The sequence below is a fragment of the Frondihabitans peucedani genome (assembly GCF_039537585.1).
GTDB classification, from domain to species: Bacteria; Actinomycetota; Actinomycetes; order Actinomycetales; family Microbacteriaceae; genus Frondihabitans; species Frondihabitans peucedani.
Genome location: NZ_BAABAU010000006.1, coordinates 1 through 51763, shown reverse-complemented (window position 1 = coordinate 51763; position 51763 = coordinate 1). Strand labels below are relative to the sequence as shown.

The window sequence follows — 51763 nt, the reverse complement described above, 5'->3', positions numbered from 1 at the left end:
GGAGCAGCAGGCAAGGGGGGTACCGGAATCCGATGGGGGGTGTGTCATCCAGTGGACGCCACAACCGCCGAGAAGAGAGCGGTTGCCCTCCTTCTCACAGGAGCGCCATGACCATCGTTGCCGAACCCGTCCTGACCGTCGTCCGCCCGCGGACCCTCACTCCGAGCCCCGCCCCGACTCCCCTCGCAGCCCCCGCCCGCACCTCGGCGCGGACGCCCGCCGAAGCAGCCCGGCAGCGTCGCACCGTCTCGACCCTCGAGAGCGCGCGCGCCGCCGACCCCGAGACCGCGCGCCGAGCCCGCAACGCCGTCGTCGAGGACCACCTCGACGTGGCGGAAGCGCTGGCCCTCCGCTACGGCGCACGCCGCCGCGACCTCGCCGACATCCGGCAGGTGGCCTGCCTCGGCCTGGTGAAGGCCGCCGAGCGCTTCGACGTCGATCGAGGCCAGGACTTCGTCGCCTTCGCCGTCGCCACGGTCCGCGGCGAGATCAAACGGCACCTCCGCGATCACGGCTGGCTGGTCCGACCGCCTCGGAACCTGCAGGAGATCCGCGCCGCCGCCGCGCACGCCGAGGACGACCTCCGCGACTCGGGGCACTCCCGCCCGAGCGTCGACGAGCTCGCCGCGGTCGTCGGCTGCAGCGTCGACGACCTCCGCGAGGCGCAGCGCGTCCAGGACGACAGCCGCGTGCTCTCGCTGGACATGCCCGTGTCGGGCTCCGAGGGCGTGCCGTTCGGCCAGCTCCTGGGCTACGACGAGGGCGGCTTCGAGCGCGTGGACCGCACCAGCGACCTCGCCCCGGCCCTCCGGGGCCTGGCGCCGCGCGACCTCGAGGTCTTGCGCCTCCGCTACGCCGAGGAGCTCAGCCAGCAGGAGATCGGGCGCAGGATCGGGGTCACGCAGATGCAGGTGTCTCGAATCCTCGCGCGGCTGCTCCGGGAGCTGCGCTGCGCGTTCGGCCAGGCGCCGGCTGCGGCAGCTCTCGAGTGTCGACCAGGGCCCGAGCCACGTCTGTCAGCTTGATGTTGCCCTGCTGGGAGTGCCGCCGGAGCACCTCGAAGGAGCGGTGCTGGTCGAGCCCGTGCCGCTCCATCAGGATGCCCTGCGCCTGACCGACGACGGTGCGGCTCTCGATGGCCGCGTCGAAGTCGACGGCTGCGCGCAGGTCGTAGAGGGCCACCGACATGTGGCGCACCAGCGTGTCGAGGGCGTCGAGGTCGAGGCGCCTGGCGGTCGGCGAGAAGTCGTTGCGGTGCTCCGACAGGACGGTGAGCAGGCCGACGGAGTGGCGTCTCGCGTCGAGGCGCACCGTCATCGCACTGCCGTACCCGAGCGCCAGGATCGAGCGCGACCAGGCCGGGTAGAGCGTGTCGGTGGCGGTGTCGGCCACGACGATGCGGTCGGGATCGCGACGCGAGGCGCCCGGGGCTCGGTGCAGCATGCGGAGGTCGTCGGCGTTCTCTGCCTGCGCGCTGGTGGCGGCGACGCGGGCCTCCCCCGGGATCGACGCGCGGTGGAAGCGGATCACGGCGTCGTCGGTGCCGAGGAGAGCACGGGCGTAGCCGGCCGCGCGGATGACCGTCTGTCGGAGGTCGGGCTCCGTCTGGAGGTCTTCCGCGAGCATCGCGAAGAATCGGTCGTCGGTCATTCGTCGGTCCTCTCCGCCGGGCCGGTCGCCTGGCCGATCGGCCCTGGGGACAGCGCGGTCGCTCCCGGTTCTACTCCTCGGACGACCTCTCGTCCGGCGCTGAGCACGTCGGCGGGCTGCACCGCGAGGAGGGCGGGGTCGGGCTCGGTGCCGAAGGTGTCGCCGACCCGCAGCGACGCGTCGGTCAGGACGATGTGCGGGCCGTGCTCGGGCGGGCCCCACTCCTCGACCGGCGCCGGGCCGAAGAGCACCACGGAGGGGGTGCCGTAGGCGGAGGCGAGGTGGGCGGCCCCGGTGTCGACCGAGACGACGAGCGCGGCCTCGGCGACGACGAGGGCCATCTCGGCGAGGTCGATCGTGCCGGCGAGCACGCTCTCGTCGGGGAGGCCCGCGAGCCGGGCGGCCTCGACCGCGCGGGGGCGCTCGGCCGCGCTCCCGGTGAACACGACGCGGTGGCCGTCGGCCGCGAACCCCTGGGCGACTCGGGCGAAGCGCTCTTCGGGCCAGTGCCTCGACCCGTAGAAGGCGCCGACGTGCACGACGACGGCCCCGGGGGCGACGTTGCGGACCGCAGGGCGGTCGATCGCGATGTCGTCGCGGTCGGCCGGGATGCCGAACGAGTCGACCAGGCGGGCCCAGCGGTGGCGCTCCAGGACGCCGTCCTCCCACTCGGGGCCGTCCCAGCCCGAGGCGCGGTGCCCGATGCGGTGCGGCGCGTCGAGGAGGTCGAGCACTCCGCGGCTCTCAGGGCCGTTGCCGTGCAGGTTGACGACCGTGTCGAAGCGGCCGGCCCGGGCGGGCTCGGCGAGCGGGTGGTCGAGCCCGGGGGTGGGGTGCAGCACGTCGGCGCCGGTCAGCTCGGCGATCGGCTCGAGCCAGCCGGGGATCGCGAGCACGAGGTCGTGGTCGGGCCGCTCGCGCTTGAGCGCGTGGATGGCCGGGACCGCGACCAGCAGGTCGCCCAGTTTGAGCGCTCGGAGCGCCAGGATCTCGGGAACGTCGCTGGGGGTGTCGGAGAGCCGTCGCATTGGGGCCATGGTGCCAGCAGCCGCCGACATCGGGCCCGGATCTGCGCTTCGGGACCCTCCGGGACCCTCGGGAGCCCTCGAGGGGTTTGAGAAGAAGCGCCTGTGGGAACAGCGCCTGTATGACCTTCTCCTCCTTCTCCGTCGCGCCGCAGGGGGTCGTCCTGTTCGATCGGGACGGCACCCTCGTGCACGACGTGCCCTACAACCGGGATCCGGCTCTCGTCGCCCCGGTGGAGGGCGCAGCCCGGGCGGTCCGGCGTGTCCGGGCCGCCGGGTTCGGAGTCGGAGTCGCGACGAACCAGGGCATGATCGGCGACGGCCGGGCGACCAGGGCCGAGGTCGACGCCGTGAACTCCCGGGTCGACGAGCTGATCGGGCCCTTCGATGCCTGGTTCGTCTGCCCGCACGGCCGCGACGAGGGCTGCGACTGCCGCAAGCCCGCGCCGGGCCTCGTGCTCCAGGCGCAGCGCTTCTTCGGCGTGGAGGCGGACCGCGTCGTCCTGATCGGCGACATCGGCTCCGACGTGACCGCCGCCGAGAGCGCAGGATCCCGCGGCATCCTCGTCCCCACCTCCGCCACCCGCGCGGCCGAGGTCGACGCCGCCTCCCTCGTCGCCCCGGATCTCGAGGCCGCCGTCGAGCGCGCGCTGGAGCTGCTCGACGCCGTCGAGGTAGCCCGGTGACCCGGATCCTGGTGGCTCGACTCGACAGCGTCGGCGACGTGCTCGTCTCAGGCCCGGCGATCCGCGCGGTGGCGGCGACCCCCGGCGCCGAGGTCGCCCTGCTCTGCTCGCCCGAGGGTGCGGCGGCCGGCCGACTCCTGCCTGGCGTCGATCGCGTGCTGACCTGGTCGGCACCGTGGATCGTCGATCCTGCGCCTGCCGCGACGCCCGAGCACGTCGAGAGCCTGGCCGGCCTGCTCCGCGAGTGGGCGCCCGACGAGGCCGTGATCCTGAGCTCGTTCCACCAGTCGCCGCTGCCGCTGGCGCTGCTCCTCCGGCTGGCCGGGGTCTCGCGCATCACCGGCGCGTCGACCGACTACGCCGGGAGCCTCCTCGACGTCCGGCTACGGCCCGGCGAGGACCTCGTCGAGGACCAGCCGGAGCCCGAGCGGCAGCTCGCGATCGCCCGTGCCGCCGGCCACGTGCTGCCCGCGGGCGACGACGGACGCCTCGCCGTGCTCGCCGAGGAGCTGCCCGCGGACGTCCAGGCGCTGCTGCCGGAGCGCTTCGTGGTGCTGCACCCCGGTGCGCAGGTCGAGGCCCGCACCTGGCCCGCCGAGCGCGCCCGATCCTGCGTCCCCGCTCTCGCTCGCGCCGGCTTCGACGTCGTCGTGACGGGCGGTCCGTCCGAGACCGGCCTCACCGCGAGCGTCGCCGGAGTCGACGGCGTCGACCTCGGCGGGCGGCTCTCGCTGGGCCAGCTGGCCACCGTGCTCGCGCAGTCGGAGGCCGTCGTCGTGGGCAACACCGGGCCCGCCCACCTCGCCGCCGCCGTCGGAGCGCCCGTCGTCAGCCTCTTCTCGCCCGTGGTGCCCGCGATCCGCTGGGCGCCCTACCGGACGCCGACGATCCTGCTCGGCGACCAGGGGGCCGCCTGCCGCGGCAGCCGCGCCCGGGACTGCCCGATCGCGGGTCACCCCTGCCTCGCCGGCGTGACCGAGCACGACGTCGTCCGCGCCGTCGTCGACCTGGCCGGCCGGCCGTCCCTGATCCACGAAGAAGGAGTCGCCTCGTGAGGATCCTGCTCTGGCACGTGCACGGCGGCTGGACGGACGCGTTCGTCCGCGGCGAGCACGAGTACCTGCTGCCCACCACCCCCGAGGGCGGCCCCTGGGGGCTCGGCCGCGGCGGTCGCGACTGGCCGGAGTCGGTGCGGGAGATCGCGCCGGAGGACCTCCGCGACGCCGGGGTCGACCTCGTCGTCCTGCAGCGGACCGAGGACCTCGAGAAGGCCGAGGAGCTGCTCGGCCGCCGCCTCGGCCGCGACGTCCCCGCCGTCTTCGTCGAGCACAACACCCCGCGGCGCGACGTCCCGAACTCGGTGCACCCCCTGTCTGAGCGCGACGACATCCTGGTCGCCCACGTCACGCCCTTCAACTCGCTGTTCTGGGACTGCGGCCGCGCACCGACCACCGTCATCGAGCACGGCGTCGTCGACCCGGGCGAGCTCTACACCGGCGAGCTGCCGCGCTTCGGCGTCGTCGTCAACGACCCGGTGCGCCGCTGGCGCGTGACCGGATCCGACCTCCTGCCGGCGTTCGCCGACGCGGCGCCGATCGACGTCTACGGCATGAACGCCGACGGACTCGGGGAGGCCCTCGGGCTCGGCGAGGACCGCCTGGCGGTCGAAGGCGACCTGCCGACGAGGAGGCTGCACGAGAGCCTCGCCCGACGCCGCGTCTACCTGCACCCGATCCGCTGGACATCGCTCGGCCTCTCGCTCATCGAGGCCATGCACCTCGGGATGCCCGTGATCGCCCTGGCCACCACCGAGGCGTTCCACGCCGTGCCGCCCGGGGCGGGTGCCGTGTCGACCGACCTGGGAGTGCTGGCGTCGACCGCGCGCCGGCTGGTGCACGACCCCGACGAGGCGAGAGCGGCAGGCAGGATCGCGAGGGCCCACGCGCTCCGCCGGTACGGCCTGAGCCGCTTCCTGGCCGACTGGGACGCGGTCCTCGCGAACGTCGTCGGGGGCGCCACCGCCGCCGAGGCCGCCGAGGGGGCGGGGCTCGCCCGGAGCATCCGGCACGACCCGGAAGAGAACCACCCGACACCGTACGAGAGGACGACGGCATCATGAGGATCGCGATGGTCTCGGAGCACGCCAGCCCGCTGGCGACGCTCGGCGGAGTAGACGCAGGCGGGCAGAACGTCCACGTGGCGCAGCTGTCGGCCGCCCTCGTCCGCCGCGGGCACGACGTCGTCGTGTACACGCGGCGCGACGACCCGGAGCTGCCGGAGAGCGTCGTCATGCCGTCCGGCGTCGAGGTCGTCCACCTCGACGCGGGCCCGGCGGAGACGATCCCGAAGGACGACCTGCTCCCCTTCATGCCGGCCCTCGCCGACGGCCTCGAGCGCGCCTTCCTCGCCGACCGCCCGGACGTCGTCCACGCCCACTTCTGGATGTCGGGCCTCGCCGCTGCCGACGCGGTCTCGCGGCCCTCGCTCAAGGCGCGCGGCGGGCGGTCGCCGATCCCGCACGTCCAGACATTCCACGCCCTCGGGCAGGTGAAGCGCCGCCACCAGGGCGCGCAGGACACGAGCCCCGGCGAGCGCGAGTACCTCGAGCCGTCGGTCGGCAGGTCGTCGGACCTCGTCATCGCCACCTGCTCCGACGAGGTGTTCGAGCTCCGCAGCATGGGCGTCGACGCCGACAAGATCGCCATCGCGCCCTGCGGCGTCGACACCGCGGTGTTCCAGCCGGACGGCCCCGTCGAGGAGCGCGCCCGCCCGCACCGCATCGCGACGATCGGCAGGCTCGTGCCTCGCAAGGGCCACGGGCTCGCCATCTCCGCGCTGGCGCAGCTCGTCGAGGAGGGCCGCGACGTCGAGCTCCTCGTCGTCGGCGGTCCCGCCGCCGACCACCTCGAGGACGATGAGACCGCCAGGACCCTCCTCGCCCTCGCGGACGAGCTGGGCGTCGCCGACCGCGTGCACCTCCGGGGCCGCCTCGACCAGCAGGAGCTCCCCCGCGTCCTCCGCTCCCTGGACGCCGTCATCTGCGCCCCCTGGTACGAGCCGTTCGGGATCGTGCCGCTCGAGGCGATGGCCTGCGCCGTCCCCGTGGTCGCGGCCACCGTCGGCGGGCTCATCGACACCGTCGTCGACGGGGTGACCGGTCGGAGCGTGCCGCCTCGGGACCCGGAGGCGATCGCCTCGGCCGTGGCGGGCATCCTGGACTCCCCCGACACCGGTGCGGCGTTCGGCCGCGCCGGCGCATCGCGGGCCCGCTCGCGCTACTCCTGGGACCGCATCGCCTCGCGGACCGCCTCTCTCTACACGAACGCGGTGAGCGCCAGTCAGGGCGCTCCCACCCGAGCCAAGGGATCGGTCCGATGACGATCACGCAGACCGCCGCCGGCACCAGGACGACGACGCAGGCCGCGACGGAGCCCTCGACCGGCACCATCAGCGAGCACATCGCGTCGCTCGGCGCGGTGCTCCAGGCCCTCGACGCGCAGGCCGGCCGCCTCCGCTCCTGGGCGGAGACGCTGGCCGACCGCCTCTCGGCCGGCCACCGCCTGCTCGCCGCGGGCAACGGGGGCTCCGCCGCCGAGGCGCAACACCTCACCAGCGAGTTCGTCGGACGCTTCCAGGCCGATCGCCCTGCCTTCTCGGCCGTCGCCCTCCACTCGGAGACGAGCGCCGTGACCGCGATCGGCAACGACTACGGCTTCGACCAGGTCTTCGCGCGGCAGGTCCTGGCACACGGGCGGGCGGGTGACGTCCTGCTGCTCCTATCGACCTCCGGCGCCAGCGGAAACCTCCTCGAGGCGGCGAAGGCCGCGTCCTCGATCGGCATGACGACCTGGGCGCTGACCGGCCCGACGCCGAACCCGCTCGCCTCCCTGGTCGACGACGTCATCGCCCTGCCGGGCGCGTCGTCGAACGTGCAGGAGGGCCAGCTGGTCGCCGTGCACTCGCTCTGCCTGGTGTTCGACGAGGAGATCGAGCGGCGCTGCATCGAGGGCCCCGACCGGCGTGCTCCCGGGCACGCGGGCTCCTCCGCCACCTCCCCCGAGGCCTCGGGCGGCGCCCTGTGATCGCCGTCGTCGGAGACGTGCTGCTCGACGTCGACCTGTCCGGCAGCGCGACGCGGCTCAGCCCGGACGCGCCCGTCCCCGTCGTCGACGTCGAGGGGCGGTCGGTCCGGCCGGGAGGCGCCGGACTCGTGGCCGCGTTCCTCGCGATGGACGGCGAGGAGGTCACCCTCGTGACCGCTCTCGCCGACGACGACCCCGCAGCCGAGCTCCGCGCCACCCTCGGCCCCCTGGCCGTCGTCGCAGGGCGCCTCAACCAGGGCACCCCGGTGAAGACGCGGGTGCGCGCCGGGTCGCACGCCGTGGTCCGGGTGGACGAGAACTGCGGCACTCCGTCGCGGCCGAGCGTCACGCCCGAGATGCTGGCCGCGATCCTGCGCGCCGACGCCGTCATCGTGGCCGACTACGGCCGCGGCCTTCTGCGCAACGAGGCCCTCCGCGAGACCCTGGCTGCGAAGGCCGTCGAGTCGCCGGTGATCTGGGACCCTCACCCCCGCGGCGAGACCCCGGTCGACGGCTGCTGGATGGTCACCCCGAACGACTCGGAGGCACAGCGCTTCGCCGGCTCCGCCGAGGGGGCCGCCGCCACGCTCCGGACGCTCTGGAACGCCCGCAGCGTCGCCGTCACCCAGGGCTCGCGGGGCGCCGTCCTCGCGACCGGCGACGGCGTCGAGAAGCAGCTGGCCGTCACCGCCGTCGAGGCAGCCGACCCGTGCGGCGCCGGCGACCGCCTCGCCGCCTCCGTCGCGATCGCGTTCGCCGCTGGCGCCGACGCGGCGGCCGCTCTCGAGCGGGGCACGCAGGATGCCGCGACCTTCCTGGCCGCGGGAGGCGTCGGCTCGCTCCCCTGGTCGTCGCTCGTCGACGGCTCCGAGCCGGCCCGGCCTCCCGTGCCGCTCCGGATCCCGGACGCGTTCGCGGTGGCCGAGGCCGTCCGGGCGCGCGGCGGCCGCGTGGTCGCCACCGGCGGCTGCTTCGACCTCCTGCACGCCGGCCACGCCAAGACGCTCGCCGCCGCGCGCGAGCTCGGCGACTGCCTGATCGTCGTGGTCAACTCCGACGAGTCGGTCACCCGGCTCAAGGGGCCGGAGCGACCGATCATGCGCGAGGAGGACCGCGTCGACCTCCTCGGCGCCCTCGAGTGCGTCGACGGGGTCGCCGTCTTCGGGGAAGACACCCCGCACGCCATCCTCGACCGGATCCGCCCCGACGTCTGGGTGAAGGGCGGCGACTACGACGCCGCCTCCCTCCCCGAGGCGTCCCTCGTCGCGTCCTGGGGCGGACGCACCGTGACCGTCCCGTTCCATCCCGGACGATCCACCACCCACCTGGCCTCGGCTCTCGCCAAGGTCGGTTGACCACCGAAAGGAAACCCATGACCGACTCTCCAGCAGAGCGCACCCCGACCTCCCCCGGTCGCGTGCTCATCACCGGAGGCGCCTCCGGCCTCGGACGCGCGATCGCGATCGCGGTCACCGAGGCGGGCGGCCGAGCGATCGTCCTCGACCTCGACGTGTCGTCGCTCGGATCGGACGACGCCTACCAGGTCGACGTGAGCGACTCGGGCGCCGTCGACCGCGCGGTGGCGGCGGCGGCAGAGGCCGCAGGCGGGCTCGACGCGGTCGTGACCGCCGCCGGCATCGACAAGCCGGCACCGCTCGACGGCCTGACCACCGACCAGTGGGAGCACATCGTCGGCGTCAACCTCTTCGGCACCGTGTCGACGGTCCGCGCCGCGCTCCCGCACCTCAAGGAGTCGCACGGCAAGGTCGTCACCGTCGCCTCGTCGCTCGGCATCAAGGCCGTCGGCGACGCCACGGCCTACTGCGCGTCGAAGTTCGGCGTCGTCGGCTTCACCCGCTCGCTCGCGGCCGAGCTGAAGGGCGTCGTCCGCGTGACGACCCTCATCCCCTCGGGCATGAAGACCCGCTTCTTCGACGAGCGCGACGAGCAGTACAAGCCGAAGGACGACTCCCGACTGCAGGATCCGGCCGACGTCGCCCGCGCCGTCGTCTTCGCCCTGACCATGCCGCCGACCAGCGAGATCCGCGAGCTCGTCGTGACGCACCCCGAAGAGGACTCCTGGCCCTGATCGGCACTCCGCCCGGAGGGGCCGGCGTGGTCAGCTCAGGCTGACGGCGCCGGCCCCGCTGCGTCGGCCCGGCCCAGCAGCTCGCGCGTGTTCGCCAGCACCTCGTCGACCGTCACGTCGGCGACGACCGAGTCGTCGTGCTGGCAGCGCTCGGCGGTCCAGCCGACCTGGCTGATGTCGACGCCGCAGACCGGGCAGGTGGTGCGGTGCGCGATCGCCACGCGGTGGTCGGTGCGGCCGAGCGGGGCGGCATTGATGACGTTGCCGTACCAGAACACCGAGCTGGTGCGGGCGCCGACGGCCTCGGCGAGGTGGCGCGGGCCGGAGTCGTTGCCGATGACCACGTCGGCGCTCTCGAGGACGCCGAGCAGGACGGTCAGACCCACCTCGCCCGCGAGCGCGACGATCGCCTCCGGGTCGGCCACGCGGGATCCTGCGATCCGCTCCCGGGCTTGCTCGACGATCCGCTCGGCGTCGGCGCGATCCTCCTCGCCGCCGACCACGGCCACGCGGCACCCGTCGGCCGCGAGTGCCGCCACGGTCTCGGCGAACCTCGACGCGGGCCAGCGGCGCCTGGGGTCGGAGGCTCCGGGGTGGACGACGACGAGCGGCGAGCCGTCGCCGGCTGCGGGAAGGACGGACAGCGCTGCGGCCCGCTCGTCGTCGGACGGCGACAGGAGCGGCCCGCCCGAGGCCGCGACGGCTCCGGCGAGCGCGACGACCTCGAGGGCGCGGAGCACCTCGTGCTGGTAGTAGACGTACGGCATCGAGCGCTCGAGGTCGACGGCGTCCGGGGTGCGCGTGCCGACCGTGTGGCGGGCGCCGAGCCGGAGGAGGAACGGGTTCGAGTTCCGGCCGCCGCCGTGGACCTGCACGGCGAGGTCGTACCCGCGGGCCCGCTGCCCGGCGAAGAACCGCTCGACGGTGTCGTCGTCGGCGGGCTCGGCGGTCGGGCTCCCGACGCCGGGGACGGCGGGCAGGTCGACGACGTCGTCGACCAGGCCGCGGCCGGCGAGCAGGGCGCGGTGCGACGGCGAGCCGAGGAGCGTGACCTCGGCGTCCGGGTACGCGGCGCGGAGGGCTGCGATCGCGGGGAGCGCGAAGACGAGGTCGCCGAGGCCGCCGCCGCGGAGGACGGCGATGCGCTGCACGCCCTCGAACGGCTCGTGCGGCTCGGGGAGCCCGGGCACTCTCTGGTGGTCGATCGCGATGCTCAGCGCCATGGGCGTCCTCTCTGGTCTGCTGCTCCTCCTGTTCCCCGGGGTCGGCTCCGCCAAACCCGGATCGGCAGGTGTGAGCCTCCGGTCTCGTGGGTAGAGGGAGGTCAGGATGCCACGGGCATCGAAGGAGGATCATGACGACACTCGTCCCCCAGGCTCGGCCTGGCCACACCGGCGACACCGGTTCGATCACCATCGTCGACCCGAGGTCCGGTGAGATCGTCGGCAGTGTGGACGAGGCCGATCGCGACGAGGTCGGCTACGCGGTCGACCGGGCCCGGCAGGCGTTCCCCGGCTGGTCGGCCACGGCTCCGGCGGAGCGGGGCACGGCGCTGCACCGCCTCGCGGACGCGCTCGTGGGAGCGGCGGACGAGCTGGCGGCGCTCAACGAGCGCGAGACGGGCAAGCTCCTCGGCGACTCCCTCGGCGGAGTGATGGCCGGGGCCTCGACCCTCCGCCAGTACGCGGAGCTCGGGCCGGTCCACCGCGGCACGTCCCTCCTCGGCAATCGCGACGCTGCCGACTGGACGACCCCGGAGCCCTACGGCGTCGTCGCCGTCGTCACCCCGTGGAACGACCCGGTCGCGGTCGCCTGCGGCCTGATCGGCGCCGCCCTCGTCATGGGCAACACGGTCGTCCACAAGCCGAGCGAGCGCTGCCCGCACCTCGGGGTCCGCTTCGGCGAGCTCCTCGAGGCGGCACTGCCCTCGGGCGTGTTCCAGACCGTCTCGGGTGGCGGCCAGGTGGGCTCGCTCCTGACCGAGCAGGACGGCGTCGACGTCGTCGCGCACGTCGGCTCGTCAGTGACCGGGCGCAAGATCGCCCGGGTCGCGGCCCTGACCGGCGCCCACGTCGTCCGCGAGAACGGGGGCAACGACGCCCTCATCGTCGACGCCGACGTCGATCCTGTCTGGGCCGCCGAGCAGGCCGCTCTCGGCTCGTTCGCGAACGCGGGCCAGATCTGCACCTCGGTCGAGCGCATCTTCGTGCACCGCGACATCGCCGACGAGTTCCTCGACGCGCTCGTCGCCGAGACGAAGCGCTGGAACGACGCCGGCCGCCTCGGCCCCCTGGTCGACCGCCGCCTCCGGGACGAGGTCGACGCCCAGGTGCGCGCGGCCCTCGACGCCGGTGCGACGGCCCTCGTCGGCGGTCAGGTGCCGGACGGCGCAGGATCCTGGTACCCGGCCACCGTCCTCACCGGGTGCAGGCCCTCGATGGAGATCATGACCGAGGAGACCTTCGGACCGGTCGCTCCCGTCTCGGTGGTGGATAGCTTCGACGCTGCGATCGAGGCGGCGGTCAACGACCGCTACGGCCTCGCGGCCACGGTCCTCACCGGCTCGCTCGTCCACGCCAACCGCGCCGCGCGCGACCTCCCGGTCGGGACGGTCAAGATCAACGCCGCGTTCGGCGGGGCACCGGGCGGCGCGGCCCAGCCCCGGAAGGACAGCGGCTCCGGCTTCGGCTACGGACCCGAGCTCCTCGACGAGATGTCGCTCACGAAGGTCGTCCACCAGGGCGTGCCGGTGCTGCGGAAGGCGGTCTCGTGACGTGGTGACCAGGCTGAACCGCGACGACCTCGAGGCGATCGCCGAGCGCGCGCCCGTCGTGAGCGTCGTCGGCGACCTGCTCCTCGACGGCTGGTGGTCCGGCGCAGCTGAGCGCATCACGCGCGAGGCGCCGGTGCCGGCCGTCGACATCAGCGACCGGGTCCGCTCGGCGGGCGGCGCGGCGAACACGGCCGTGAACCTCGCGGCCCTCGGGGCGCGCGTCCGGCTGACCGGCTGGGTCGGCGACGACGTCGATGGCCGGGCCCTCGTCGCTCTCCTCGCGGATGCGGGAGTGGACACCGCCGGGGTCCTCCTGCTGCCGGGCCGGACCACGACCACGAAGACGCGCGTCGTCGTCGATGAGCAGGTGCTCATGCGCCTGGACGACGTCGGCGAGGACTCCCTCGGGAGCGACGACCTCGACGCGCTGCTCGCGGCCGCCCTCGAAGCCCGCCGCGGCGCCGCCGCCGAGGTCGTCTGCGACTACGGCGGCAGCTTCCTCGCGCACCTCCGCGAGGCTCTGGCGAGCGCCGGAGGGCGACCGCCTCTCGTCGTCGTCGACGCGCACGACCTGGCCCCGTGGCGGATCCTGCGCCCCGACCTCATCACCCCGAACGCGCGCGAGGCGGCAGCACTCGTCGGCAGTGCCGGCCCGTCGCCCGCCGGAGCGGACGAGGACCGCGTCGCCTGGGTGCAGGCGCACGCCGGAGCCCTCGCCGAGGCGAGCGGCGCCGCCGCGGTCGTGGTGACCCTCGACCGCACCGGCAGCGTGCTCCTGACCTCGACCGAGGCGGGCGCCGGTGAGGCGGGCGCCCGTGAGACGGATCCAGGCGAGCCCGGCCCCGACCGCGAGCCCGTCATTTCGCACCGCACCTGGGCACGCCCCGGCCGCGAGAGCAACGCCTCCGGTGCCGGAGACTCCTTCGTCGCGGGCCTCACCGTCGCGCGGGCCTCCGGCTTCGCCCTCGAGACCAGCCTCGACCTGGCGCAGCTCGCCGCCGACGTGGTCGTCCGGCGCTTCGGCACGTCGGTCTGCTCCACCGCCGACGTGATCGACGCCCTGCACGAGCGCGAGGACGCCGCCTGGGACCTCGACGAGCTCGTCCGCCGCCTCGACGAGGAGCGGGCGCGCGGCAAGCGCATCGTGCTGACGAACGGCTGCTTCGACGTTCTCCACCGCGGCCACACCACCTCGCTCGCCGAGGCGCGGGCCCTCGGCGACGTCCTGGTCGTCGCGGTCAACGACGACGCCTCCACCCGGCGGCTGAAGGGTCCGACGCGGCCGATCAACCCGGTCCAGGATCGCGTCGGCGTGGTGTCCGCGCTGAGCTGCGTCGACTACGTGACCGCCTTCGGCGCCGACACGGCCGTCGCCATCATCGAGCGCCTCCGCCCCGACGTGTACGCGAAGGGCGGCGACTACGTGCCCGAGATGATGGACGAGACCGAGGCGGTGCGCAGGATCGGCGGGCACGTCGCGATCCTGGACTACGTGAAGGACCACTCGACGACCCTCGTCGTCGACCGGATCCGCTCGTCCCTGGCGTCGACCTCGGCCGACGCCCAGGAGCAGGACGACGCCGCGGAGGCGCTCCCGTGACGCTCACCGGCAGCCCGTCGAGGCGCTGGTCGGGCGACTGGGGTCGCGGCCAGGAGCCCGGCCCGATCGCCGTCGACGTCCTCGTGCCGACGGCCGACCGTCCGGCCGAGCTCGCCGTCACCCTCGCCGGGCTCGCGGCGCAGGACGACCCGCGGTTCCGGGTGATCGTGAGCGACCAGTCGACCGGCGCCCCCGACTTCGACGCCCCCGCCGTCGCCTCGATGGCGCGGGTCCTGGAAGCGCAGGGCCGGCAGTTCCTCCTCGACCAGGCGAGCGCGCCGTCGGTGCTCTTCCTCGACGACGACGTCTGGCTCGAGCCCGGGCTCCTCGGCCGCATGGAGCGGGCCCTCCACGAGCTCGGCTGCGGCCTCGTCGGGTCGGCGGTGCAGGGCCTGTCGTACCTCGACGACGTCCGTCCGCACGAGCGGAGCTCGTTCGAGCCGTGGAGCACGGGCGTCGAGCCCGAGCGGATCCGCCGCGATACCGGCGCCTTCGAGCGCTGGCGCCTCCACAACGCGGCGAACCTCGTCCACGAGGCGACCGAGCACCCGGTCGGCCGCGACGACTACCTCCCCTACCGGATCGCCTGGGTGGGCGGCTGCGTCCTCTACGACAGGCAGGCGCTCGTCGCCACCGGCGGATTCGACTTCTGGGCCGGCCTCCCGCCGCAGCACGCGGGCGAGGACGTCGCGGCGCAGTGGCGCGTCATGGAGCGGTACGGCGGGGCCGGGATCCTGCCGTCTGGAGCGGTGCACCTCGAGGCGCCGACCACGATCCCGGACAGAGACGTGGAGGCGATCGACGTGGTCGCCTTCGACGAGGGCGGAGACCGCGGGAGCGCCGACGCCCACCCCACGAGAGAGGAATCACGATGAGCGACACCCCGAACCCCATCCAGATCCAGAAGTACCTCAGCGGAATCGACTACCCCGTCTCGAAGGACGACCTCGTCGAGAATGCGAAGAAGCAGGGCGCGCCGGACGACGTCGTCGAGGCCCTCCAGAAGCTCGACGGCGACAGCTTCGACGCGCCGACCGACGTCAGCAAGGGCATCGGCCAGGAGTAGCCGTATCGGCTCGCCGCGCGCGTGAGCGCGACGGCGGGTGGATGCAGCAGTGGGCGGGTCTCGGAAGACCCGCCCACACCTGCGTCCACCCGCCGTCGCGGCGGGACGGGACTACTCGTCGCCCGGCTTCGGGTGCCCCGGGATCGAGTCGCCCGAGAGGTTCAGCTCCGACTCGTCGACCTCGATGTCGCCACCGTCGTCGGGGCCGCCGGTGCCGGGCAGGATCTTGACGTCCTCCGCGTCCGTGTCGGCGTCGATGGCCGGCGACTCGTCGATCGACGACGACTGCAGGTCTTCGGTGACGGCCTCCGAGCGGGGGCTGTCGAAGGTCGGGTCGTCGCTGTCTCGGCGGTCGGAGGCTGTCTCGCGCTGTGTCAGCGGTGCTTCTTCCTGTCGGTTCGTCCGTCCGGCTTACCCCGTTTGGATGGGCGCCGCCCGGGTACGGGAGACGCACCTCGCCCCGATCAGGCGGGGCGCCGCGAGACGAGCAGGAGACAGTCATGGTCGACACCTTCGAACCCACCCGCGCCATCGTCACCGGAGCCGACTCCGGCATCGGCAAGGCCACCGCGGTCGCCCTCGCGGCGGCCGGCATGGACGTCGGCATCGCCTGGTACGGCGATGAGGAGGGCGCGCGGGTCACGGCCCAGGAGGTCCGCTCCCACGGCGTGAAGGCGGAGCTCGCCGAGCTCGACACGAGCCGCCTCGACGAGTGCGGCGACGTCGTCGACGACCTCATCGGGCGGCTCGGCGGGGTCGACGTGTTCGTCAACAACGCCGGGACCGGCGCCAGCACCCTCTTCACCGACACGACCCTCGACGACTGGCGGCACGTCGTCGCCACCGACCTCGACGGCGCCTTCGTCTGCCTGCAGAGAGCCGCCCGGATCATGGTCGCTGCCGGGAACGGCGGCCGCCTCATCGCGGTGACGAGCGTCCACGAGCACCAGCCCCGGGTCGGCTCGGCCGCCTACGACGCCGCCAAGCACGGGCTCGGCGGCCTCATGAAGACCATCGCCCTCGAGCTCGGCGACCGCGGCATCACCGCCAACTGCGTCGCACCCGGGGAGATCGCGACCCGATGACCGGAATGGACGGGCAGGATCCGCACGACGTCCACCGCCCCGGGGTCCCGCTGGGCCGGCCCGGCGATGCGCGCGAGATCGCCGCCGTCATCGCGTTCCTCGCCTCGCCGCAGTCGAGCTACGTCACCGGCGTCTCCTGGCCCGTCGACGGCGGCATGCTCCAGATGGGCCCGCAGGCGGGGTCGCACCTGACGGACGACTCGTGGCGGACCGTCTGAGCCGGAGCCGGCCGACGCTCCTCCCCCTCCTGGCGGTGCTCGCCCTGGCATCCTGCGCGCTGTCGGCCTGCGGGTCGGCGACGGCCGGCGCGTCCACGTCGCCGTCCGCGGTCGCCGCCCGGTTCGAGCACGCGGTGTCGACGAGGGACTACGGGGCGGCGTGCCGACTGCTCACCCCGCCCACGAAGGCCGACGTCGAGAAGCAGAGCGGCCGATCCTGCGCCTCGTCGCTGCCGTCGCTGGGGCTTCCGGAGCAGGGCCCCTCCGAGTCCACCCGCGTCTACGGCCGGGCAGCCCTCGTGACCGCGACCGGGGCCAGCGTGTTCCTCGCGCGGTCGGGCGACACCTGGGCGGTGCGGGCGGCCGGCTGCACGCCGAAGGCCGAGGGTCCGTTCGAGTGCGCGCTGGGAGGCGAGTGAGATGAAGGCGTCGTTCCGCGTCTACCTGATCGGCATCGGGGTCGGCCTCGCGCTGATGTTCCTCGTCGCGGGGCTGCTCCGGTGAGGGGCGCTCTGCGGGCACTCCTCGGTCGCCTCACGCCGGTCGGTCTCGGCACCTTCTTCGGCGTGATCTTCCTGGCGACCCTCGTCGGGCAGTCGTTCGCCGGGTGGGCCCAGTTCAACGACCAGCAGGCGGCGTCGCAGCTGGTCTCGATCTCGTGGACGGAGTACGTGACCTCCTCGAGCTTCGCCGCCGACGTCGCCGAGAACTGGCAGTCGGAGTACCTGCAGTTCCTCCTCTACATCGCGGCGACCGTCTGGCTGGTGCACTGCGGGGCCCCCGAGTCGAAGCAGCTCGACGAGATCGGCCGCCAGAGCGACGAGGACCAGCTGGTCGGCGAGTACGCGAGGCCCGACTCCCCGCCTGGGCGAGGGCCCGGGGCTTCCGACTCTGGCTCTACTCGAACTCGCTCCTGATCGTCATGGGCGCCATCTTCCTCACCTCCTGGACCGCGCAGGCGGTCGCCGGCCACGTGTCGTTCGACGGGCAGCAGCTGACCGACTACGAGGCCCCGGTGACCCTCGTCGGGTACATCTTCTCGAGCGACTTCTGGGACCGGACGCTGCAGAACTGGCAGTCGGAGTTCCTGGCCGTCGGGAGCATGGTCGTGCTCCCGATCTACCTGCGCGCGCGCGGGTCGTCGCAGTCGAAGCCCGTGGGTGCGCCGCACGAGCAGACCGGGCCGTAGCCGCGGTGCGTCTCCCGCGGCGAGCTCGCTAGCGGGCGGTCAGGTGCTCGCGCAGGATCTCGGCGCGCGCCGACACGGTGGCGATCAGGACCAGGACGAGGATGCGGGTCAGGCCGCGGTGAGTGGGAACCGGCATGCCTCCGGTGTATCCCTCGGGCGGCAGGTGCGTCTCGGGGTTGCTTCTTGGGCGTGCGCCGCGTAGGGCGGGGCACCCGCCCACACGGACGGCAGAACCCCGCGCCACCGTGTCACCCAGACGAGGGCCAGAAAAGCAAGCCTCTTCACGGTATTCGCGACCGGCTCTACCGTCTTATTCAGGATCGAATCACCTGGGGAAGAGGTCATGATGAGTCTGTACGAGTCGAACCCGTTCATGACCCCCGTGGTCATCAAGGGCTACCCGAAGCGGCGTCCGGCGGGCTGGACGTTCCGGCCGCTGCCGCTGCCGGTCGACATCACCTACGCCGACTTCTTCGCGCCGCTGCCGGCCGCCCCGGTCGAGCTCGCGTCGTAGCCCGGAGGGTCAGGCCACCGAGTCGATCTCGGGCTCCCACTCGGAGACGGTGCAGGAGTCGACATCGCTGACGGACTCCGAGCGCGCCACCTGGTCGAACCGGACCTTCGTCGTCGGAGACACCAGCACCGACACCGTCGAGTAGCCGAGCGGCTCGAAGGTGACGAAGGCGGCCGGGCCCTGGACGGCCTGCCGGAACCTCTCCTGCAGCGCCGGGAGGTCTTCCTCCTGCGCAAGCCGGAACCGCGTGTCGTCGATCTGCACTGTGATCTCGATCATGGTCTAGTCCTTCCCGTTCTCGTGCTCTCTCGTGCCCGGGTAGCGCGGCGGTCCCAACTCCCTCGCGCGGGCACACTTCTCGCCTGAGGCGCCCTGGCCGCCGCCCGAACGGCGGCCAGGGTTCCGCCTCCTGCCGCGCTGCCGGCTCGAGTCCCGAAGAGCGGGCTGGTCGCGTGGCGGGCGGACACCTGACGGTAACCCCGCTCGCGACGCTCCGACTGGCAGGATCGGTCAGAACTCCTCGACGCCGAACGATGCTTGCTTTCCGCCCCGCGCGGAGGTAGAGACGCGTTGTCGCCTCTGCGGGCCTGCCAGCCGAGAACGGGGTACACGGGTACCGTTTCCGCTGGTGAGAGGGTCTTATACGCTCGTGCTGCCGCGGGTGTCAACGCCTGTTGTTCCGCCTCCGGAGCGCTCTCCCGCCCTACCCTGAGACCATGACCGACCAAGCGGTCATGCAGCCCGACGCCTGAGCGTCAGTGCTCGTTCTTGATGACGAAGAACGACCCGCGGATCTCCCCGGCGAGCTTCGACCGCTGACGCGCGAACTTGAAGCGCGACGCGAGCTCCTCGGGCACCTCCATGCCCTGCGACAGCTTGAAGCCGACCGCCCGCTTCCCGCCGTCCGCGATCGAGTACATGACGTTGATCGACAGCCCCGACTCGTAGAACACGTAGGCCATCCGGATCCTGTCGACCTCGAACGCCGTCGCCTCGAGCGGCGGCGACGCGATGACGATGTCCCGCTCCTCGCGCAGGATGCGGGTCACCCACTCGAGAGCGTCGGCCTCCTCCTCGGGTGTCCCCGTCGTGAACACGTGGTCGTACTTGTTCTTGAAGTAGCGGGCCTCGTTGGCGCGGAGCCCTGCGAGCGCGTCGGCGACCGGCGAGCTCTCGAGCCCGGTAGCCGAGACCTCCACGAAGTCGACGATGTACGTCATGAGCGTTCCTTCCGCTGGTGTGCGACCCCACGTTAGCGCGGTGCGATCACCCCTCGTCGGGTGGCATCGAGGACCGTCTGTTTCCGCCATGCTTAGGGAAGCTGCGCGCCGTGCAGTCTTTGCACGTTGAAGCCCACCTCGAAGATCTTCGCCGCCGGAGCCGGCCCGGAGATCGTCCCCGTGTGCGCCGGATGGGATGAAATGACTGAAGCAACCGGACGTTCGTCCTCATTCGCTTCGAGGCTGCGGGAGGACGTGGCGTTCGCTCTCGAGCACACGGTCTTCACGAGCATCCTCGGATCACCGTTTCTGCCACGATTCGTCCGGAGAACACTCCTCCTCACGGCCGGGGCCGATGCGAGATCGTCCGTCGGGACCGGTTTCGCTCTCGCCGGCAGCGCCCGCAATCTCAGCATCGGATCAGGCGTCTTCCTCAATAAGGACGTGTCGGTCGAGGCCATCGCTCCCGTCACGATCGGCGCGAACACCTCCATCGGGATGCAGGTGCTCATCATCACCAGCCACCACGAGATCGCCGACGACGGCCAGTGGGACCCCGCGCCCATCGGGAAGCCGGTCACGATCGGTGAGCGCGTCTGGATCGGCGCCCGAGCGACCATCCTCCCCGGAGCCCGGATCGACGACGACGTGATCATCGCGGCCGGTGCGGTCGTCACCGGCCACCTCACCTCGCACGGCATCTACGGAGGCGTTCCCGCGCGCAGGATCCGAGACCTCCCCGCCGCTGTATAGCCCCCGCGTCTCCCCCGCCCGACACCCGTTCTGGGACAGCGGCGGCGACAACAGAACTGCTACCGTCGGCGCAGTGCCGTGATCACCGGTACTGCCGTGTCCTGGGTGTGAGCCTCGCGCGCGGTCGCGCTGCCGGCTCACAGACAAGCGCGGTTCTCGAGTGAGAAAGACCTTCGTCGCGGTGGTGGCCGTCCCAGCCGCCTTCGCCCTGTGCCTGCTGGGAGCGATGCCGTCCGCATCGGCTGCCGCCGCCGCGACCGACCGAGCGCCTGCCGTGTCGCAGCCTCGGCTGTCGGCCCTGGTCGGCCACGACCCGTCGAACGTTGACACGGCAGCTCTGTCCCTCGTCGAGAAAGCCGGGTCGAGTGCCGCCTCCGAGCCTCGCCCGCGGGTGAGCACGCCGTCGGCCAGATCGGCCGCAGGAGCCACGCCCTCGTCGAAGGCTCCGGCAGGACCGACGACGGGCATCGTCGTCACCACCCCGTCCGATCCTGACACGGTCTTCTTCGTGCACGGCGCGTGGAACGTCACCATCGCAGGACTGGCACCCGCGGGCGCCGCCATCAGAGTCGCCGACGAGCGGGGGAAGGTCAGCGAGTCGACGGTGGCCGACGCGAAAGGCGCGTGGTCCGTCGACCTCTCGTTCTCGCACGACGGCAGCTGGGATCAGCTCCTGCTCATCGACGGATCATCCGGTGGGCGCGCACTCGAAGAGCAGCTGGTCGAGGTGCAGTTCGATGCGCCGGCGACACAGACCCCTGTCATCACGTCGCCGCTCCGGGGAGACGACGTGCCGGGCACGACCCTGCCGTTCGGCGGCGGGCACTTCTCCGTCCCGGTGAGTGGCACGGCGAAGCCCGGAGACCAGATCTTCGTCCTCGGAGAGCCGACCGACCCCGGCACCGGCACCTCCCAGGACGGCGCCTTCGCCCGGACGGACTCGACCGGCCACTTCACGGTCGAGGTCCCCGTCGGTCTCGGCGCGTACACCTTCACACCCGTCGCCCAGACCATCGACGACGAGCTGGGCCCGCTGAGCGGCTACATGGACGGCCAGCCCGTCGGCCCTGCCACGGTCGTTCTCCCGGCCGACTACATCCTCCCGGCCGACGTCGATCCCGACATCGCGGTCGTGCAGGATGACGGAACGGGCCCGGAGCCGACATTCACCGTCGACTCGGACGCCGTCGCGACCAGCGATCCGACGGGCGCCCCGACCAGTGCTCCGACCAGCGTCCCGACCGGCAGTACCGCTGGCGCAGGGAGCGACGGCAGTGCCCGCTTCCTCGCAACTGTCACGGGCACAGGGTCTCCCGGAGACGGCGTGCAGCTCTTCGCCGCAGACCTGTCGACCTACGACGACTTCACCAGCGGCCTCTACCCGGGCTGGTTCGACGACTCGACCGCGGCACCCTCCGAAGTGGTCCCCGCCTACGACGGCAGGATCGTCGTCGACGCCGACGGGCACTGGTCGGGCACGGTCTCCGTCCCCGCGGGAACCTTCGCGGTCGGAGCATTCGCCTACGACCTGGGCGACCCGGCCTCGCCTGGCTCGACGGTGATCGGCGCTGACCAGACCTTCGACGCGGGCGGGACGCCAGTCATCGCAGGTGGGACGACACCTCCGCCCGGCGGGGGCTCGACGACACCGACCGAGGCTGCGGCGCCCGGGTCATCGGCGCCCGAGCTGGCGATGACCGGTGATGACGCGGCAGCGCCGTTCCTCGTCGGAGCGGGTCTTCTCGGGCTCGGGGTGGCGATCGCCGTCCTCGCCCCGACGAGACTCAGCCGCCGACGTTCACGTATTCGCTGATCTGCGATCCTGCTGCCCTGCAGGCGCTGACGAGCTGCTGCTGCGCGGCGCGATACTCCGTCGACGAGGGGTCGTAGGGAAGTCCCGGAGCGGACGTGCTGGACGCCGAGAGAGCCGCGGCGAGTTTCTGCTGGGCACTCTGGACACCGCTGTCCGAGGAGGCCGCCTCTTTCATGCCGGGGACGATGCTCGACAGTTCGGCGGCCTCGACGGCTCTCGTGATGGTCCCGGCCCTGGCTGCGGCCGTGGCATTCGTCTCGATCGAGAAGAGGGCACTGAACTGCCCGCAGACCGCGGCAGCACTCATGTCGGGATCGCCCGGCTTGATGGTCGCGACGGGCGCCGGCGTGGCCACAGTCACCGTCTTGGTGACTGTCGGCGCGGGAGAAGGCGTCGACGAGGCGCATCCGGTCGCAGCGACGGCCAGAAGACCGGCCCCGATCACGACGGCGGTGAGACGAGCAGACACGGACATGGTGAGACCCCCCAGAGGCGATGAAGCTGGCGTCTGAGACTCTCATGCCGGGGCGATGCGGTCCTCCTCCTCGCGGGTGATTCTCCGATCGGGTGAGCTTCGCGGCCCCGAATGCATCTGACGGTCGACGCGAGGGCCGACGTCGATCCATAGCGTGGAGGCATGCAGGATCGACCATCGCGTGCTCTGGTCGCATCGGGCCGACTGTTCTCGATCGTCGCTGTGACGCTCGGCTCCGTCACGGTCGCGTTGGTGTGCCTCGGCACGTTCGCTCACGTCGATGTCTTCTTCCACGGCGCAGCCGCGTGGGACGTCGGGGCCTTCTCGCTCGTGATCGCCGAGGTCGCTGCGGCTGCACGCGGTCTCCTGTGGTTGCGCGCGAGACTCCACATGCCCGTCCGCCGCGCCCTCGCCTCCGTGGGAATCGCCCTGGCCGTCGTGTCGGGGGCGACGGCCGTCACCGGCTACATCGGCCACCGAGCCACGTACACCACCGTCGCCTCGTCCTGTCATGGACATCCTGCGATCACGGCCCGCGAGACGGACACACTCCTCCGCGCGCGCGGGGCCCTCTACGAGCGATACGGCGTCATCCTGATTCGCGCTCCGGAGTCCGAGTACCGGCCATCCCTGGGAGTGCAGCCTGCCGCCGAGGGCTACTACACCTCGACGTGCCACCGCGACGGCTCCGTCACGATCACGTTCCCGACGAGCGGCTATGCGCCTCCGATCCCCGCGATCACGATCCGCGAGAGATAGATGGTGCGAGAATCCTGCTGTGAGGGCCTCCTACAGCGAGACGGAACTGAACGAGATCAAGGCGAGGGTGGAGCCCCGTCACGGGTGGGACTTCTCGCGGATGTCCGACTGGCGAGCGCCAGTGCCCTGGAGCTACGAGGATGTCGTCGGTGAGCGCCTGGCACCCCGCCACGACGTACTCGACATCGGCACCGGGGGCGGCGAGATCCTGAGATCATTCGCGAACAGGATTCACACGGGGTTGGGCATCGACATCGACCAGCAGATGGTCCAGGTGGCGCGTGAGAACGCGGACAATCCACCGAACGTCGGGTTTCGCCGAAGCAGTCACCTGCTCGAAGATGTCCAAGAAGTATTCGACGTCGTCCTGAGCCGACACGCTCCCTTCTCGGTCGACGCCTTCGCGTCCCATCTCAAGGACGGCGGTGTATTCATCACGCAGCAGGTGGGCGAGCGAAACATGGCGAACGTGAAAGCCGCTCTCGGGCAGTCCGTGCCCGCTCCTGTGACTCGAGAGACGTTCGACGATTCGGCGCTCACCCTCCTCGAGTTCCGCGAGTACGACGTCACTTATATCGTTCCTGACATCGATTCACTCGTCTTCTGGCTTCGGGCACTCGATACCCTTCACGCCGATATAGACGGAGCTCGAGCAATCGGCGACGCCTCGAGTCTGAACGCGATCCTGCAAAACAACGTGTCCGCCGACGGGTTCGTCACGAACGAGCACCGGTACTTGGCCATCGCGGAGAAATCTCGGGCTCTCGCGGCGTGCTGATCGTCCTTCGCGGCAATCACCCTCATCCTCTCCTTCCTGCTCATTCGGCGGAGAAGACTTTTCACCTCTGAGTCAGTCGATGACTGACAGGCGCCTGCGCACGGCGCACGCGGCGGTAACGAGTAGCAGCTCAAACACCGAGAACGATCTCGGCCAAGAGGAGTACCCCCGTGAAGATCTGCGTGACAGGCTCTGTGTTCGGTTTGAGAACCGTCACGACCAAGGAGAGCCCGATCGTGAAGCCGAACAGCGCGGCCCAGCCGATGGCGAGGTTTGAAAGCACGAGCACTCCTGGCACATACCCGGGAACGGCTTGCCGGTCGTCCAAATCGCCCATGCCCTGAACCTACGCCGCGGCACACGCGAGCCGTAACTCTGGGCGCTTGACTGAGGACGGACGTGGGTGCGATAGACAGGGAGTGCGAACTGCGGGCTCAGTCGTCCCAGAGGGGTCGAACCCGAGGCACGAGGTCGAGAAGCAGGTTCGCGTCCATCTCGAAGTGGGTCTCTCCGATGCCCGCCAGAGGCCACTGCGTGACGAGCTCGAGCGGCCCTGCCGGCGGGAGCGGGTGCAGCCACAGATCATCGCGATGCTCGTAGCGGTTATCTGATCCTCCGCCGCTCTGCCCCGTCGTCGCCAGGCTGTGCTGCTCCGGCGAGACAGTGGTTCCTTCGACTTCTCGGAACCAGGGTGTGCTCCCGGCCAGGCGTTCGCCGTCAGCGAGGAGGACTCCGTACCGCAGACGAGAGGCGTGCGCATCGCTGTCAGACCGGATCCGGCGTTCCTCGGTGAGGTCTCGGAAGTCCGCTCGGGTCATTCCACTTCGGCGCATCCTGCGTTCCACCAGCAGTTCAACTCCGTCGCTGAAGACACGGACGGACGAGAGGACGATCGCAACATGCTCGTTCGTAGCCATCAGGGCGTTGATCGGAGCGATGGCAGGGAGCTCGTCGAAGGCCGGCCCCGACCTCGGGTCGCGCTCTTGTTCGTCAGGCTCCTGATCGGGCACTACCGGATCCGGCTCGAAGAAGTCCACGGTGCCCACAGGTCCTCAGTCGCCCGACTCGGCAGACCAGAGCTCTTCCGCCTCGAGCGTCAGATCGATGATCTGACGCAAGAGTCCGCCCATCGTCGTCGACCTCAGCAGGTTGTACCGGTCGTACTCGCCAAGCGGGGCGAGCGCGGCCAGCTGCCACACGGCTGCGACAGGATCCTCCGAGAGCTCGATGTCGGCATCCACCTGCGAGCCCGCAGCGCGAGCGACCAGGCGGCGGACAGCTGCCTCGGCCTGGTCCCGCAGGGGTTCCAGCTTCTCGGACCACTCCAGATCGGGCAGGATCGAGAGCTCGGCGCGCGGGTACGGATCCTCACCGACCCAGCGCTCGACCGTGAACCGCCGAGTCCCGACCCCCACGATGAACAGGTCGTCGGCCCCCGCCGCGGCGGTCACGAGGCGTGCCATCGTCCCGACCGAGGCGCGCTGGTCTCCGCCCCCGGCTTCCGAGCCGCGCTCGATGAGGACGACGCCGAACTCGAAGCCCGGTTCGTCCTCGTCGAGCAGGCGGCCGAGCAACGTCAGATACCGCGGCTCGAAGACCCGCAGCTGGATGGGCACGCCCGGGAACAGCACTGATCCGAGCGGGAACATCGGGGAGGCGGCCATACCCCAGTGAAGCACTGACGGCGTGAAGGGAGCGGGTGGTTTGACCCGCCTGAATACGCCGGAACGAAACAGGAGCGCGAGTTGGGCTGTGCGAGACCGCGGCGGATTGCGGGACATGACTATCGCTGTCGGGCCATTTCCCTGTTCTCTCGGGCCTCTGGGTTGATGAACGGCGGGGTGGGGCGCACGTTGGCACTGGCTGTCGCCGCGCCGCGGGATCCGTTTTCGAGCACGTCAGGCCCAGAGGCGCGATGCGCTTTGCCAGTTGTTGGGCGCTCCGACGTGCGCAAGCGGAACAATCTCGATTGAGGGAAAGGTCTTCAGCACGGCCGGCAGCAAGCGACTTCGCTCTAGTTGCAGTCGGTCAGCCAGGAATTGCACGAGGGTGAGCTGACCGAATGTGCGGCTCCAGTCGGTGGATACAGCATCCAGGTCGGGATGCTGGCCAGATCTAGGAAGTTTGGGCGAAATCGTATGAACGCGATTGAAGAGGCGTCCGTGATGAGCGCACGTGTTCCGCACGAGATTGAGCGCCTTGAACCAGCTGGTCAGCTGAGGCGCGGTCAGGCCGCAGGCATCAGCCACTGTGTCCTGAACGCTGCGAAGGGCGAATCCGAAGAGGTAGGTGAGGCTTCCCCAATCTAGGAGGTCCGTCGCTACCCAGACCGGCAGGCGTCCCGCGTACTTGTGCTTGTGATGCTCAACGAAGTCCTCACGAGACTGAGCGAGCTCCTTCCGATAGCGCTCTACCCACCTCGAATAGCGATCCCCCTGCCGCGCCGTGGGACCGAGCTTGGTCGGCTCGAGATGAACGCACGGGTCGATCCGACCCAGCTCATGCCCGAGAAGCGCGCGAAGAGCCAGCTCCACAGGCGTCAGCGCGGCGAAGGTGGCGGCACGGAGTCTAGCGTCGAAGTCGTAAAGAGCAGCGACGTCGTCAAAGCGAGTACCAGGAAAGAAGTCGTCTTGCCGTCCGTTCTGGGACAGCTTCCTAAACGGGTACCAGTAGCCGCTCAGCCGGTAGTAGTTCACCCTCCGCAGGGTGGCAATGGCGACGTCGCGGTCCCCGATGGCCATGCCGCGGCTTTCCAGAAGCGTCACTTGCTCGGCGTACGTGTTGTATGCCTTGACGTCCGCGCTCATGACCGCCCCCTACCCGAGACGAGGGTTAGAAAGAGTGAGGACCGGCCCTGGACCTACCGAAGTAGGCGGAACCGGTCTTGGTAGATCCATCTTAGGCGGGGCAGATTCGGCCAGGCAAATCAGTTTTCGTACCCACCGCCAGGGCCGGGTGTCAGTCGCGCCGCCATGGAGTGCGCGATCCAACTCCGGCAGGACGATGCGTCGCCAGCTCAGTTGTTGAAGCGAAATTCAACCACGTTCCGAGGGCTCACAACGTATCGGCCACTGCGTCGGGTACCCGTGAACGGGAGCTCACTCGGCGGACCAAACATGACAATTCGTGGGAATTTCTCCTGACCCGGGCCCCGCGGCACTGGTCCGTGCGTCGACTCACAACGACCCTCCGAGGTCCCTAAGTAGGTCTCTGTCTCTCTACATTGGCGCCCGCCAGCGACGGCGCGTAGATCAACCGAAGAACCGCCCGACCGAGAATGCCGCGCTCAACACCACGACGATCGCCCCCCCGAGCGTCCAGAGTTGCGCGGGCTTCAATCCAACGAACAAATCACGCAACGTGAGCGTGGCCGGATTGGTGACCCTCGCTGGTTTGCGCACCTCGAGCTTCTTGTGCCAATCCCTGAGGATGCCGATGGATTGCGCAGTCGAGAAAGACTCGGTCTCGACATCGATTTCGTGGACGTACCAGTTGTTGCTCATTGTCAGCAGCCCGTCCTTTCTCACCCTCTTATCGATGATGACAAGGACCGGAAGGCCCCGGCTGTGGCCCATCGCCGCTTCGATCTGGTTCCACGGTGTCGGCAAGCGAACGCTGCGAAGTTCTTGCTGCTCATCCGATCCCGGGCGCTCCAATCCTCTCGCGAAGTAAAAGCGCTCCAGCGCCACGACCACTACCCCTGCGCAGCTGTCCATCATCTCTGTCACAGCATCCAGCGGCGCGCTTGCCCTGAAGTCGTCGTTCCGATTGACCGTGTGCGGCGTCAAGCCCATTCTTCGGAGTTGATCTTCGAGCGCCTCCACCACCTGATTTTGTTGTGTGCTCAGCCCCGAACCGACACTCACGAAAACGTTCACTCGTCACCCCTGCCGCTCACGATGTTCCGCTAATCATGGCCGTATTGCCGGAACGACGCCAGGACGCCGAGGAATGTTCACCTCCACAGATCGTCGATTAGTCACCCTGCCTTCTCGATGCAGACGCCAATCTGCGAGTGGAACTCGACTATGTCGCGCGGGTTCAATCACCCGGTACTCAGCGGCACTGACTGGTGAACGCCGGGGACACCCATCGCTGAAGCCGGACTCCTCGACGTCGCCCAAGACGCTAGACGTTGAAGCGGACCTCCACCATCACGTTCCCTCGTTGGCCAATGTAACCAGCTGAGACGCCCTCCGGCTGCATAGCCGGAGCCATGACGACCAACATCGAATACGCGGCCCAGGTGGATGCCATCGCGGCGGCAGCGCCGCCTCTGCCACCGGCAGCCGCGAGTGTCATCGGGAGACTCTTCGGTCCGTCCGCCGCATATGTGAGAAGCGTCGGCAGCTAGTCGACGTCACAACGAAAGGAGAACACCTTATGGCCGTCATCAGTAGCCACACCGTCCCGGTGGACCCGAAGTCCGTCCAGATCCTTGGCCTTTCAGAGACGAAAACATCCGCCGTGTACGTCGACGGGTCAAGGCAAGACGGGCAGTTCAAGACTGACCCCGCGAGCGGCAAGCTGCTGTACCGCGGAAGCGGCATCGTCCAGGTGAACGGCGTGGCATCAGAAGCCACGATTGAGACGCTCACGAAAGTCCCAGCGAATAGCGTGCCGTTCGGAACAGTGCTGGTGGGCTCGCGGGGCGAACTCCGGATCCGCACCGCACAGAACGGCTTCGGTCTGGCGATCTCTGTGTTCGTGGAGAACATCACCCCACCGGCGGCTCGCTAACCGCGTCGGGAATCAGGGGCCCGCTTCCAAGAGCGAAGCGGGCCCCTGCGATCAACGAAGGGAGTCCACATGGTCAACTTCAAGGCCTGGGCTGCGTGGGCCACTGTCGGGCTAGTCGCGGCTTAGCCGCTCGTGTGGCTGAGTGTCGCAGCGACAGGACAATGGTCGCTCGGCGTTGCGGCGTGGCTAGGTGGGCAGCGTGCTCTAACCCCCTCCGCTCCATCCTGCTCACCAGGATCCAGGCAGCATCCAAGACGAACGGGGCATCTGAACCCGCCCGCAGTCGCTTCCTCAAGGCCGTCGGGTATTTCCGCGGCACCCAGCGGGAAATCTTCCGTGGTGCTGGTCTGGCCGCTGAGTCAACTTACGAGACAACGAACAGCCAAGGAAAGGTCGTCACGAAGCACAGGTGGCAGTTCCCGAGAATCCAGTCCTTCGAGCCAACGCCGTTTGGCGGAGTCGTCCGCATCCGAGTCCGCGAACGCCTCGGACAGACGCCCACCGACTTGGTGTCGAAGGAAGAAGTACTGGGCGCCATGCTTCACTGCGAGGACCTACGTGTCCTCCGAGGCTGCCCCGTCCATGTCCTTCTTGAGTTTCACTACGTCGACCCGCTCGCCGGGACTACGAGCGTTGATGGGGCCGCCGATATGGATGGTTGGTTCGGAGAAGCCCCGTGATTATCGGGACGACGGAAGACGGACTACTGGCGCAATGCTCCCTCGAAGACTCCCTGCACACTCTGGTGACCGGTGAGACTCGTTCCGGCAAGAGTGTCACGACCTATGCCATCCTCGCCCAAGCACGCGTGACCCGGGACTGCTGAGGGTTTAGTTGACTCGGTTTCCTAGGCCGCGATTGCGGTCTGGGGGTTGATTATTGCTTCGTACTCGACCGGTGTCAGCTTCCCGAGGCCGCGTTGGCGTCGTTTCCGGTGATAGCTGGCCTCGATCCAGGTGATGATCGCCAGCCGCAGCTGCTGTCTTGTGGCCCATTTCCGCCGGTTCAAAACGTTCTTCTGCAGGAGCGCGAAGAACGATTCCATTGCAGCGTTATCGGCGCACGCACCGACCCTTCCCATCGAGCCGAGCAGGCCCGCCTCGCTGAAAGCGCGGACGTATTTCTTGGACCGGAACTGGCTGCCCCGGTCGGAGTGAACCACGGTGCCGGCCGGGCTCCGGCGGTCGACAGCCATCCGAAGCGCGTTGACAGCGAGGGACGCTTTCATCCGGTGGTCAATCGAGTAACCCACGATCCGACGGGAGCAGGCGTCTTTCACAGCGCACAGGTAGAGCTTGCCCTCGGCCGTCTCGTGCTCGGTGATGTCCGTGAGCCAGAGCCGGTCCACGTCCGGCGCCGTGAACTCCCGTTTGACCCTGTCGTCGTGCACCGGTGGGCCAGCTTTGCGGTTCAGGCCCCGCTTCTTCGAGTGCAGCGACCAGAGCCGCTGCTGGGAGCACAACCGCCAGACACGTCGCTCCGATGTCCGATGGCCGGCGGCCTTCAACTCATCGGCGATGAACCGATACCCAAACGTCGGGTCATCCTCATGAGCGTCGAAAGCCGCGTTCGTGAGGTGGGCGTCGTCCCAGTCGCGCTGGCCGACCGGGTTGCTCCTCCACCGATAGAACGCCTGCTTCGAGAAGCCGAGCACCCGGCAGGCCACCGTGACGGGGACCCCGTCAGCGGCAAGGTCAGGGGACCTGCGGGTAACTCATTTTGGGAGCTGGGACTGAGCGAAATACGCGGCCGCCCGGCGGAGAATCTCGTTCTCCTGCTCGAGCAGCCGGATCCTTTTCTGCGCCTCTTTCAGGGCCGCTTGCTCAGCCGCCTTTGCAGCTGCGGTCGACGCTGACGCCGGATCGAGTCCCTCGTCGCGGTCGGCTACTCGAAGCCACCGTTGCAGACATGTCTCGGAGATCCCGAAGTCTTTCGCGACTTGTCGATGCGACGCCTCGCCTCAGCGGGCGACCGCGATCACGTCACGCCGGAACTCCGGTGGATAGGCCTTCACCATGAGGAACATCCTTCCAGCAGGAGCACATGCTCCTACCGATCGGAGTCAACCGAACCCTCAGCAGTCCCCATGGATGATCGCCCCTGCAGTGAGTGACCGCCTCAAGGAGCAGGGAGGACCGGAACCTTGCCTGCCAGCAGCTTTAGGTAGTGCAGTACTTCAGATAGAAAACCCAGAGTTGAGTTCAAGTCCGGGGCGAACGAGCTTGGATGTGCGCACTGGTTCCGCTTGTTGAGCATGGAGTGTAGGGCTTTCATCTCATTCTTGGAGGCGATCTGAAGCGGCTGGGCGAGGTCTAGAAGAGCAGATTCTGCTCTGTACTCTCTCAGCTCTTCGATGTCTCGGCAGTGATCCCATTTGTCCCGCAATGTGCGGACTGCGACTAGACCATCCGATTGCAGAATCTCCTCGTAGAAGTCCATGAAGCCGGCCCAGGCCATCACATGCGCTGCTCGGTAAAGGCCATGCTCAACGCAACGGAGTGCCTGCCGCACCAGCTCGTCCTGCTTGAGGTTTAGGACTGAGAGGGTCTGATAGGACTCGTCCAGCTGGATAACACGAGACGGAGCGCTCTCAAACTGGCCGAAGAGACTGTGCGCTTCCTTCTTGAAAGCCTCCGCTCGGCCTACGAGATCGTCAAGCTGAGGCATCCGGGAACAGGTGCTTTTTCATGGCGGCGAAGAACTTGTCGTAGGTGTCAGCGTCGGCCGAAGGCGGGAGGTGAAGCTCGATGTTGATGTTGAAGGAAGGTGTAGTTGCACCGGGAGAGGGCGACGCGGCGAGTGCAGCCGCATTGGGCACGGTGGCTTGAACGATCGGCACTGATGCTTCAGCCGGAGTGATTTCGGCGTCCGACTGGCCGTCCACGGGCTTATCGAATTCCGCCATGGCTCCCAGAGCCTGAAAAGTCTTCACAGCGTGACCGACCTTGACTTCGTCATACTCGGTCTTACTGCGAACCCAGTTCCGAAGCGCCTCTTCGTCCTTCCGGTAGGCCTCCGGGTACACCTCAAAGAGATCCGCGTAACCCTCCTGGATCCCCTGTGCGAGGATTTTCGGAGCCCGAGTTTTGTCGCGATAGCTACGCCACCTTGTCTCCGGCGCACCACTAGTCGAGATGAAGCCGATGTGCTTGAGCACAGGGATGATGTAGCCGTCATTGCCACTCTTGAATCCGACACTCTTCAAGTAGCTTCGGTCGACCTTGGCTGGAACCCCACTGCCCTGAATATGAGTCAGGAACCGCGTGAGTGATGCGGTGTTCGTCGTCAGGGGTAGTTCGTTGGCCACATGGACTCCTTCGTCTGTACTGAGACCTTAGCGGAGGGTGAGGATCCCTCTGAGAACGAGCGCGCCGCAAACTTAGTTCAGCTGTCGAGATTGTCCCAATCATCACCGAGGACCCAACGCAGCGCAGAGATCTTGCCCGAAAGGTAGCCCCAGGCCCAGTCTGTCTCGACATCCTTTGCCAGTTCATCTAGGCCGTATTGCTCTTCCATCCGACGCTTGGCGGCGAGCATCCCCGCCCTAATGTCATCCGCCCAGTCGTAGAGATCGACATTCTCGTCAGCAGGCTTGCGCCCGTACCAGAGTCGATCCATGAACTCCGACTCCGACCGCAGGATCTCCGAAACACGCCTCAGCGCGCTCGTGCCGACATCGTGCCGGAAGGCCAGATCGAGGTTCTTCTCCACCAGTCGGAGGAGCTGTGGCTTCTCCCAGACCCGGATGCGGAACGGAGGCCGATTGGTTCGCTCGTAGTCCGCGATCCAGTCCTTCGCCCCGTTGGTGAGGTAGCCGGACGCAATGAAGAGGACCACAGCCGGACGCTCAACCATGGCCCAGGCGAGGGTTCCCTGGAGGGCATCGGGCGGCACCCCTCGCTTGTAATGCTTGCAGTCGACGAACCACTGTTCCTCGTACTGGTGCCCGTCGATGTCGGTCAGCGTCTTCCGAGCAACGATGTCTCGGCCACGGTCAGCGGGCGAAGCTGCGAGGGGTGTGCCCTTGCGCCAGTCCACATTGGAGAAACCGCTCTCGGCCATGAGGTCGAAAGAGAACTCCTCGAAGTCTGTGGGCGAGAGCCCGTCAAAGTCGAGCGATCCGAGCGCGAAGTCGTCGCTGTCCTCGACTGCTACAGGCTCTCGCTCCAGTTCGTCATTCCGAAGGTCGGACGGATCCGTGTCTGATCCCTCGCGATGCGCCTGATCCATGCTCTCAGTGTACGAAGTCGCCCGCTTGAGCCCGCTAACGAGGCACTCAGGCCACGCGCGAAGAGACCGTAGGAACACCTGGGCATACAGGTTACGAGCTATTGGAGCACGCGCATCGCGACTCGACTATTCGCGGTAGCGTCTCATCAACCTCGACTTAACCGGCGCCCATCTTCGTATCACCAGCGCCCTAAGACAGAAACTCCTCATGCCTGACCGTTTTACTCAAGACGCAACCATAGAACTGCCACAGCCAGCTGATCCCTGGCGCATCGCGGAGGACATTTGCGAACTTCTAGAAATACTCTTCGGCGAAAATTGGAAAAAAACAAAACTCCGCTTCACTGCGACCTCCACTTCGAACATAGCCTTCTACTCGACCGACCTCACAAGCCTGCAGCAACGAGTAACAGAGTTTGGTGGACCAATGCGTGACATTTCCATTTACGCCAATCTCTGGCTCAATAATGAGTTTCGATCCGCTGACCCGATGATCTTGTTCGCGGGAGAAAAGGCAGAAACCGTTTTATTGAGTTGGCAGACGCCCATTCGTGTAGACACGGAAGCCATGCGATACGGCACCGAGCGAGTTATGAAAGATTTCAGTCGTCGTAAGCGCTGGAACGGAGCGAAGTTCAACGCCAAGAATGTTAGGCACCACAGTCAGGCCAGCCCAAGTGCGAAAGTTACCGGCCCGCAGCTCATAAGGGTGAAGGGCGTCAAATGGGGACTTCGCCGGTGGTTCGTGCGGAACCGAGACAACATTATCGTTGGGCTGCTTGCATCGACCGTCGCGAGTGTCGCGTTGCTTGTCCTCCAACTTACCGGCTTGGTTCCTATGCCAACTTGATTGCTGGACGACCCTTTGCAACCAGAGGCCACAGAAAAGGCCGGGGCGGGAGACCAATCGAACCCCGGCCTTGCTTGTGACGACTTCTAGACGAATAGGCCCACCATCCAATCGAGGAGACGCAGCCCCGAGGCGATGGTGGCCAGAGACACAAGGACTTTGCCGTACCAGGGCAGCCGCCCGTAGAGACCACTAGCTAGCCGCTTAGGATGCTTCCCCAGCCTCCCCGCGCGGCTCATGCTCGTTCTCCAATGCGATCCAGTACAGCGCGAGCAGCCATCGCCTCTCGTGCCGAAAGATCCCGGCGCTCGTAGGCTTCTCGGCTCTCATACTCGCCAGCGAGCACACGGGCGATCACACGAGGCGAGGTAGCAGTCATGACTCCATCCTTCTTCCGCTTCGTGCGGACGGCCTTACCGATGGAAGTCAAACCAAGATCCAGACTATGGAGCTTCTTGATTTCCGTGATCTGCTTCTCGGTGAGAGACGGCTTGCGACCCAGCGGAACCTCAGCAGCCTTGAGGGCATCGATGGCTCGCTGGGTCTTCTTGCGTCCTTCGGTGCGGTAGCTCTCATCCGAAAGCGAGCGGAAGGTCAGCTCGATCGCCTGGCTGAGATCCTCCGCGTCGGTGAAAGTCGTACCCTCGCGGATCACATGGAGCGACCCGCCTGCCTTGGTCATCGTCTCGACCTCGAAGAGAACCGCACCCTTGCTCCGGCCCAGTCGGTCGAAGGTGTAAACGACGATCTCGGTGTTGACCGGATCAGCCGCAAAGAACGGCCGCACCTTCGTGGACCATTCGCTGGTGGCGTCGGTGAGGTTGATCGATCCGGATACTCCCCTATCTACCCAGATAGGCATGTCGGGATCGTATTCCGAGAGCGCACGCTCCTGGTTCTCGATGGAGAGGCTCTTGCTGTCGTCGCGGCTTAGCCTGATGTATCCAGCCCGTCTTACCATGGTCGTCCTCCTGCGTTCTTGCAGCGGTCATCGAGCCAAGCTTCGGCGGCCTGGAACTCGAAAGATGTGAGACTGAGTCTTGGGATGAGAGAGTGCACGACTCCGTCCTCCTTCGGTTGTGGATAGGAGAAGCGCACTTCGTACTGGTCTGGTTCCGTTGAGAGCCGGAGTCAAATGCGGTGGACTGGCACGGTGCGGCGAGTCTCACGAGAGATCAGGCGAGATGCCTTGATGAGAGCGGCTGGCGTAGAACTCATGGGATGCCTCCTGCGACACTTTTCGGCCCGGAGCTGTTCTCCGGCGGTTATGGCGCAGAAACCAATATCAAAGCGTGGTGATCTAAGGGTGGTGCTCCAACCGGGGGTATAAGTCACCATCGCCAAGCCGCCGATCTGGATGATCGTTGAGCTCGATGCGGCCCTACCGATACCATTGAGTCGAACAGAAACGGGAGTTCAGATGGCCGACGAGGAACATCAGGACATCGGGGAACCGGATGAGCCGCGGGTTGATGACTGGTCACATCCAACGCTTGACGAGACCAGAGATCTGCTTCAGCGCGATCCTGAAGACCTTGCTCTGCTTGCGGTGGGCCACCCCAGCCTCGCACGGTTCCTGGCGCTCGGCTTTGACGCGATCCAGCAAGTACGGACGGGCGAGCAGGAAACGCTTGAAAGCATCGGCCAGGCCTACTTCGCCTTGACTCAACGCACCCTCGATGGTCTTCTCAAGCGCCTTGATCAAGGCGATTTGGGAGACGATGAGCGGTCCAGGATCTACCACCTCATCGAGAGCTTGCAGGGCCAGGGAGCAGAGAAGGCTAGCGAGTTCATGGACGCGAATGTCCGGAGCGCAGATAAGACGAGGCTGCTCATAGGTACGATGATCGTCCTCGGCCTATCGGCTGCCGCCATCGTCTCTCTTAGGCGAGCTCCGTAGGCATCATTACAAAATGACTTGCGCCCGGGCACGGGCTGCGCAGGTCCTCTCGCAATTGGCACGCCCTTGGCACGCCCTTGGCCCGCCGTCATGCGCACACTCATGCTTGAGCGTCTCGGGACGCTGAGATGTCACATGCTCGTGCCTAAGCAGAAGGCGGGCATCAGACCCGAATGTCTGATCCGCCCGCTACGCTCATGGCGTGAGCAACGAAGCGTGGCGGCCGGCCATCCCAACCGGTAGAGAAGAGGCTCTCACCGAAGACTTCCCGGGCTACCTGAGAGAAGCCGTGTTCAGGTGGATGCAGTCACAGGTGACGGTAACGAGTTCGAACATTGACTCCAATAAGTTTGTCGATTTTCAGAATGCGTCGCGCACAGACTTGGGATTCAAGGCCAGCACAAGACTCAACTGGCGCGGCACGGTCCTGACGCATCTTCGAACCATCTCAGACGCCAACTTCACCAATCTTCTCGACTACTTCGCAAGTAGGAGCAACTTTCCTAGAGGCCAGGAACACCCTTTAGAACTGATTTTGAGTGATGGCGGATCGGCTTGGACCGTTAGTCGGTGGCAAACAAATAGCGCCAGACTGGTTAAGCGCGTACCAAACGGTGTTCAAGAGGCTGTTCGAGGCGTTCTCGGCGCTAAGGATGCCGCATCAGTCAAGCTGCAAGAAGCTTGGCTCGATGCCTACGGAACGAATCCCAGATCCTCTGTCGCGTACAGCAACGCTGTGGTTGCCGTCGAAACGGCGGCTTTATCTCTCATCGAGACCGGCAAGGATGAGCCGACGCTGGGCACGGTCATCACCGTGCTCGAGGCGTCGAATCCAAGATGGCGACTCGTGCTGCGGGACAACGACAAGGCTCCGAGCGCAAAGAGCCTTGCAACGATGATGCGGGTGCTTTGGCGAGGCCACGCGAGCCGGCACGGACGCCCCGACTACACAGATGCCACCCTCGAAGAAGCGAGGGCTGCCGTGATCCTTGCTGCGACGCTCGTCCAGTGGCTCACCTCTGGCGTAGTAATCCCTGCCGAGGCTTGAGCTTTCGTAGGTGGGACACAACGGCAGCAGGCCACAATCCCAGAAAGGAGTCGAGGCCCGCAGTTGTTCGCTTTCCGACTAAATCAGTGGAACACAGATCCCCAACCAACCGGTACCAACCCCTTGCCTACAGGAATGATGTCTCCGGCCGTGATGATTTCCGCTCTGCTAAGCGCCATGGTCCGGCGAGCGTGAAGTGGTAGATCCCCATAGACCGTGAAGCAGAAGAAATCGTCGAAGCGGTGAGCAGCGTCGTCACGGTCGGGGTGCGAGGTGAGAATGATCGATCGCTCATTGGTGAGGCTGACCGTCCCGCTCGTCTGTCCGCTGCGCTCGATCTTGGCCGACCACCCTGGATACACTTCCACGCGGTCAACGCCCCCAACGACCGCAGCGGTGACCGTCAGCTCTCCGGGCTGGTAAGTCTGAGTGCTTCCGTCCGCGATCCGCATATTGGGACAGAAGTCCCAGCCCGTGATCTCGAAGATGCTTCCGGCGTAGCTCGCGCCCTCGACAATGTTGGGCTTGGCAGCGGGAGGCGCAGTGGCAGGGGCCGCTGAAGCAACCTGGCTGACGGGAAATGGAGCAAGGCTCATGGCTGCTGCAAGTAGCAGCGCGGAGGCGGTGAGTAGCGCAGTGATGTGTAGCCCCGGGCGTGTCGGCGCGCAGGCGTACAACGGGCAGCCCGGAGCACGGAGACTTATCCCCGAAGAGCGCCGGGCGGCATGATCCGGCGAGTTCCGCGTGAGCGTCGCGGAGGCGGGCAGCTACGACGAAGGCCGGGCACTCCATTGAGTGCCCGGCCTTCGATGCTCAGCTTCGCTTACTTACGCCACACGGGATCGATGCGAGATCGGAACTGGGACTCGCTCTGTAGGCCCGCCTTGTCTCTCCTGATGACCACCATCTCAAGCTCGCCACGCAGAGGTTCCCGCCTCGGACGAGAAGAGGGTAGAGACGAGCAATCGCACGGATGGAGCAAGAGACGGGCTTAGATCTCCGCCTAGCGATTCTTGAGCCAGATTCCTTGACACAACCATGACACAAACAGCAGATTTGACACTAATTTTGTGTCAGGAATTCCGGCACGATCCCCGTAAATTCAACGATCTACTTAGAGAATCGAAACTCCACCACGTCGCCATCCTGCATGACGTACTCCTTGCCCTCGATGCGGGCCTTGCCGTGGGCGCGAGCCTCGGCGATCGAGCCGGTCTCGACCAGGTCGGCGAAGGAGATGACCTCGGCCTTGATGAAGCCCTTCTCGAAGTCGGTGTGGATGACGCCGGCAGCCTGCGGAGCCTTCCAGCCCTTGCCGATGGTCCAGGCGCGCGTCTCTTTGGGGCCGGCGGTGAGGTAGGTCTGGAGGCCGAGGGTGTCGAAGCCGATGCGCGCGAGCTGGTCGAGGCCGGACTCCTCCTGGCCGGTGGAGGCGAGGAGCTCGGCAGCGTCTTCGGGGTCGAGGTCGATCAGCTCGGACTCGATCTTGGCGTCGAGGAAGATCGCCTCGGCGGGCGCGACCAGAGCCGACAGCTCGGCCTGGCGCTCCGGCGAGCCGATGACGGTCTCGTCGACGTTGAAGACGTAGATGAAGGGCTTCGCGGTGAGGAGGCCGAGCTCGGCGATCGGCGCGAGGTCGATCTTCGTGGCCGAGAGGGCCTCGCCGCGCTGGAGCGCGTCGCGGGCGGCGACGGCGGTGTCGTGCACGAGCGGCTCGACGCGCTTGAGGCGGAGCTCCTTCTCGTAGCGGACGAGGGCCTTCTCGACGGTCTCGAGGTCGGCCAGGATCAGCTCGGTGTTGATAGTGCCCATGTCGGCAGCAGGATCGACGACGCCGTCGACGTGCACCACGTCGGGGTCTTCGAAGCCGCGGACCACCTCGGCGATGGCGTCGGCCTCGCGGATGTTGGCCAGGAACTTGTTGCCCAGGCCCTCCCCCTCGGAGGCGCCCTTCACGATGCCGGCGATGTCGACGAAGGAGACCGGCGCGGGCAGGATCTTCTCGGAGTGGAACAGCTCGGCGAGCACGCCGAGCCTCGGGTCGGGCAGGTTCACGATCCCGACGTTCGGCTCGATGGTGGCGAACGGGTAGTTCGCCGCCAGCACCTGGTTCTTGGTCAGGGCGTTGAAGAGAGTGGACTTGCCCACATTGGGGAGTCCGACGATCGCGATAGTGAGAGCCACGGTCGTCAAGCCTAACCGGCGGGGTGGGGGTGGGCGGCTTCGGCGGGTGGTGGTCGCAGTGGGCCCCTCTCCCGAGGGGCGCCGAAGGCTCCGAACACCCGCCCACGCCGACGCGTGACCAGCCTGTGTCGGAGGCCCGTGCGACCATGAACGCGTGCCCCTCGACTACGTAGCGATCGACTTCGAGACCGCGAACTCCTCCAGCGCCTCGGCGTGTTCCGTCGGTCTCGTCAAGGTCAAAGGCGGCCGGGTCGTCGACAAGGCCTCCTGGCTGATCAAGCCGCCCTACGGGCACGACGACTTCTCAGAGTGGAACACCCGCATCCACGGCATCGTGCGCGACGACGTCATCGGCGCTCTCGGCTGGGCCGAGCAGCTGCCCGACCTCCTCGCGTTCGCGGGCGACGACATCCTGGTCGCCCACAACGCCGGGTTCGACATGGGCGTGATCCGCGGCGGGTGCGCCGCCACGGGGCTCGACACCCCGTCGTCGCGCTACTTCTGCAGCCTCCAGGTCGCCCGCAAGACGTACCACCTCGACAGCTACCGCCTGCCGGTCGCCGCGATGGCCGCCGGGTTCGAGGACTTCGCCCACCACGACGCGCTGGCCGACGCCGAGGCCTGCGCCGCGATCATCCTGCACGCGGCGAAGCGCCACGACGCGAGCGACCTCGACGAGCTCGCCGCTGCGACCGGTGTGCGCATCAACGTCCTCCGGCCGGTCGCGGCCCGGGCCGAGGCCGGAGCCGGCGCGGCCCGCTGACCAGGCCGCACGAGAACAGGCCGCACGAGACCCGGCAGCCCGAAGCCGCACCGCCGACCGGTGATAATGTCTGGACAAGGGGCGACGATCCTGCACTCTGCGGGCCCCGCTCCCCCGACCCAGGAAGCCTCATGACACCTCCCGACGGCACCCTCCCGGCCGACCTCTTCATGGACCTCGACCGGTCCGGTCCGATGCCGCTGTACTTCCAGGTGTCGTCACGCATCGAGAGCGCGATCACCTCCGGCGACCTGCCGGCGGGGTCACGCCTCGAGAACGAGGTCGCCCTCGGCGAGCGCCTCGGCCTGTCGCGCCCGACGATCCGCCGGGCGATCCAGGAGCTCGTCGACAAGGGCCTGCTCGTGCGGCGCCGCGGCATCGGCACGCAGGTAGTCCACGGCCCCGTCAGCCGCAAGGTCGAGCTGACGAGCCTGTTCGACGACCTCAAGGCCGGCGACCAGTCTCCGACGACCCGCGTGCTCGCGCACGACGTGATCCCCGCCGACGAGCACGTCGCCGAAGACCTCGGGATCGAGGTCGGCGCCGAGGTGACGCACATCCGGCGCCTCCGGCTGGCCGACGACGTGCCGGTCGCGCTGCTCGAGAACTTCCTGCCGGTGAGCGTCGCCGACCTGAGCGCCGACGACTTCGAGACGTTCGGCCTGTACCAGCTGCTCCGCGGCCGCGGCGTGACGATGCGGGTGGCCAAGCAGCGCATCGGCGCCCGCGCCAGCCACGGCGACGAGGCCGAGCTCCTCGAGATCGACGAGGGCGGCGCGGTCCTCACGATGAGCCGCACCGCCTACGACGCGTCGGGCCGAGCGGTCGAGGTCGGCTACCACTGCTACCGACCCGACCTCTACAGCTTCAGCATCACTCTGGTCGATAAGTAGACGGCACCGACAGCTCGCCGGTGACGTACTGCGCGCGGCCGTAGCCGAACGACCAGTCCTCCGGGCCGTTCTCGACGTAGCCGATGAAGACGTCCTCGCCGGCGACGCCGAGCTCGCCGAGGGCTGCGGCGATCCTGGCGTAGAGAGCGCCCTTGTCGTCTTCGCTGCGGCCGCGCTGGGTGAAGATCTGGATCAGGATCACGCCCGGGGTGCGCTCGAAGCCGAGCCCGGCGTCTTCGGCGATGATCCGCCCCGCGGGGAGCTCGTTGATCACCTGGAAGCGGTCGCGCTCCGGGATGCCGTAGACCTCGACGATCGAGGTGTGGATCGCGTCGGCGATGGATCGGAGTTCGGCGTCGGTGCGCCCCTGGGTGACGTCGATGCGGACGAGTGGCATGGGGTCCTTTCGGGTGGGAGCCGGCGGGAGGCCGGTGCTGTGGACGCTAGTCCGCGATCCTGCGCCGGATCTCGGCCAGCTGGAAGCGCGACACCTCGTCGGCGTCCTCGTCTTCCGCGAAGACGCTCGACACGGCGACGGTGTCGTCGCGGTCGAAGAAGCCGAGGCCGCGGAGGCCGCCGAAGAACTCGTCGAAGTCGACGTCGCCTCGGCCGATCGGGAGGTGCTGGTGCACGCGCGCCGCGTTGCCGGGCGGGTTGGTGATGTACCGGAGACCGTGCGAGCGGTGGTGGTCGAAGGTGTCGGCGATGTGGACGAGGCCGATGCGGTCGCCCGCGGCCTCCAGGATCGCCGGGGTCTGGTCTCCGTAGTGGAAGGTGTGGCAGGCGACGAAGGCCATGCCGACGAGCGGGGAGTTGAGGCCGCGGATCACGCGGAGGGCCTCGAGGCCGTCCTCGACGAAGTCGTCGGGGTGCGGGTCGATGAGCACGCGGATGCCCTCGCGCTCGAACAGCGGCAGGAGCTCCTCCATCGACCAGTAGAAGGCGCGCTCCGACTCCTCCTGGCGCTCGGGACGTCCGCTGAACTCGGTGTTGATCAGGTCGACCCCGAGGCGCGCGGTGATGTCGATGACCCGCTTCCACTGCTTGACGGCGGCGCGCCTCGACTCCTCGTCGGGGCCCGACCAGCGGAGCACCGGCAGGACCGACGCGATGCCCACTCCGGCGTCGCGGCAGGCTCGCGCGAACGCGTCGACGAGGTCGTCGTCGGCCTTCGGGTGGCGGAAGAAGGGGAGGAGGTCGACGTGCGGGGTCAGCTGCAGGTGCTCGTAGCCGAGCGACGCCACCTTCGCGGGCAGCTCGAGGAGCGGGACGTCGTGGTGGAACGGGGTCGGGTCGAGAGCGATCTTGACCACAGGATCACGCCCCCGTCGATGTCAACGACGCACCCGCCTCGTAGAAGGCCGGCTTCTCGAGCGCGTACTCGACGGCGACCTTCTCGCCGGTCGACTGCGCGAGGACGCCCGCGTCGGCGACGACGCTGGCGAGGTAGCCGTCCCAGGCCGACGGGCCGTCGATCGCGCCTCGGGCCGCGGCGTCGACCCAGCGCTGGATCTCGGTGTCGTAGGCGGCGCCGAAGCGCTCCTTGTACGACGGCGTGACACCCTGTCCGAGCGTGCCGGCTGAGGCGACCTGGATCGTCTCGGCCCGGCCGATCGAGGCGACGCCCGACTCGAACACGGCCTCGGTGGTCACCTGGTAGCCGAACTGGATGTTGACGCTGATCTCGACGATCGCGAGGGTGCCCGAGAGCGTCTCGAACAGCACGAACTGCGGCTCGACGAGCCCTTCCGGAGCGAGCGAGTTGCGGCGCGGCTTCTTCACCTCGACCGAGACGATCGGCTCCCCCGCGAGGAACGGCACGATGTCGATCTCGTGGATCACCGAGTCGGTGATGAGCGCGGACTCGGAGTAGTTCGGCGGCGTCGACGGGTTGCGGTGAGCGCAGTGCAGCGCCAGGAGGGCGCCGTTCTCGCCCTTCTCGACCAGCTCGCGGAGCTCGAGGTAGCCGCGGTCGAAGCGCCGCATGAAGCCGACCTGGATGTGCGGCCGGTCGAGCCTCTGCTCCGCCTCGATGATGCGCAGGCTCGACTCGACGGTGTCGCTCAGGGGCTTCTCGCTCAGGATCGCGAGACCCCTCTCGAGGGCGGGCAGGATCACCGGCTCGTGCAGGAACCCGGGCGTCGCGATGATCACGGCGTCGATCGGCGTCGCGTCGAGGGCCTCCTCGAAGGAGGAGTACGTCTGCGACCCGGGGGCGAGGGCCGTAGCGGCCGTCGCGCGGGCGGAGTCGGGGTCGACGACGGCGGTGACCTCGGCGCCCGAGATCCTGCGCGTGATCCTGCTGACGTGGTCGCTGCCCATGGCGCCGGCACCGACGACGGCGACGCGGAGAGGGGCGGGTGAGGGGGACATGGTTTCTCCTTCGAGGGATGAGTCGATGGGCTGACGAGGCGGTGGCGTCTGCGGGCCGGGCGTGCGCGCGAGGCTCGCGAGCCGGGTCAGCGGATGCGGGCCATCGCCGTGCAGCCGAAGATGTGCTCGCGGGTGCGGGTGGCGATCCCGAGCGGGAGGTCGAGCGACGGCACCGGGAACATGTCCTGCTCGACGATCCCGAAGATGCTCGGGTCGAGCTTCGCGACGGCCTCGATGATCGGGGCGAACTCGGGCACGCCGAGCGGCGGCTCGACCATCACGCCCATCGCGACGGCGTCGCCGAACGGGATGTCGTTCTTCAGCACCGTGAAGCGGAGGTCGGAGTCGACCTGCTTGAGGTGCAGGTAGCCGATCCTCTCGGGGTGCGCCTCGATGAGGCGGACGCTGTCGCCGCCGTAGTAGGCGAAGTGGCCGGTGTCGAGGCAGAGGTTCGTGAACCGGGGGTCGGTCACCTCGAGGAACCGCTCGGTCTCCTGGTACGTCCCGACGTGGCTGTCGGCGTGCGTGTGGAACTGCTGGCGCATGCCGAACTCCTCGAACAGCGCCTTGCCCAGCTGGTCGTGACCGCGGCCGAGGGCCTCCCACTGCTCAGGATCGAGAGACCGCGGCTCGATCACCGAGGCGTCGAGGTCGCTCCGCCACAGGTCGGGGATGACGACGAGGTGCTCGGCGCCGAGCTGCGAGGCGAGACCCGCCACGTCGAGCGCCTGGTCCCAGGCCCGCTTCCACTGGTCGGCGCCCTTGTGGAAGCCGGTGAAGACGGTGCCGGCGGAGAGCTTCAGGCCGCGGGAGCCGAGCTCGTCCTGCAGCTGGTTCGGATCGGTGGGCAGGTAGCCGAACGGCCCGAGCTCGATCCACTCGTAGCCCGCCTCGACGACCTCGTCGAGGAACCGGTTCCACGGCACCTGGCTCGGGTGCTCCGGGAACCAGACGCCCCAGGAGTCGGGCGCGGTGCCGATGCGGATGCCCTGGGTGGCGGTCGTCGAGTCGGTGATGGTCATGACGTCGGTGTCTGCTTTCTCGAGGTGCTCGGTGGTTCGGGGAGGGCGGGGCGGGGCCAGCGGGACGGCGGGGCGGACCGGCTCAGCCGAGGAGCGGCCGCTGCCTCGCCTTGTCGACGAGGTACTCGTCGTAGGCCCGGCCGGTGCTCGGCAGGGTCGAGGTCTGAGCGACCGGGACGTCCCACCAGCCGTCGCCGTCGGGCGCGTAGACGAGCGGGTCGCTGTTGATGTGGATCAGCGTCGCGGTGGGCGACGCCTTCGCGGTCGCGAGCGCGGCCGACAGGTCGTCGATCGCGGATGCCCCGGGCAGGATGTCGATGACGTCGATGCCGTAGCTCCGCGCGTTGGCGGCCAGGTCGACAGGCAGGATCTCGCTGCCCTGGAAGTCGAGGGTCTCGGGGTCGCGCTTCCGGTAGAGCGTGCCGAAGCGCTCGGAGCCGACGGTCTCCGAGAGGTGGCCGATCGAGGCGAACCCCTGGTTCTGGATCAGGACGACGATGATCTTGATCCCCTCGGCCACCGCCGTGACGAGCTCGGTGTGCAGCATCAGGTACGACCCGTCGCCGACCATGACGATGACGTCGCGCTCGGGCGCTCCGCGCTTGACGCCGAGCCCGCCCGCGATCTCGTAGCCCATCGTCGAGAACGCGTACTCGACGTGGTAGCCGAGCGCGTCGCGGACCCGCCACAGCTTGTGGAGGTCGCCCGGGAGGGATCCTGCGGCCTGGACGACCACGTCGGTGGGGTCGCTCGCGGCCTGCACGGCTCCGATGATCTCCGACTGCCCGGGCAGCGCCTGGCCGGTCGGCCGGAAGGCCTCGTCGACCAGGGCGTCCCAGCCGCTCTTCTCGCGCGCCACCGTCGCGGCGTGCTCGTCGCTCACGTGGAACCCGGCGAGGGCTCCGGCGAGCGCCTCGAGGGTCTCTCGCGCGTCGGCGACGACGGGCAGCTGCGAGCCGTGCTTGTAGGCGTCGAACGGGGCGACGTTGATGTTTACGAAGGTGACGTCGTCGTTCTGGAACGCGGTGCGCGACGCCGTCGTGAAGTCGCTGTACCGGGTGCCGATGCCGATGACCACGTCGGCCTCGGCCGCGAGGCGGTTGGCGGCGAGGGTGCCGGTCGCCCCGACTCCGCCGAGGTACTGCGGGTGGTCGTGGAGGAGCGCGCCGCCGCCGGCCTGAGTGGTGCCGACCGGGATGCCGGTGGCCGAAGCGAGGGCGGCGAGCAGCTCTTCGGCGCCGGAGTAGAGGACCCCGCCGCCGGCGACGACGAAGGGGTGCTCCGCGCCTCGGATGGCGGCGACGGCCCTCTCGAGCGGGCCGCGCTCGGGAAGCGGCCGCCGGATGTGCCACTCGCGGGGCTGCAGGAACTCCAGCGGGACGTCGAGCGCCTCCGCCTGGACGTCCTCGGGCAGGGCGATGGTCACGGCACCGGTCTCGGCAGGATCGGTCAGGACGCGCATCGCCGCGAGCGCGATGGAGAACAGCTGCTCGGGTCGCTGGACGCGGTCGAAGAAGCGCGAGAGCGGGCGGAACGCGTCGGTGACCTGCACGCTCGTGTCGTGCGGCATCTCGAGCTGCTGCAGCACCGGGTCGGCGACCCGGGTGGCGAAGGTGTCGCTCGGGAGGAGCAGGACGGGCAGTCGGTTCGTGGTGGCGAGGGCGGCGCCGGTCAGCATGTTCGCGGCTCCGGGCCCGACGGACGCGGCGGCGGCGTAGGTCGCGCGACGGCGGTGCATGCGGGCGTACCCGACCGCCTGGTGCACCATCGCCTGCTCGTTCCGCGCCTGGAAGTACGGCATCAGACCAGGATCGGTCTCGTGGATCTGCTTGAGGGCCTGGCCGACTCCTGCGACGTTCCCGTGTCCGAAGATGCCGAAGACGCCGGGGATGGTGCGCTCGCGGATGTCGCCGTCGACCGTCCACTGGTTGGCCAGGAACTCGACCAGGGCCTGCGCCACGGTCATCCGCTTCGTCGTCGGGGTGGTGCTCATCGGTGCTGCCCTTCGGGGGTGGTGGCTCGCGTGTACGGGAGTCTCGGATCGGGCTGCTGGGTCGCCCACTGCTCGCGGACCCAGGCGTGGCGGGGGTCGTCGGAGATGTTCCAGACGCGCTCCGGGTCGGGGCCCGCCATGACGTTGAGGTAGAAGAGGTCGTAGCCGGGGGCCGCCACCGCGGGGCCGTGGTAGCCGAACGGCACCAGGGCGACGTCGCCGGTGCGGACGAGCGCATTGACGTCGATGCGGCCGGCCGGCGACGAGTAGGTCGCGAACAGGCCGAACGGGTCGGCGCCTGCGGGGGCGTCGACGCCGCGGGAGACGGCCGACTCGAAGTAGTAGATCTCCTCCAGCCGCGACTCGGTGCCGAGCACGCTCTCGTCGTGCTTGTGCGCCGGATACGACGACCAGTTCTCGGCCGGGGTGATCACCTCGCAGACGATCAGCTTCTGCGCGTGGAGCCCGGCGGGGGTGCCGTGGTTGTGCACCTGGCGGGTCGACCGGCCCGCACCCCGGATCTCCACGGGGATGTCGGCTGCCCGGAGCACCTGGACGTCGAGCGGCTCGGTCGCGGGCCCCTCGGCGACCGCGACGCGGCCCGTGCCGGTGAGCGTCGCCCGGACGCCGACGCCGAGGTAGGCGACGTCGCAGGGCCCGTCGAAGACCGACCGGCGGCCGACGAGGTCGATCTCGCCGCGGGATCCTGCGCCCTCGTGAGCGATGCGGACGTCGCCCGAGAGCGGCACGACCATCCGCTCGACGCCCTCGGCCTCGAGCGTGAGGCCCGCACTGCCGGCGGCGCCGAGGTCGCCGATGCGGAGGCCGGTGTGCTGCCAGCCCTCGAACGTGTCGTCGACGACGGTCTCCCAGTCGCCCCGCGCCAGGGTGCCGCGGGGGAAGAACCACTCGTTCATGCCTGCGGGAAGCCGAGGTTGATGCCTCCGTGGCTCGGGTCGGACCAGCGCGAGGTGATCGCCTTCTCGCGGGTGAAGAAGTGGAAGCCCTGGAGGCCGTACGCCTTCGAGTCGCCGAAGATCGAGTCTTTGAAGCCGCCGAACGAGTAGTAGGCGACGGGCACCGGGATCGGCACGTTGATGCCGATCATGCCGACCTCGATCTCGTTCTGGAAGCGCCTCGCGGCCCCGCCGTCGTTGGTGAAGATCGCGGTGCCGTTGCCGAAGGCGCCCGCGTTGATGAGGTCGACGCCCTCCTCGTAGGTGGCGACCCGGACCACGCTCAGGACCGGACCGAAGATCTCTTCCGTGTAGACGCGGCTGGTCAGCGGCACCCGGTCGATCAGAGTCGGGCCGAACCAGAAGCCGCCCTCGTCGCCGTCCACCTCGATGCCGCGCCCGTCGACGACCACCTCGGCGCCGTCTTCGAGAGCGATGTCGACGTAGGAGGCCACCTTGTCGCGGTGCTGCTCGGTGACCAGCGGGCCCATGTCGCAGGAGCGCCGGCCGTCGCCCACGGTCAGCTGCGCCATGCGGTCGCGGATCATCGGCACGACCCGGTCGGCGACGTCGTCCACCGCGACGAGCACGCTGATCGCCATGCACCGCTCGCCCGCCGAGCCGAAGCCGGCGTTGATCGCGGAGTCCGCGACGAGCTCGAGGTCGGCGTCGGGCAGCACCAGCATGTGGTTCTTCGCCCCGCCGAGCGCCTGGACGCGCTTGCCGTTCTTCGCGGCCGTCTCGTAGATGTACTTCGCGATGGGAGTCGAGCCGACGAACGAGATGCTCGCGACGTCGGGGCTCTCGAGGAGGCCGTCGACCGCGAGCTTGTCGCCCTGCAGGACGGTGAAGACGCCGTCGGGGAGGCCCGCCTCCTGAAAGAGCTCGGCTAGGAAGATCGACGACGACGGGTCCTTCTCGCTCGGCTTGAGCACGACGGTGTTGCCCACGGCGATGGCGATCGGGAAGAACCACATCGGCACCATGACCGGGAAGTTGAACGGGCTGATGACCCCGACCACGCCGATCGGCGACTTCGTCGAGTAGACGTCGACGCCGGTGGAGACCTGCTGGCTGAACTCGCCCTTGATCAGGTGCGGGAAGCCGGTCGCGAGCTCGAGGACCTCGAGGCCGCGCTGGATCTCGCCGATCGAGTCGGAGAGGACCTTGCCGTGCTCGGAGGTCAGGATCTCGGCGAGCTCGTCCTTCCGCTCGTTCACCAGCTCGCGGAAGCGGAACATGATCTGCTGGCGCTTCGTGATCGACAGGTCGCGCCAGGCGGGGAAGGCCGCCTTCGCGGACGCGATGGCCGCGTCGATCTCCTCCTGGCTCGCGAGAGCGACCCGCTTCGTCGCGACGCCGAGCGCAGGATCGAAGACGGGTGCGGTGCGCCCGGAGGTCCCGGGGACGCGCCTCCCGTCGATCCAGTGGGTGATCTCGGGGAGGTCGGTGCCGGTCGTCTCGCTGACGGCTGAGGTCGTGGTCATGGGCGTTCTTTCGACTAGGCGTTCTGGGAAGCGGCGGAGACGCCGGGGTGGACGAGGCCGGCCGCGATGTCGACGGCTGCCTCGACGTCGTCGTCGGGCGGGTAGAGCAGCGTGCGCCCGACCGTGAGGCCGCGGACGCCGGGCTGGGCGAGTGCTCGCGCCCAGCTCTCGTACGTCTCGGCCGGGCTCTCGGCAGGATCGCCGCCGAGCAGCAGCGTGGGCAGCGTCGTCGCGGCCATCACCTGCTCCATGTCGGGGACGACGGGGAGCTTCAGCCAGCTGTAGGCGGTCGACTCTCCGAGGCCGGAGGCGATGGCGACCGACTTGACGACGGCCTCGGTGCTCAGGTCGTTCACGATCCTGCCCTCGACCCAGTCCGAGACGAACGGCTCGAGCATGATCGGGAGGCGGAGGGCTGCCGACTCGGTGACCGCGCGGGCGGTGGCCTCGATGGTGTCGGCCGTCGCCCGGTCGGCGAGGTTGATGCGCACGAGGAGCTTGGCGAAGTCGAAGCCGGAGTCGACGATCGACCTGGCGGAGTAGGCGGTGAAGCGGTCGTCCATCTCGAACGAGGCCCCCTGGAGCCCGCCGCGGTTCATCGAGCCGACCACGACCTTCCCGTCGAGGGCGCCGAGGAGGGCGAGGTCCTCCAGGATGTCGGGCGTGCCGAGGACCCCGTCGACGCCGGGCCGCTCGAGCGCGACGACGAGGCGGCGGAGGAGCTCGCCGCGGTCGGACATGGCGAGCGCATCGCCACGGACCCCGAGGGCGCCGCGGGCGGTGTGGTCGGCCGCGACGATGAACAGCCTGCCGTCGCCCTGCAGCAGCGGCCTCCGCACCCGGCTGGCCAGCGCGGCGCCGATCGCCTCGGGCTCGGTCGCGCGGATCTCGCGGAGCCGCGCGACGTCGACCGTCGGTGCGCTGGCGGTCTTCGTGTCAGACATGGAGCGCCTCCTCGAGCACGGCCTCGACCTCGGCGGCCGTCGGCATGGCGGTGGAGCACTCGAAGCGGGTCGCGACGATCCCGCCCGCCGCGTTGGCGAAGCGCAGGATGCGGGTGAGGTCCCAGCCCGCGAGGAGGCCGTGGCACAGCGCCCCGCCGAATCCGTCGCCCGAGCCCAGCCCGTTGATCACCTTCACCAGGTGCGCCGGCACCTCGACGCGCTCGTCGCCCGTCTTGGCCAGCACGCCCTTCGGCCCCTGCTTGACGATCGCCAGCTCGACGCCGCGCTCGAGCAGCGCGTCGGCCGCCCGCTCGGGATCGGTCTCACCGACAGCGATCTCGCACTCCTCGCGGTTGCCCACCGCCACCGTCGCGTGCTCGAGGGCGCGACCCACCTCGCGCGTCGCGTCCTCCGGCGACGACCAGAACATGGGCCGGTAGTCGAGGTCGAGGACGGTCAGCGGCCGACGGGCCCTGGCCTGGTAGGCGACGTGGTGCGCCTCGCGGCTCGGCTCCTCGGAGAGGCCGGTGACGGTGGTCCAGAACACGCCGGCCGTCCGGACGGCTTCGAGGTCGAGCGACTCCCCCGTGATCATGAGGTCGGGCGCCTTGGGCTCGCGGTAGAAGTAGAGCGGGAAGTCGTCGGGCGGGAAGATCTCGCAGAAGGTGACCGGCGTCGGGAGCCCCGCGACCGCCTCGACGAACTCCGTGGAGACGCCGAGGCGCCCGAGCTCCTCGACGATGTAGCGGCCGAAGGGGTCGACGCCCGTGCGCGTGACGACCGCGGAGCGGCGACCGTAGCGGGAGGCGGCGATGGCGACGTTGGTCGCGCTGCCGCCGACCGACTTCGAGAACGTCTCGACCCTCTCGAGCGGCACGCCGGCCTGCTGGGGGTAGATGTCGACGCCGACCCTCCCCATGGTGATCACGTCGTAGGTGGAGGTGCTGTCGGACTGCGTCATGGCCCCGAGCGTACACGCATGTTGGCTTAATGTCAGGACAAACTTCCGACTCTCCGGATCCGCTCTCTGGCACCCGTCGCGGCATCCCCGAGATGTCGGTGGCCGCTGCCAGACTGCCCGCATGTCACCGGTTCTCGCCCTCCTCCTGGGTCTCGTCGTCGGGGCCGCGCTGGGCCTCCTGGTCGGCCTCGCGCTGCTCCGTGCCCGCGTCGCCGCCGCCTCGTCGACCGCCGACGCGCTCCGGGAGCGCCTCGACGCCGAGGGGGCGCTCCACGAGCGCCAGCTCGAGCAGCAGGAGCAGCGCATCGACGAGCTCCACGACCGGCTCATCGCGAGCGCCGAGGCCGAGAACCGCCGCGGCTCCTCCGACGGGAGGGTGCTCACCGCCCTCAGCCCCGTGGCCGAGAGCCTCCGAGCCGTGCAGGCCAAGGTCGCGGAGCTCGAGCAGCAGCGCCTCCGGCAGCACGGCGAGCTGAGCGAGCAGCTCCGCGCCGCAGCCGAGTCCGAAGAGCGCCTGCGGTCGACCGCCGAGACGCTCGCGGCGGCCCTGAAGTCGAACAGCACGAGAGGCCTCTGGGGCGAGACGCAACTCCGCAACGTCGTGCAGGCCGCCGGCCTCCTCGAGAGGGTCGACTTCGACGTCCAGACGAGCATCCGGAGCGACGCCGGGGCCGGCCGCCCCGACATGGTCATCCACCTGCCCGGCGGCAAGGACATCGCCGTCGACGCGAAGGTGCCGTTCGCCGCGTACCTCGAGGCATCGAGCATCCCGGTCACGGCGACGGGCGCGGAGGGTGCGCGGCGCACCGAACTCCTGCGCGATCACGTCCGCGCGGTCCGGGCGCACATCGACACCCTCGCCGGCAAGACCTACTGGGCCGGCCTCGACTCGTCGCCCGAGCTCACGATCGCGTTCATCCCGAGCGAGTCGCTCGTCTCGTCGGCCCTCGAGGCCGACCCGTCGATCATGGACTACGCGTTCCAGAAACGGATCGCCCTGGCCTCGCCCGTGACCCTGTGGTCGGTGCTCAAGACGATCGCCTTCAGCTGGCAACAAGACGTGGTGACGCAGGAGGCGAAGCAGCTGTTCGATCTCAGCCGCGAGCTCTACGGGCGCATCTCGACCCTCGCCACCCACGTCGACAAGCTCGGCAGGTCGCTCCGCGGCTCCGTCGCCGACTACAACCGCTTCGTCGGGTCGTTGGAGCGCCAGGTGCTCCCCTCGGCGCGGCGCCTCAGCATGCTCGACGAGGCGACCGTGCTGCAGTCGCCTGCGACAATCGACGACGTGCCCCGAGATCTGGCCGCCGTGGAGCTCACCGCGCAGCTGGAGCCGCGCGACTGAGCCGACGCCCGAACATCAGTCGTCTTCGCCGAGCCACTTCGACTCGAGGTGGTCGGCGATGACGCGGCGTTGGGTTCCGGAGTGCGAGCGGAGCACCAGCGACTCGGTGCGGATCATGCCCTTGCTGCGCGAGACGCCCGCCACGAGAGCGCCGTCGGTCACGCCGGTCGCCACGAAGTAGGTGTTGTCGCCGGTGACGAGGTCGTCCTGGTCGAGGATCCGGTCGAGGTCGTGGCCCGCGTCGAGGGCCTTCTGGCGCTCGGCGTCGTCTTTCGGCTTGAGACGGCCCTGGATGACGC

General features: G+C 68.9%; 52 protein-coding genes and 3 pseudogenes. 28 read left to right on the top strand and 27 right to left on the bottom strand.

Annotated elements, in window-relative coordinates; genetic code table 11:
* The first annotated feature begins 107 nt into the window (after positions 1–107).
* Entirely contained in the window at positions 108–1025 is a 918-nt protein-coding gene (locus tag ABD733_RS16950; RefSeq protein WP_425552945.1) for a sigma-70 family RNA polymerase sigma factor, read from the top strand.
* A 621-nt stretch (positions 1026–1646) separates the two neighbouring features.
* On the opposite strand, the gene ABD733_RS16940 is transcribed toward ABD733_RS16950, so the two are convergent.
* Positions 1647–2678, bottom strand: a complete 1032-nt coding sequence (locus tag ABD733_RS16940; protein ID WP_344798410.1) for a glycosyltransferase family 9 protein — start codon at positions 2676–2678, stop codon at positions 1647–1649.
* Positions 2679–2797: 119 nt separating this feature from the next.
* Between ABD733_RS16940 and ABD733_RS16935 the strand changes: the two genes are divergently transcribed.
* The 7 genes from ABD733_RS16935 to ABD733_RS16905 are packed head-to-tail and all read left to right on the top strand — an operon-like array spanning position 2798 to position 9532.
* Positions 2798–3361 (top strand): D-glycero-alpha-D-manno-heptose-1,7-bisphosphate 7-phosphatase, encoded by a 564-nt coding sequence (locus tag ABD733_RS16935; protein WP_344798408.1) that lies wholly within the window; start codon positions 2798–2800, stop codon positions 3359–3361.
* Positions 3358–4416, top strand: coding sequence for a glycosyltransferase family 9 protein (locus ABD733_RS16930; RefSeq protein ID WP_344798407.1), 1059 nt, complete (start codon positions 3358–3360; stop codon positions 4414–4416). Before ABD733_RS16935 ends, ABD733_RS16930 begins: the two co-directional genes overlap by 4 nt.
* The gene (locus tag ABD733_RS16925) at positions 4413–5480 is read left to right on the top strand and encodes a glycosyltransferase (protein ID WP_344798405.1); all 1068 of its coding nucleotides are present in this window, start codon (positions 4413–4415) and stop codon (positions 5478–5480) included. Before ABD733_RS16930 ends, ABD733_RS16925 begins: the two co-directional genes overlap by 4 nt.
* Positions 5477–6739: a glycosyltransferase gene (locus ABD733_RS16920; RefSeq protein ID WP_344798403.1), complete on the top strand. Its 1263-nt coding sequence runs from the start codon at positions 5477–5479 to the stop codon at positions 6737–6739. Before ABD733_RS16925 ends, ABD733_RS16920 begins: the two co-directional genes overlap by 4 nt.
* Complete coding sequence (locus ABD733_RS16915; RefSeq protein WP_344798401.1) at positions 6736–7443, top strand: D-sedoheptulose-7-phosphate isomerase; 708 nt, start codon at positions 6736–6738, stop codon at positions 7441–7443. The genes ABD733_RS16920 and ABD733_RS16915 overlap by 4 nt, the downstream gene beginning before the upstream one ends.
* A complete protein-coding gene (locus ABD733_RS16910) occupies positions 7440–8798 on the top strand; it encodes a PfkB family carbohydrate kinase (protein WP_344798399.1) in 1359 nt (452 codons plus the stop codon). The genes ABD733_RS16915 and ABD733_RS16910 overlap by 4 nt, the downstream gene beginning before the upstream one ends.
* A 17-nt stretch (positions 8799–8815) precedes the next feature.
* Positions 8816–9532, top strand: a complete 717-nt coding sequence (locus ABD733_RS16905; RefSeq protein WP_344798397.1) for an SDR family oxidoreductase — start codon at positions 8816–8818, stop codon at positions 9530–9532.
* A gap of 35 nt (positions 9533–9567) precedes the next feature.
* On the opposite strand, the gene ABD733_RS16900 is transcribed toward ABD733_RS16905, so the two are convergent.
* Positions 9568–10755 carry a glycosyltransferase family 9 protein gene (locus ABD733_RS16900; protein ID WP_344798395.1) on the bottom strand — a complete coding sequence of 396 codons (1188 nt, stop codon included), beginning with the start codon at positions 10753–10755 and terminating at the stop codon, positions 9568–9570.
* 131 nt (positions 10756–10886) lie between these two features.
* On the opposite strand from ABD733_RS16900, the gene ABD733_RS16895 reads away from it, so the two are divergent.
* The 8 genes and pseudogenes from ABD733_RS16895 to ABD733_RS16855 all read left to right on the top strand — a co-directional run bounded on the left by ABD733_RS16895 (position 10887) and on the right by ABD733_RS16855 (position 17977).
* The gene (locus ABD733_RS16895; protein ID WP_344798393.1) at positions 10887–12305 is read left to right on the top strand and encodes an aldehyde dehydrogenase family protein; all 1419 of its coding nucleotides are present in this window, start codon (positions 10887–10889) and stop codon (positions 12303–12305) included.
* Between the two features lie 4 nt (positions 12306–12309).
* Positions 12310–13905 carry a PfkB family carbohydrate kinase gene (locus tag ABD733_RS16890; RefSeq protein ID WP_344798391.1) on the top strand — a complete coding sequence of 532 codons (1596 nt, stop codon included), beginning with the start codon at positions 12310–12312 and terminating at the stop codon, positions 13903–13905.
* Positions 13902–14780: a glycosyltransferase family 2 protein gene (locus ABD733_RS16885; RefSeq protein ID WP_344798389.1), complete on the top strand. Its 879-nt coding sequence runs from the start codon at positions 13902–13904 to the stop codon at positions 14778–14780. The genes ABD733_RS16890 and ABD733_RS16885 overlap by 4 nt, the downstream gene beginning before the upstream one ends.
* Complete coding sequence (locus ABD733_RS16880; RefSeq protein WP_344798387.1) at positions 14777–14971, top strand: DUF2795 domain-containing protein; 195 nt, start codon at positions 14777–14779, stop codon at positions 14969–14971. The genes ABD733_RS16885 and ABD733_RS16880 overlap by 4 nt, the downstream gene beginning before the upstream one ends.
* Positions 14972–15471: 500 nt before the next feature.
* Positions 15472–16274: pseudogene (locus ABD733_RS16875) on the top strand (SDR family oxidoreductase).
* Entirely contained in the window at positions 16259–16693 is a 435-nt protein-coding gene (locus tag ABD733_RS16870) for a hypothetical protein (RefSeq protein ID WP_344798385.1), read from the top strand. Before ABD733_RS16875 ends, ABD733_RS16870 begins: the two are co-directional and overlap by 16 nt.
* A gap of 81 nt (positions 16694–16774) precedes the next feature.
* A pseudogene (locus ABD733_RS16860) lies at positions 16775–17463 on the top strand (DUF6766 family protein).
* Between the two features lie 346 nt (positions 17464–17809).
* Positions 17810–17977 (top strand): hypothetical protein, encoded by a 168-nt coding sequence (locus tag ABD733_RS16855; protein WP_344798383.1) that lies wholly within the window; start codon positions 17810–17812, stop codon positions 17975–17977.
* A gap of 9 nt (positions 17978–17986) precedes the next feature.
* On the opposite strand, the gene ABD733_RS16850 is transcribed toward ABD733_RS16855, so the two are convergent.
* Positions 17987–18256 carry a hypothetical protein gene (locus ABD733_RS16850; RefSeq protein ID WP_344798381.1) on the bottom strand — a complete coding sequence of 90 codons (270 nt, stop codon included), beginning with the start codon at positions 18254–18256 and terminating at the stop codon, positions 17987–17989.
* 476 nt (positions 18257–18732) lie between these two features.
* On the bottom strand, positions 18733–19197 hold the full coding sequence (locus tag ABD733_RS16845) for a phage tail protein (RefSeq protein ID WP_344798379.1): 465 nt from the start codon (positions 19195–19197) through the stop codon (positions 18733–18735).
* 201 nt (positions 19198–19398) lie between these two features.
* On the opposite strand from ABD733_RS16845, the gene ABD733_RS16840 reads away from it, so the two are divergent.
* Together ABD733_RS16840 and ABD733_RS16835 are read left to right on the top strand one after the other, a co-directional pair.
* On the top strand, positions 19399–19950 hold the full coding sequence (locus ABD733_RS16840; RefSeq protein WP_344798377.1) for an acyltransferase: 552 nt from the start codon (positions 19399–19401) through the stop codon (positions 19948–19950).
* A 160-nt stretch (positions 19951–20110) separates the two neighbouring features.
* Complete coding sequence (locus ABD733_RS16835; protein WP_344798375.1) at positions 20111–21763, top strand: hypothetical protein; 1653 nt, start codon at positions 20111–20113, stop codon at positions 21761–21763.
* On the opposite strand, the gene ABD733_RS16830 is transcribed toward ABD733_RS16835, so the two are convergent.
* The gene (locus tag ABD733_RS16830) at positions 21735–22238 is read right to left on the bottom strand and encodes a hypothetical protein (protein WP_344798373.1); all 504 of its coding nucleotides are present in this window, start codon (positions 22236–22238) and stop codon (positions 21735–21737) included. The genes ABD733_RS16835 and ABD733_RS16830 overlap by 29 nt on opposite strands.
* Positions 22239–22400: 162 nt before the next feature.
* On the opposite strand from ABD733_RS16830, the gene ABD733_RS16825 reads away from it, so the two are divergent.
* Both ABD733_RS16825 and ABD733_RS16820 read left to right on the top strand, forming a co-directional pair.
* Positions 22401–22997, top strand: a complete 597-nt coding sequence (locus tag ABD733_RS16825) for a hypothetical protein (protein WP_344798371.1) — start codon at positions 22401–22403, stop codon at positions 22995–22997.
* Between the two features lie 19 nt (positions 22998–23016).
* Positions 23017–23775 carry a class I SAM-dependent methyltransferase gene (locus ABD733_RS16820; RefSeq protein WP_344798369.1) on the top strand — a complete coding sequence of 253 codons (759 nt, stop codon included), beginning with the start codon at positions 23017–23019 and terminating at the stop codon, positions 23773–23775.
* A 130-nt stretch (positions 23776–23905) separates the two neighbouring features.
* Here ABD733_RS16820 and ABD733_RS16815 read toward each other — a convergent pair whose 3' ends face one another.
* The 5 genes from ABD733_RS16815 to ABD733_RS16795 all read right to left on the bottom strand — a co-directional run bounded on the left by ABD733_RS16815 (position 23906) and on the right by ABD733_RS16795 (position 27653).
* Positions 23906–24112, bottom strand: a complete 207-nt coding sequence (locus tag ABD733_RS16815; protein ID WP_344798367.1) for a hypothetical protein — start codon at positions 24110–24112, stop codon at positions 23906–23908.
* A 97-nt stretch (positions 24113–24209) separates the two neighbouring features.
* Positions 24210–24812: a hypothetical protein gene (locus tag ABD733_RS16810; protein ID WP_344798365.1), complete on the bottom strand. Its 603-nt coding sequence runs from the start codon at positions 24810–24812 to the stop codon at positions 24210–24212.
* Between the two features lie 15 nt (positions 24813–24827).
* Entirely contained in the window at positions 24828–25439 is a 612-nt protein-coding gene (locus tag ABD733_RS16805; RefSeq protein WP_344798363.1) for an LON peptidase substrate-binding domain-containing protein, read from the bottom strand.
* A 234-nt stretch (positions 25440–25673) separates the two neighbouring features.
* On the bottom strand, positions 25674–26582 hold the full coding sequence (locus ABD733_RS16800) for an Abi family protein (RefSeq protein WP_344798361.1): 909 nt from the start codon (positions 26580–26582) through the stop codon (positions 25674–25676).
* A 444-nt stretch (positions 26583–27026) separates the two neighbouring features.
* Positions 27027–27653, bottom strand: a complete 627-nt coding sequence (locus ABD733_RS16795; protein ID WP_344798359.1) for a hypothetical protein — start codon at positions 27651–27653, stop codon at positions 27027–27029.
* 505 nt (positions 27654–28158) lie between these two features.
* Between ABD733_RS16795 and ABD733_RS16790 the strand changes: the two genes are divergently transcribed.
* Positions 28159–28515, top strand: a complete 357-nt coding sequence (locus ABD733_RS16790) for a hypothetical protein (protein WP_344798357.1) — start codon at positions 28159–28161, stop codon at positions 28513–28515.
* 182 nt (positions 28516–28697) lie between these two features.
* Complete coding sequence (locus ABD733_RS16785; RefSeq protein WP_344798355.1) at positions 28698–29195, top strand: hypothetical protein; 498 nt, start codon at positions 28698–28700, stop codon at positions 29193–29195.
* Between the two features lie 167 nt (positions 29196–29362).
* On the opposite strand, the pseudogene ABD733_RS16780 reads toward ABD733_RS16785, so the two are convergent.
* The 4 genes and pseudogenes from ABD733_RS16780 to ABD733_RS16765 all read right to left on the bottom strand — a co-directional run bounded on the left by ABD733_RS16780 (position 29363) and on the right by ABD733_RS16765 (position 32745).
* Positions 29363–30532: pseudogene (locus tag ABD733_RS16780) on the bottom strand (IS3 family transposase).
* Positions 30533–30633: 101 nt separating this feature from the next.
* Positions 30634–31182, bottom strand: coding sequence for a hypothetical protein (locus ABD733_RS16775; protein ID WP_344798352.1), 549 nt, complete (start codon positions 31180–31182; stop codon positions 30634–30636).
* Entirely contained in the window at positions 31169–31822 is a 654-nt protein-coding gene (locus tag ABD733_RS16770; RefSeq protein ID WP_344798350.1) for a DUF5343 domain-containing protein, read from the bottom strand. The genes ABD733_RS16775 and ABD733_RS16770 overlap by 14 nt, the downstream gene beginning before the upstream one ends.
* Before the next feature lie 77 nt (positions 31823–31899).
* Positions 31900–32745: a restriction endonuclease gene (locus ABD733_RS16765; RefSeq protein WP_344798348.1), complete on the bottom strand. Its 846-nt coding sequence runs from the start codon at positions 32743–32745 to the stop codon at positions 31900–31902.
* Positions 32746–32953: 208 nt separating this feature from the next.
* On the opposite strand from ABD733_RS16765, the gene ABD733_RS16760 reads away from it, so the two are divergent.
* Positions 32954–33595: a hypothetical protein gene (locus ABD733_RS16760; RefSeq protein WP_344798346.1), complete on the top strand. Its 642-nt coding sequence runs from the start codon at positions 32954–32956 to the stop codon at positions 33593–33595.
* A 235-nt stretch (positions 33596–33830) separates the two neighbouring features.
* Here ABD733_RS16760 and ABD733_RS16755 read toward each other — a convergent pair whose 3' ends face one another.
* Entirely contained in the window at positions 33831–34556 is a 726-nt protein-coding gene (locus tag ABD733_RS16755; RefSeq protein WP_344798344.1) for a recombinase family protein, read from the bottom strand.
* Positions 34557–35015: 459 nt separating this feature from the next.
* Between ABD733_RS16755 and ABD733_RS16750 the strand changes: the two genes are divergently transcribed.
* Together ABD733_RS16750 and ABD733_RS16745 are read left to right on the top strand one after the other, a co-directional pair.
* The gene (locus tag ABD733_RS16750; RefSeq protein ID WP_344798342.1) at positions 35016–35495 is read left to right on the top strand and encodes a hypothetical protein; all 480 of its coding nucleotides are present in this window, start codon (positions 35016–35018) and stop codon (positions 35493–35495) included.
* A 202-nt stretch (positions 35496–35697) separates the two neighbouring features.
* A complete protein-coding gene (locus tag ABD733_RS16745) occupies positions 35698–36543 on the top strand; it encodes a hypothetical protein (RefSeq protein WP_344798340.1) in 846 nt (281 codons plus the stop codon).
* 83 nt (positions 36544–36626) lie between these two features.
* Here ABD733_RS16745 and ABD733_RS16740 read toward each other — a convergent pair whose 3' ends face one another.
* Both ABD733_RS16740 and ychF read right to left on the bottom strand, forming a co-directional pair.
* Positions 36627–37139 (bottom strand): hypothetical protein, encoded by a 513-nt coding sequence (locus tag ABD733_RS16740; RefSeq protein ID WP_344798338.1) that lies wholly within the window; start codon positions 37137–37139, stop codon positions 36627–36629.
* 514 nt (positions 37140–37653) lie between these two features.
* Positions 37654–38727, bottom strand: coding sequence for a redox-regulated ATPase YchF (gene ychF, locus ABD733_RS16735; protein WP_344798336.1), 1074 nt, complete (start codon positions 38725–38727; stop codon positions 37654–37656).
* A 154-nt stretch (positions 38728–38881) separates the two neighbouring features.
* Between ychF and ABD733_RS16730 the strand changes: the two genes are divergently transcribed.
* Together ABD733_RS16730 and ABD733_RS16725 are read left to right on the top strand one after the other, a co-directional pair.
* Complete coding sequence (locus ABD733_RS16730; protein ID WP_344798334.1) at positions 38882–39490, top strand: exonuclease domain-containing protein; 609 nt, start codon at positions 38882–38884, stop codon at positions 39488–39490.
* Between the two features lie 131 nt (positions 39491–39621).
* Positions 39622–40383, top strand: coding sequence for a GntR family transcriptional regulator (locus tag ABD733_RS16725; protein ID WP_344798332.1), 762 nt, complete (start codon positions 39622–39624; stop codon positions 40381–40383).
* On the opposite strand, the gene ABD733_RS16720 is transcribed toward ABD733_RS16725, so the two are convergent.
* From ABD733_RS16720 to iolC, 9 genes are all read right to left on the bottom strand, one after another.
* Complete coding sequence (locus ABD733_RS16720) at positions 40364–40780, bottom strand: tautomerase family protein (RefSeq protein WP_344798330.1); 417 nt, start codon at positions 40778–40780, stop codon at positions 40364–40366. The two genes, ABD733_RS16725 and ABD733_RS16720, sit on opposite strands and share 20 nt — an antisense overlap.
* Positions 40781–40826: 46 nt before the next feature.
* Positions 40827–41696: a sugar phosphate isomerase/epimerase family protein gene (locus ABD733_RS16715; protein ID WP_344798328.1), complete on the bottom strand. Its 870-nt coding sequence runs from the start codon at positions 41694–41696 to the stop codon at positions 40827–40829.
* Positions 41697–41700: 4 nt separating this feature from the next.
* Positions 41701–42756 (bottom strand): Gfo/Idh/MocA family protein, encoded by a 1056-nt coding sequence (locus tag ABD733_RS16710; protein ID WP_344798326.1) that lies wholly within the window; start codon positions 42754–42756, stop codon positions 41701–41703.
* Positions 42757–42842: 86 nt separating this feature from the next.
* Positions 42843–43778 (bottom strand): sugar phosphate isomerase/epimerase family protein, encoded by a 936-nt coding sequence (locus tag ABD733_RS16705; RefSeq protein WP_344798324.1) that lies wholly within the window; start codon positions 43776–43778, stop codon positions 42843–42845.
* A gap of 82 nt (positions 43779–43860) precedes the next feature.
* Positions 43861–45771, bottom strand: a complete 1911-nt coding sequence (gene iolD / locus ABD733_RS16700; RefSeq protein WP_344798322.1) for a 3D-(3,5/4)-trihydroxycyclohexane-1,2-dione acylhydrolase (decyclizing) — start codon at positions 45769–45771, stop codon at positions 43861–43863.
* Positions 45768–46688 (bottom strand): 5-deoxy-glucuronate isomerase, encoded by a 921-nt coding sequence (gene iolB / locus ABD733_RS16695; RefSeq protein ID WP_344798320.1) that lies wholly within the window; start codon positions 46686–46688, stop codon positions 45768–45770. Before iolB ends, iolD begins: the two co-directional genes overlap by 4 nt.
* Positions 46685–48214 carry a CoA-acylating methylmalonate-semialdehyde dehydrogenase gene (locus tag ABD733_RS16690; RefSeq protein WP_344798318.1) on the bottom strand — a complete coding sequence of 510 codons (1530 nt, stop codon included), beginning with the start codon at positions 48212–48214 and terminating at the stop codon, positions 46685–46687. The genes iolB and ABD733_RS16690 overlap by 4 nt, the downstream gene beginning before the upstream one ends.
* Positions 48215–48228: 14 nt before the next feature.
* On the bottom strand, positions 48229–49158 hold the full coding sequence (locus ABD733_RS16685) for a class I fructose-bisphosphate aldolase (protein WP_344798316.1): 930 nt from the start codon (positions 49156–49158) through the stop codon (positions 48229–48231).
* Positions 49151–50119 carry a 5-dehydro-2-deoxygluconokinase gene (gene iolC, locus ABD733_RS16680; RefSeq protein WP_344798314.1) on the bottom strand — a complete coding sequence of 323 codons (969 nt, stop codon included), beginning with the start codon at positions 50117–50119 and terminating at the stop codon, positions 49151–49153. Before iolC ends, ABD733_RS16685 begins: the two co-directional genes overlap by 8 nt.
* 121 nt (positions 50120–50240) lie before the next feature.
* Between iolC and ABD733_RS16675 the strand changes: the two genes are divergently transcribed.
* Positions 50241–51464, top strand: coding sequence for a DNA recombination protein RmuC (locus ABD733_RS16675; protein ID WP_344798312.1), 1224 nt, complete (start codon positions 50241–50243; stop codon positions 51462–51464).
* Positions 51465–51479: 15 nt separating this feature from the next.
* Here ABD733_RS16675 and ABD733_RS16670 read toward each other — a convergent pair.
* Positions 51480–51763, bottom strand: a 284-nt coding sequence (locus ABD733_RS16670; RefSeq protein ID WP_344798310.1) for a fructose-bisphosphatase class II, incomplete at its 5' end; no start/stop codon positions are given.

Coding starts and splice junctions, on each gene's coding strand:
- ABD733_RS16940 (WP_344798410.1), bottom strand. CDS start 2,678: ATGCGACGGCTCTCCGACACCCCCAGCGACGTTCCCGAGATCCTGGCG.
- ABD733_RS16740 (WP_344798338.1), bottom strand. CDS start 37,139: ATGAGCCTTGCTCCATTTCCCGTCAGCCAGGTTGCTTCAGCGGCCCCT.
- ABD733_RS16935 (WP_344798408.1), top strand. CDS start 2,798: ATGACCTTCTCCTCCTTCTCCGTCGCGCCGCAGGGGGTCGTCCTGTTC.
- ABD733_RS16705 (WP_344798324.1), bottom strand. CDS start 43,778: ATGACCATCACCGACTCGACGACCGCCACCCAGGGCATCCGCATCGGC.
- ABD733_RS16675 (WP_344798312.1), top strand. CDS start 50,241: ATGTCACCGGTTCTCGCCCTCCTCCTGGGTCTCGTCGTCGGGGCCGCG.
- ABD733_RS16800 (WP_344798361.1), bottom strand. CDS start 26,582: ATGAGCGCGGACGTCAAGGCATACAACACGTACGCCGAGCAAGTGACG.
- ABD733_RS16790 (WP_344798357.1), top strand. CDS start 28,159: ATGGCCGTCATCAGTAGCCACACCGTCCCGGTGGACCCGAAGTCCGTC.
- ABD733_RS16830 (WP_344798373.1), bottom strand. CDS start 22,238: ATGTCCGTGTCTGCTCGTCTCACCGCCGTCGTGATCGGGGCCGGTCTT.
- ABD733_RS16815 (WP_344798367.1), bottom strand. CDS start 24,112: ATGGGCGATTTGGACGACCGGCAAGCCGTTCCCGGGTATGTGCCAGGA.
- ABD733_RS16760 (WP_344798346.1), top strand. CDS start 32,954: ATGCCTGACCGTTTTACTCAAGACGCAACCATAGAACTGCCACAGCCA.
- ABD733_RS16710 (WP_344798326.1), bottom strand. CDS start 42,756: ATGTCCCCCTCACCCGCCCCTCTCCGCGTCGCCGTCGTCGGTGCCGGC.
- ABD733_RS16855 (WP_344798383.1), top strand. CDS start 17,810: ATGAGTCTGTACGAGTCGAACCCGTTCATGACCCCCGTGGTCATCAAG.
- ABD733_RS16845 (WP_344798379.1), bottom strand. CDS start 19,197: ATGACGTACATCGTCGACTTCGTGGAGGTCTCGGCTACCGGGCTCGAG.
- iolC (WP_344798314.1), bottom strand. CDS start 50,119: ATGACGCAGTCCGACAGCACCTCCACCTACGACGTGATCACCATGGGG.
- ABD733_RS16915 (WP_344798401.1), top strand. CDS start 6,736: ATGACGATCACGCAGACCGCCGCCGGCACCAGGACGACGACGCAGGCC.
- ABD733_RS16805 (WP_344798363.1), bottom strand. CDS start 25,439: ATGGCCGCCTCCCCGATGTTCCCGCTCGGATCAGTGCTGTTCCCGGGC.
- ABD733_RS16905 (WP_344798397.1), top strand. CDS start 8,816: ATGACCGACTCTCCAGCAGAGCGCACCCCGACCTCCCCCGGTCGCGTG.
- ABD733_RS16920 (WP_344798403.1), top strand. CDS start 5,477: ATGAGGATCGCGATGGTCTCGGAGCACGCCAGCCCGCTGGCGACGCTC.
- ABD733_RS16765 (WP_344798348.1), bottom strand. CDS start 32,745: ATGGATCAGGCGCATCGCGAGGGATCAGACACGGATCCGTCCGACCTT.
- ABD733_RS16840 (WP_344798377.1), top strand. CDS start 19,399: ATGACTGAAGCAACCGGACGTTCGTCCTCATTCGCTTCGAGGCTGCGG.
- ABD733_RS16880 (WP_344798387.1), top strand. CDS start 14,777: ATGAGCGACACCCCGAACCCCATCCAGATCCAGAAGTACCTCAGCGGA.
- ABD733_RS16895 (WP_344798393.1), top strand. CDS start 10,887: ATGACGACACTCGTCCCCCAGGCTCGGCCTGGCCACACCGGCGACACC.
- ABD733_RS16900 (WP_344798395.1), bottom strand. CDS start 10,755: ATGGCGCTGAGCATCGCGATCGACCACCAGAGAGTGCCCGGGCTCCCC.
- ABD733_RS16725 (WP_344798332.1), top strand. CDS start 39,622: ATGACACCTCCCGACGGCACCCTCCCGGCCGACCTCTTCATGGACCTC.
- ABD733_RS16690 (WP_344798318.1), bottom strand. CDS start 48,214: ATGACCACGACCTCAGCCGTCAGCGAGACGACCGGCACCGACCTCCCC.
- iolB (WP_344798320.1), bottom strand. CDS start 46,688: ATGAACGAGTGGTTCTTCCCCCGCGGCACCCTGGCGCGGGGCGACTGG.
- ABD733_RS16720 (WP_344798330.1), bottom strand. CDS start 40,780: ATGCCACTCGTCCGCATCGACGTCACCCAGGGGCGCACCGACGCCGAA.
- ABD733_RS16950 (WP_425552945.1), top strand. CDS start 108: ATGACCATCGTTGCCGAACCCGTCCTGACCGTCGTCCGCCCGCGGACC.
- ABD733_RS16685 (WP_344798316.1), bottom strand. CDS start 49,158: ATGTCTGACACGAAGACCGCCAGCGCACCGACGGTCGACGTCGCGCGG.
- ABD733_RS16775 (WP_344798352.1), bottom strand. CDS start 31,182: ATGCCTCAGCTTGACGATCTCGTAGGCCGAGCGGAGGCTTTCAAGAAG.
- ABD733_RS16750 (WP_344798342.1), top strand. CDS start 35,016: ATGGCCGACGAGGAACATCAGGACATCGGGGAACCGGATGAGCCGCGG.
- ABD733_RS16850 (WP_344798381.1), bottom strand. CDS start 18,256: ATGATCGAGATCACAGTGCAGATCGACGACACGCGGTTCCGGCTTGCG.
- ABD733_RS16755 (WP_344798344.1), bottom strand. CDS start 34,556: ATGGTAAGACGGGCTGGATACATCAGGCTAAGCCGCGACGACAGCAAG.
- iolD (WP_344798322.1), bottom strand. CDS start 45,771: ATGAGCACCACCCCGACGACGAAGCGGATGACCGTGGCGCAGGCCCTG.
- ABD733_RS16825 (WP_344798371.1), top strand. CDS start 22,401: ATGCAGGATCGACCATCGCGTGCTCTGGTCGCATCGGGCCGACTGTTC.